Below are 52875 nucleotides of genomic sequence, written 5' to 3'. Positions count from 1 at the left end.
GTCGCGCCGGTGCCGGTCGCGCCGTCACCGAAGTCCCACGCGTGGGACACCACCCGGCCGTCGGTGTCGGCCGAGGCCGACCCGTCCACCGACACCGCCAGGTCGGCCGGCGCCGCGGTGAACGACGCCGTCGGGGCGACGTTGGGGGCCTCGCCCGTCCGGCCGGCGCTGACGTGGGCCGCCACCCGCTCCGCCGAGAGGGCCGTCGGGTACACGGCGACCTCGTCGATCTGGCCGGCGAACCAGTCCAGGCCGGTGGCCCAGCTGCGGTCGCCGCCGACCCGCCAGTAGCCGGTGAAGGGGTCCGCCCGGACGACGTCGGCGCGCGTGCCGACGAGCTGCCCGTCGACGTAGAGCGCCATGCCTGCGTGACTGAGCGCGCCGGCGACGTGGTGCCACCGGCCGTCGTTGTAGGCGCCGCTGGTTGTGATGGTCTGCCGGGCGGTGTTGAAGACCCCGAAGGACACCCGGCCCTGCGCGTCCATGTAGACGTGCCGGTCAGAGGTGCCGCTCAGGCCGGTCCGCGAGCTGCCGAAGCCGACGATGCTCCCACCGCGGGTGGTGGTGGTCTGGAACCAGGCCTCGACGGTGAACACCTGCGGGCCGGCCGTGGCCGACTGGGTGCCGATCGTGCCCGAGGAGGTCCCGTTGAACCGGTAGGCCAGGTCGGCGTCACCGGCGATGGCGCCGACCTGGTTGCGCGAGACGCCGGAGCCGACCGCCATGTCCTCCGCCTGCGTGCCCAGCCGATCGTACGCCAGCGATCCGGAGGTCTCCCCCAGCGGCCAGTGGCTCCGTGGGCCGTCCGAGGCGACCACCTGCGCGTACAGGCGGTCGGCGCTGCGGTTCGACGAGCCCACGGTCGCCGTCGCCCAGGTGGAGGTCAGCGAGTTGCCGGCCGGGTCGCTCGCGACCACCACGTAGCGGTGGGAGCCGGCGGTGGCCCCGGTGTCGGCACAGCCGTAGGTGGGCAGCTGCCACCACTGGGAGGGGCGGGTGACCTGGCAGACCGGCGTGCCGGACACGGCGTCCCGGTACACGCGGTAGGTGAGGTGCTCGTTGTCCCGGTCGTGCACGGCGCGCCAGGTGATGCGGGCGGCACCGGGGATCATCGTGACGGTCGGCGCGAAGGTGCCGGTCGCCCGGGGGCCGACCCGGTTGGGCGCCAGGGACGGGACGGCGAAGCGCACCAGTCCCTGCTGCTCGGACCCGTTGACGCCGGGGAACTCGCCGCCGTAGACCACGTAGTCCCGGTTGCCGGTCACGGACCATCCGGCCTGGTACTGCTGGGTGTAGGTCCCGGAGTAGAAGGTGGGGTACCAGGGCAGCACCGACGGCGCCGGCTTGCCAGCGAAGTTCTGGTTCGCGATGGTGTCGTTGCCCACGGTGCCGGCCGGAGCGAGCGAGAGACTCGTTCCGAACATGTTGACCTTCGGGTTCTGCTCGGGGAAACCGCCGATGTTGCCGCAGGTGTGGGCGTGCGTGGCGTGGTAGACGGCGCCGTTGACCGCGAACGCGCTGTAGCTGTCGCCTCGGCAGTCGTTGATCCAGTGGATCGCGCCGCCGTTCGCCTTCGCGGCGAAGGAGCCCTCGAGGTTGCCCGGGCCCCAGAAGTCGTACCCCGTGCCGTAGACGTTGGTGCCGTCGGTGCTCAGACTCCAGATCGCGGAGTTGACGCCCTGGTTGGTGATCAGCGAGCCGACGGCGAAGGGCCGGGTGGCGCCGGTGGCGCCGTCGAGAGCGCCCACGCCGGTCGCCTTCATCCCGTTGAGCGAGTCGAATCGTCCGGCGACGACGACCTGGCCGTTGCTGCCCGCGAGCACCATCGCCAGCACGTAGTTGCTCGTCTGGGCGTTCTTCTCCGGGTCGTTGGGCAGCGTGTTGCCCGCCGTGGAGCCGACTCCGGGGCGGGGAGCCCAGGGCAGCAGGGCCCCGGTGCTCGCCGACACGGCGGCCAGGCGGTCACGGGCGGTCGACCCGACGGCGCTGAACTCACCGCCGAGGTAGACGGTCGCGTCCGTCGCCGCGAGAGCGCGCACGGTGCTGTTGGCCGCCGGCCGGAACGTGCTGACGAGCTGGCCGGTCGCGGTGTCGTAGGCAGCGATGCGCGCGCGGGCCTGGCCGTTGGCCTGGGTGAAGGAGCCACCCACGTAGACACGGGACCCGTCGGGCGACGCGGCGAGTGCCAGCGCCTGCCCGTTGAGGTCCGGCGCGAAGGAGGTGATGAGCGCTCCTGTGCGGATGTCGTAGGCGAGCATGTTGTTGCGCACCGTCTCCTGCGTGCCGGGCGCGGCACCCGGGGGGCGGGCCCGCGTGAAGCTGCCGGCCACGTACACGGTGTTGCCGACGACGAGCTGCGCCCAGGCGACCCCGTTGATCTGCACCGTCGGCAGCGGGTCGGCCGTGACCGTGGTCGGTGTGACCGGGTTGGCGGGGTCCAGGGGAGCCGAGTCGGCCCGGGCGACCCCCGGGACGAGCACCCCCCCGACGACTCCGGTGACCATGAAGAAGGCGACCAGAGCCGCCAGCAGCGACCTGGGCGCAGACGTGAACCGTTCAGACATCGACGTACTTCCCCCGCTCGTTCCCGTGGTGCCGGCCTGCCGCGCTGACCGGCAGGCGGACACTAAGCGTGACGACAGGGTCGGTGACATCCCCTGATGCGGTGACAGAGCGTCACTCAGATGCCGAGAGGCGGGCATGTGCCTCACTCAGGGTGAGACCACCACGAACGACCGCAGGGCCCCGGCCGGACGGCCGGGACCCTGCGTGACGACGTGCTCGGCGGCGATCAGGCGGCCGAGCCGGTGAAGACGGCGTAGGGAGCCCCGGGCTGGTAGCCCACGGAGACGGTCACCGTGTCGCGCGTCTCCGTGGGGACGCGGAACACGTAGACGCCCTCGGCGGTCTCCCCCGGTTCCAGCATGCCGGCGACCGATGCGGCCGACGGGTCGTCGAGGGGCGACCCCGGCACCTGCTCGGTGCCGTAGCCGAGGTCGACGGCCACACCGGACAGGTCGACCGCGTCAGCCGTCCGGTTGTCGAACCGGACGGTGACCCGCAGTGCGGGCCCCCCCACGTTGCCCGGACCGTGACCGCTGCCCTCGATCGCCTCGATGCCCTCGAGGGTGACCGCGACGTCGTCGTCCACCGTCACGGAGCTGTCCAGCGGCACCGGCGGCAAGCTGGGCGGCAGCTCGTCCGCGTCGCTCGTCGGCCCCGTCGGCTGGGGGGTGGCCGGTGGCGGCCCGGCAGGACCCGGAGTCGTCGGCCCCGTCGGCTGGGGGGTGGCCGGTGGCGGCTCGGCAGGACCCGGAGTCGTCGGATCCGACGCGGTGCTGGGGACGGCGGCCGATGACGTCGCCGCCGCGTCGGTCCCGCCGGGTCCGCCGTCGTCGCCTCGGCCGCCGGTCAGGAACAACGCGGCCACCGCCAGACCGATGGTGAGCGCGGCGGCGGACCAGGCGAGGAGCCGCCTCCGGCGGATCCGCCCCGTCGTCTGGTGCGTGGAGGTGCTCATCGTGGCAACCTGCCCATCTCTCGGAACCACTTGACCGACCCGAGGGCCAGGTGCCCCGCCGTCGCCAGGAAGAGCGTGGCGTAGACGGACAGGAAGACCGCCGGGTTGCCCCACAACAGGAACGACAGGGCGAGGACGCCGTAGTCGGTGGGGAGCGACAGCAACGACCGGCGCAGGGACGGCGTCGCCGTCGACGGCTGCGCGCGCGTCGCGACCCCGTGCTGGGCGCGCAGGGCCTCGTTGAGCAGCATCGCGAAGAACAGCACACCGTCGGCGATGCAGTAACCGATCGGGACCAGCAGCAGCGGTCCCGGCTCGACGGCCACGAACCGGTACAGCGCGACCAGCACGGCCAGGTGGAGGGCCAGCAGCTTGGCCGCGTCGACCATGTGGTCGAGCCACTCCCCCGCCGGCGACCCGCCACCGCGCAGCCGGGCGAGTTGCCCGTCGGCGGCGTCGAGTGCATAGCCGAGCACCAGGCACGCAGCCACGGCCAGGCCCACGGGCACCGACGGCGGCACCAGGACGACCAGCGCGATGCCCGTGGCGGTGAACGCGGCGCTGACCGCGGTGACCGCGTTGGGCGTGAGCCCGGCGTGGAACGCCATCCCGGCGAAGAGCCGGCCCATCGGCCGGTTGACGAACCGCGAGTAGGCCGGCGCGCCGGCGACGCCCTTCTGCGCAGCGGTCAGTCGGCGCAGCGTCGTCCGCAGGTCCGCGGTGGGGTGCTGGACGGTGGCGGTCACTGCTGGGCCGCCGGGAGGTCCTCGTGTCCCCACTGCCCCGGCCGTGCCGGCGGATGCAGCGGCACCACGTCGGCGACCCGTGCCGAGACGTCCGGCCGGCCGGGCGGCGGGTCCGCGTCGGTCGACCTGCGCCGGCCGCTGGGGCGCCGGCGCGGCACGTCCCGCGCGGCCAGGCGCCGGGTGAGCTGCTCGTAGCCGTCGGCGACCTGGTCCCAGTCGTAGCGGGCGGCCAGGGCGCGGGCCCGGCGGCCGGCCTCGCGGGTGCCCTCCGGGTCGGCCTCGACGGCGGCGATCTGCCGGGCGACGTCCTGCGGCGTGCGGAAGAAGCGGCCCGAGTCGCGGACGACCTCGCGGTTGAAGTCGACGTCGTAGGCGGTCACCGCCGCGCCGGCGCCGATGGCCCGCAGCAGCGAGGGGTTGGTGCCGCCGACCGAGTGCCCGTGCAGGTAGGTGGCGCAGTGGGCGTAGAGCTGGTCGAGCAGCTCCTGGTCCCAGACGCCGCCGAGGAAGCGCACCCGCTCGTCGGCCAGCGCGTGCACCCGCCGGGTGTAGGCGTCGGCGTAGGGCGCCGATCCGACGACGACCAGCGGCTTGGCGGCGTCGCTGGCGGCGTAGCCCTCGACGACGACGTCGACGTGGTTCTCCGGCTCGAAGCGGGCCACCACCAGGTGGTAGCCGCCGGGCTCGAGGCCGGCCCCGGCCAGCTTGTCGGCGCCGGGGCTGATGAGCGGGGCGCCGTAGGTCAGCAGCGTCGTGGGGGCGCCGAAGGCGGCCCGGTAGTACTCGGCGATGCCCTCGGCGTCGGCGATGAGCACGTCCGACCAGCGCACCGCCAGCGACTCGGCGACGCGGTAGTACCGCCGGCCCACCGGCCCCCACTTCGCCCGCTTCCACTCCAGCCCGTCGACGTGGGTGGCGACGGGGATGCGGGCGGCACGCAGGGCCGGCAGCAGCGGGGCGTTGGCGGCGTTGAACAGGATGGCGGCGTCGGTGCGGTGGGTGACCAGGTGGCGGACCGACAGCGCGGTGTGGCTCAGCGTCTCCAGCGACCGGCGGCGGGCGGCCGGCAGGTGCACGAGCTCCATGCCCAGGTGCTCGGCGGGCGGCGCCTCGGCGGCACCCGGGGACGTGCGGCAGTAGACGACGACCCGGTGCCCGCGGTCGGCGAGCCTGCGGCCGACCTCCTCGACCGCGGTCTCGAAGCCGCCGTAGCGCGCCGGCACGCCGCGGGTGCCCACCAGGGCGAGGCTCAAGCGGTCCATCGGTCGCGTCCTTCCGTCGGTGCGGAGCAGGAGACGGTCGGCCCGCTCCGCGCACAGCGGCGCGGACCGACGGTAGGGAGCGGAGCGGTCGTCCCTCCTCCCCCGGCCGGGTGGGACCGGGGTGAGAGCAGGGGGACGCCGGCGGCCGCTAGTAGGCGCCGGAGCGGCTGAGCACCGCGCGGAAGGTCTTGACGAGGATCAGCGCGTCCAGCGCCAGCGACCAGTTCTCCACGTAGCGCAGGTCGAGGCGGACCGACTCCTCCCACGACAGGTCGCTGCGCCCGGAGATCTGCCACAGCCCGGTGAGTCCGGGCCGGACCAGCAGCCGCCGGCTGACCGAGGAGTCGTAGCGCGCGACCTCGTGGGGCAGCGGCGGCCGCGGGCCGACCAGCGACATCGAGCCGCCGAGCACGTTGAGCAGCTGCGGGAGCTCGTCGAGGGACAGGCGGCGCAGCCAGCGGCCGACTCGGGTGACCCGGGGGTCGGTGCGCATCTTGAACAGCAGGCCGTCGGAGATGTTCTGCTCCTGCAGCGCGTCGACCTGGCGGTCGGCGTCGACCACCATGCTGCGGAACTTGAGCATGGTGAACCGCCGGCCGTTCACGCCCACCCGCTCCTGCCGGTAGAGGACCGGGCCGGGGCCGTCGAGCCGCACGGCCAGGGCCAGCGCCAGCAGCAGCGGTGCCAGCACCACCAGCGCCAGGGCCGCGGCGGCCCGGTCGACCCCGCCCTTGACCAGCCGGCCCCAGCCGCCGAAGCGCGGCTGCTCGACCGAGAGCAGGGGCAGCCCCTCGAACGGGCGGATGTGCAGCCGCGGGCCGGCGACCTCGATCAGGCCGGGCGCGACGAGCAGCTCGATGCCGGTGCCCTCCAGCTGCCACGACAGCCGGCGGAGGTACTCGGCGGCGGTCTCGCTCGCCGAGGTGACCGCGACGGCGTCGGCCCCCAGCCGCTCGGCGGTCTCGGCGACGTCGTCGAGACCGCTGACCGGGACGCCGAGCCGGTCGGCGACGCGGGCCCGGCTCTCCGGGGTGACACAGGCGCCGACGACCTGCAGCCCGGCGTAGTTCGCCCGGGTCACCGCGGTGGCCAGCTCGACCACGGCGCCGCCGCGCCCGACGACGACGACCCGCTTGGTGCAGGCGCCGCGGGACTGCAGCCGGCGCAGCGCGCACCGGGCGGCGTAGCGGCCGACGAGGGTGAGGAGGGTGAGCACGGGCACGGCCGGCAGCACCAGAGCGCGGCTGAGTTCCAGGTCACCGGCGAAGGAGACGACGCCGGCCAGTGCGAGCAGCAGGAAGCCGGCCCGGCTGACGCGGCGGTACTCGTCGCTGCCGGTGCCGAACACCCGCTCCTCGTGGGCGCCGGTGCCCAGCAGCAGCAGCGGCCAGGCCAGCACCAGCCCGGCGGCGGTCCGCAGCGGCGCGGAGCCGAGGGACGGCTGCGCCGCGAGCACCCCGGCGCAGGCGGTCAGGGCGGCGGCCACGTCGAGGCCGTGCAGGGCCGCGGAGTAGCGGCCGGCCCACCGGCGGGCGGGCGCCCGCCGGACGGCGTGCAGGCCAGCAGCGGAGTCGGGGGCCCGACGCGGAGTCGGAAGCGTCGGCGTCGAGCTCCCCGGTCCGGTCGCGTGGTGGTGGTCCAGTAGCACGTCTCCCCCTCGTCACTCCCCGTGCGCACGGGAAACAGAGGTCACGCTCGGTGCGCAATGTCTTCGCCGCGCCCTGCGTGCTGGTCCCCCGACGCCTGGAGGACACTCACAGAGCGTGACAACGGGGTCAATGCGGAGAGTGACTCTTCACCCGAAGGGGGAGGGCGCGACCGGGGCTCAGCTGCGCGGGTGGACGACGTTCTGGGCCGCCTCGAGCCCTTGCGCCACCAGCTCCTCGGCGGCGTCGGCGGCCTCGGCGACCAGCAGGTCGAGCTCCTTGCGCTCGGTCGCGGAGAAGTCCTTGAGGACGAAGTCGGCGGGGTCCTGGCGCCCGGGTGGGCGGCCGATCCCGACTCGCACGCGCAGGTAGTCGCGGGTGCCCGTGGAGCGGCTGATCGAGCGCAGGCCGTTGTGCCCGCCCTCGCCGCCGCCACGCTTGAGCCGGACCGCGGCGAAGGGGAGGTCGAGCTCGTCGTGGACGACGACGAGGTCGGTGGCCGGCAGCTTGTGGTAGTCGAGCAGCCCGCGCACGGGGCCGCCGGACTCGTTCATGTACGTCGTCGGCCGGGCCAGGACGACGCGGCGGCCGGCCAGCCGGCCCTCGCCGGCCAGCGCGCGGGCCCGGGCGCCCTTCCCGGCGGCCAGCCGCACGCCGGCGCGGGCGGCGAGCTCGTCGAGCACCATGGCGCCGACGTTGTGCCGGTTGCCGGCGTAGCCCGGACCGGGGTTGCCCAGCCCGACGACGAGGAAGGGCCCCTCGGAGGGGAGGGACGCCGCAGGGGCGCCGGCGGGTGCGCCGGCGCCCCTGCGGGACGTGCTCTCGGTCAGCGGGGACCTCAGCTGTTCTCGGTCGACTCGATCGACTCGCCGCCGCCCTGCGCCATGGGCTCGGGGACGACGTCGCCCTCGCCGACGCCCTCCTCGGCCGGCGCGGACTCCTCGCGCTCGATGCCGGCCTCGGCCTCGGCCTCGGCGAGCTCGGCGTCGAGCTGCTCGGCGGTCGGGGCGGCCATGACGTTGACGACCAGGGCCTCGGGGTCGGTGAGCACGGTGGCCCCGCCGGAGAGGGTCAGCTCGCCGGCGGTGACGCCGTGGCCGGCCTCGCGGCCGGTGACGTCGACCTCGACGGTCTCGGGGATGGCGGTGGCGGGGGCCTCGACCGAGACGGTGTTCAGCTCGACGCTGACCAGGGTCTCGGAGGCGGCCTCGCCCACGACGGTCACCGGGACGTCGACGGTGACGCGCTCGCCGCGGCGGACGACGAGCAGGTCGACGTGTTCGTGCACGCGGGTGAGCGGGTCGCGCTGGACGGACTTGGTGAGCGCGAGCTGCTCGGTGCCGTCGAGGACGACGGTGATCAGGGCGTTGGTGCCGCCGTTGCGCAGCGCCGCGGCGAACTCGCGGGCCGGCAGCGACAGGTGGACGACGTCCTGGCCGTGCCCGTACAGGACGGCGGGGATGCGGCCCGCGCGGCGGGTCCGGCGGGCGCTGCCCTTGCCGAACTCGGTGCGGGCCTCGGCGACGAGGCGGAAGTCAGCCACGGTGGTGTGCTCCTCTGGTGGATCGGCCGGTGTGCCGGCGGCCGCGCGCGGCACACCCACTCGGAGCACACGCACGTCGATCACGGAGTCGGACGGACCGCTCCCTCGCCGGGCGCTGCCATGCTACCCGGCCGCCGGCCGGGTGACCGCGGCCAGGTGCCGTCCCCTGCTGCGCTGGCCCTCCCCGTCCGGCCTCGGGAGGCCCCCCGTGCCCCCGCTCGGCACGGACCGTCAGCTGGCGCCGCCGAAGAGGCTGGTGACCGAGCCGTCCTCGAAGACCTCCTTGATCGCCCGCGCGAGCAGCGGGGCGATCGACAGGACGGTGAGCTTGTCGAACTGGCGGGCCGGCTCGATGGGCAGCGTGTTGGTCACGATGACCTCGCTGATCTTGCTGTTCTTCAGCCGGTCGACGGCGGCGCCGGACAGCACCCCGTGGGTGGCGCAGACGATGACGTCGGCGGCGCCGGCCTCGAAGAGCGTCTCGGCGGCCTTCACGATCGTGCCGCCGGTGTCGATCATGTCGTCGAGGAGGATGCAGACGCGGCCCTCGACCTCGCCGACGACGCGGTTGGCGACCACCTCGTTGGGCCGCATGGGGTCGCGGGTCTTGTGGATGAAGGCCAGCGGGACACCGCCCAGCTTGTCGCTCCACCGCTCGGAGACCCGGACCCGCCCGGAGTCCGGGGACACGACCGTGATGTCGCGGTCGCCCCACCGGTCCTGCACGTGGCCGCTGAGCAGCTCCAGGGCGAACAGGTGGTCGACCGGGCCGTCGAAGAAGCCCTGGATCTGGGCGGTGTGCAGGTCGACGGTCATGAGCCGGTCGGCACCGGCGGTCTTGTACATGTCGGCGACCAGGCGGGCCGAGATCGGCTCGCGGCCACGGTGCTTCTTGTCCTGCCGGGCGTAGGGGAAGAACGGGGCCACCACGGTGATCCGCTTGGCCGAGGCGCGCTTGAGCGCGTCGACCATGATCAGCTGCTCCATGAGCCAGGTGTTGATCGGCGCGGTGTGGCTCTGCACGACGAAGGCGTCGCAGCCGCGCACCGACTCCTCGAACCGCACGAACAGCTCGCCGTTGGCGAACTCGTAGGCCGCCGTCGGCGTCGGCGTCACGCCCAGGTGGCCGGCGATCTCCGCCGCCAGCTCCGGGTAGGCCCTGCCGGAGAAGAGCATCAGGCTCTTGCTGGTGGTCTGCCGGATCGCGCTCATCGGCTGTGTGCCCCTACCGCTCGTGGTCCGCTTCGGGCTCCGCCGGTCGGTCCGGGATGTCACCCATGGCCCGGCTCCCGGCCGTGCCTCCGGCCGTTGCTGCTGCTGCAGCTCTCGCGGCGGCCGTCCCCGGACGGCGCCGCCGCACCCAGCCTGCCACATTGCGCTGTGCAGCCCGCGCCACACCCATGGCCCCCGGCGGCACGTCCTCGGTGATCACCGAGCCGGCGGCGGTGTAGGCGCCGTCGCCGACCGTGACCGGAGCCACGAGCATCGTGTCCGACCCGATGCGCACCTCGTCGCCGATCGTCGTGTGGTGCTTGGCCACGCCGTCGTAGTTGACGAAGACCGTGGCCGCGCCGATGTTGGCGCCCCGGCCGATCGTCGCGTCGCCGACGTAGGACAGGTGCGGCACCTTCGAGTCCTCGCCCACCTGCGCGTTCTTCGTCTCGACGAACGCGCCCACCTTGGCGCCCCCGGCCAGCCGGGTCCCCGGCCGCAGGTAGCTGAACGGGCCGACCGAGGCCCGCGGGCCCACGACCGCGCCGAGGACGTGCGAGCGGACGACGGCGGCGCCCTCCTCGACGGTGGTGTCGACCAGCGTGGTGTCGGGCCCGACGACGGCGCCGGTGGCCACCGACGTCGTCCCGCGCAGGTGCACCCCCGGCTCGAGCAGGGCGTCGGGCGCGACGGTGGCGGTGACGTCGACCCAGGTCGTGGCCGGGTCGACGACGGTGACCCCGGAGCGCATCAGCGCGTCGAGCACGCGGTCGTTGAGGGTGCGGCGGCGGGCAGCGAGTTCGACCCGGTCGTTGCAGCCGAGCACGTCGGCCGGGTCCTCGGCGCGGACGGCGGCGACCGGCGCCCCGCCCTCGACCAGCGGGGCCAGCGCGTCGGTGAGGTACTGCTCGCCCTGTGCGTTGTCGGTGGCCAGGCCCGCCAGCACGCGCCGCAGGGTCCCGGCGTTCGCGACGTACACCCCCGCGTTGACCTCGCGGATCGCCCGCTGCTCGGCGGTGGCGTCGCGCTCCTCGACGATCGCCCGGGGCGCACCGCCCCCGTCCCGGACGATCCGGCCCAGCCCGGCCGGGTCCTCGACCTCGGCCGTGAGCACGGTGAAGACGCTGCCGGCCGCGGTGTGCGCCGCCACCAGCGACGCCAGCGTGCCGGCCGTGAGCAGCGGCGCGTCGCCGTTGACCACCAGCACCGGTCCCTCGAGGTCGGGGGCGGCGTCCAACGCGACCCGCGCGGCGTGCCCGGACCCGAGCTGCTCCTCCTGCAGCACCGCCCGGGCGCCGGGCGCGACCGCGGCCAGGTGCTCCTCGACGGCCGCGCGGCCCGACCCGACGACCACCAGGGTGGTGCCGGCGCCCAGCGGCGCGGCGGCAGCCAGCACGTGGCCGAGCATCGAGCGCCCGCCGAGCTCGTGGAGCACCTTCGGCGTGGCCGACCGCATCCGGGTGCCCTGCCCGGCGGCGAGGACGACGACGGCGGCGACTGCCTGCTGGGGGCTCACGGATCTCCTCCGACGGTGGGACCGCCGGCGGTCGCACCGGCGCTGCTGGGACGCTGCTGGGGGACTCGGACTCGAACCGAGACCTCCCGGCTCCAAAGGCCGGCGGGCTGCCGATTACCCCATCCCCCACCGCGGCGCCGCCCCCGCGCGGCACCGCCCGCCCGAGCCTAGGGGCCGCGCCGGGCGGAGGCACGGTCTGCCCGGGCTCCGGGGCCCGGACGGCAGGTGTGCCTACGGTCACGTAGGTTACGGCCAGCCAGCCGCTGGTCGTCGAGAGACGCGCGACCCGCGACGGACCACGACTGGAGGCTCCCGCCCGTGTCCGCTCCCTCCCTGACCCGGCCGACGGCGTTCCGTCCCGCCGACCCCGACGCCGGGCTGCCGGCCGGCGCCTACGGCAAGGAGAAGGGCCACCTCGAGCAGCTGGTCCTCTACGTCTTCGTCGTGGTGCCCTTCGTCGCCCTCGCCGCCGTCGTGCCGGTCGTGTGGGGCTGGGGCCTGTCCTGGCTCGACGTCGCGCTGTTCGCGGCCTTCTACTTCGTCCCGCTGCTCGGGGTGACCGTGGGCTACCACCGCCACTTCACCCACGGGTCGTTCAAGGCGAGCCGGCCGCTGCGGATCGCGCTGGCGATCACCGGGTGCATGGCGATCCAGGGTCCGGTCGTGCAGTGGGTGGCCGACCACCGCCGCCACCACGCCTTCTCCGACCGCGAGGGCGACCCGCACTCGCCGTGGCGCTACGGCACCGACGCCCGGGCGCTGCTCAAGGGGATGTTCCACGCGCACCTGGGCTGGCTGTTCGACCGGCGGCAGACCAACGCCGCCCGCTACGCCCCCGACCTGCTCAAGGACCGCGGCCTGGTGGTGACCAGCCGGCTGTTCAGCCTGTGGGCGTTCCTCAGCCTGGCCCTGCCCGCCGCGATCGGCGGCCTGGTGACCCAGAGCTGGATCGGCGCCTCGAGCGCCTTCTTCTGGGCCGGGCTGGTGCGCACGGGGCTGCTGCACCACGTCACCTGGTCGATCAACTCGGTCTGCCACGTGGTGGGCGCCCGGCCCTTCGCCTCCCGCGACCGCGCCACCAACTTCTGGCCGCTGGCGATCCTCAGCGCCGGGGAGTCCTGGCACAACCTGCACCACGCCGACCCCACCTGCGCCCGCCACGGCGTGCTGCGGGGGCAGGTCGACATCAGCGCCCGGGTCATCTGGCTGTTCGAGAAGCTGGGCTGGGCGCACTCGGTGAAGTGGCCCGACCCGGTGCGCCTGGCCGCGAAGCGGCGGGCGCCCGAGCCCGCCGGGGCCTGAGCGGGCGGGCGGGGCGACCGGTGCCCCCCGGGGACCCCGTGCCCCGGCCACGGGTGCGGATGAGCGGCGCCCAGCGGCGCGAGCAACTGGTCGCGGTGGGCCGTGCGGTGTTCGCCGAGCGCGGCTACGACGCGACCTCGATCGAGGAGCTCGCCGTCCGCGCGGAGGTGAGCAAGCCCGTCGTCTACGAGCACTTCGGCGGCAAGGAGGGCCTCTACACCGCCGTCGTCGACCGGGAGATGCAGCAGCTGCTCGACCGGTTCACCTCGGCCCTGGCCGGGGACGGCGGGACCCGGGCGCTGCTGGAGCGGGCGGCACTGGTGCTGCTGGACTACGTCGAGGACGACACCGACGGCTTCCGGGTGCTCTCCCGCGACTCCCCGGGCTCGGGCGCCTACTCCTCCCTGCTCGGCGAGCTCGCCCGCCGGGTCGAGCACATCCTGGCCGGGCAGTTCGCCGGCCGCGGCCACGACCCGCAGCTCGCCGGCCTCTACAGCTCCGCGCTGGTCGGCATGGTCGCGCTGGTGGGCCAGTGGTGGCTCGAGCACCGCTCCCCCGGCAAGGAGGAGGTCGCCGCCCGGCTGGTGGACCTCGCCTACTCCGGCCTGGCCCACCTCGATCCCCACCCGACGCTGCGCACGACCGGCTCCGGCCGGGCCTGAGCGGGCTCAGCCGACCAGCCGCGCGCCCGGCACCGGGCCGTGCACCACCCGGACGGTGCGGAACACGCCCTCCCCCGCGAGCACGGCGGCCAGCCGCAGCGCGGCCTCCTCGTCGTCGGCGAGGGCGGCCACGGTGGGCCCGGAGCCACTGACCAGCGCGCCCGCCGCTCCCGCGTCGGTGGCCGCCCGCAGGGCCCGTCGCAGCGCCGGGCGCAGCGAGAGGGCCGCGGGCTGCAGGTCGTTGGCGAGCGCGGCGGCCAGCGCCGGCGTCGGGCCGCTGCGCAGGGCGGCGAGCACCGGCTCGGAGGCGGGCACCCCGGAGCCGTCGGGGACCCGGCCCGCGGCGCGCAGCCGGTCGAGCTCGGCGTAGACGGCGGGGGTGGACAGGCCGCCCGCGGCGATGCCGAGCACCCAGTGCCACTGCCGGCGGGCCAGCACCGGCGTGAGCTGCTCGCCGCGGCCGCTGCCCAGCGCCACCCCACCGGCCAGGCTGAAGGGCACGTCGCTGCCGAGCCGGGCGGCCAGCCCGGCGAGGTCGCCGCGGGTGGCGTGGGTGCCCCACAGCGCGTCCAGGGCGACCAGGGCGGCCGCGGCGTCGGCGCTGCCCCCGGCCAGCCCGGCGGCGGCCGGGATCGCCTTGTGCACCTCGATGGCGGCGTCGGCGGCCACGCCGGCGTGCTCGGCGAGCAGCTCGGCGGCCTGCCAGACGAGGTTGCGCCGGTCGGTGGGCACGGGGTCGGGCCCCCTGGTCCCCTCTCCGGTCACCGTCACCGACAGCCCGCCCGCGCGCCGCACGGTGACCGTGTCGAGCAGCGAGACGGCCAGGTAGACCGTCTGCAGGGCGTGGAAGCCGTCCTCGCGCAGCGGGCCGACGGCGAGGGAGACGTTGACCTTGGCCGGTGCGTGCGCGGTGACCGCGCCGTCGCCCCGGCTGTGCCCGGCCCCGCCGGGCGACGACCAGCTCACGACGACCGGCTCACGACGACCGGGTCACGGCGCGGTCGCCGCCAGTCGCGCGAAGTCGGCCACCGACAGCCGCTCCCCGCGGGTGGCCGGGTCGATGCCGGCGGCCCGCAGCCGCGCCTCGGCGGCGGCCGGGCTCCCGGCCCAGCCGGCGAGGGCGGCCCGCAGGCCCTTGCGGCGCATGGCGAACGCGGCGTCGACGACGGCGAAGGTCGCGGCGCGGTCGCCCGGCGGCGGTTCGTGCCGGTCGAGGGCGACCAGCCCCGAGTCGACGTTGGGCTCGGGCCAGAACACCCGGCGGCCGACGTTGCCGGCGCGGCGGGCGGTGCCGTACCAGGCGGCCTTGACCGAGGGCACGCCGTAGGCGGGGCTGCCGGGTGGGGCGGCCAGCCGCTCGGCGACCTCGGCCTGCACGAGCACCAGCGCGCGCCGCAGGGAGGGCAGCAGTTCCAGCAGGTGCAGCAACACGGGCACGGCCACGTTGTACGGCAGGTTCGCCACCAGCGCCGTCGGCGGGGGTCCGGGCAGCTCGCGCACCCGCAGCGCGTCGGCCTCGACGACGGTCAGCCGGCCGGCCAGGTCCGGCTGCCGCTCGGCCACGGTGACCGGCAGCCGGGCGGCCAGCCGGGGGTCGATCTCCACGGCGGTGACGGCCGCGGCGGCCGGCAGCAGGCCCAGGGTCAGCGACCCGAGACCGGGACCGATCTCGAGGACGACGTCGTCGGGGCGCAGCTCCGCCGTGCGCACGATCCGCCGGATGGTGTTGGCGTCGTGCAGGAAGTTCTGCCCGAGGGTCTTCGTCGGGCGCAGGTCGAGCTGCTGGGCCAGGTCGCGGATGACGGCCGGGCCCAGCAGCCCGGGGGCCTGCTCGGGAGAGCTCAGCTGAACAGCCGGGAGCCGCAGTGCGGCCACTGGCCGGCACCGGAGCGCGCGTAGAGCATCTGGGCCCGCAGTGTCTGCTCCTCCGCCGAGGCGGCCGCGGGGTCGCCGGCGCCGCCGACCGACGCCCAGGTGGCCGTCGAGAACTGGTAGAGGCCACGGTACTTGCCCGTGGAGCTGACGGCGTCGACCCGGCCGCCGGACTCGCACTGCGCCAGCGCCGCCCAGTTGAGCCCGTCGGCGGTGGCCGGGACCGATCCCGAGGGCGCCGGCCGCTCCTTGGTCCCGACGGTGACCAGCTCGTCGACCGGCGGGACGGTCACGCTGGTGGCCAGCTGCTCGCGGGAGGTCTCCACGCCGTCGACGACGGTGACGCGGAAGGTGGTCGCCTGCTCGCCGTCCACGCCCTCCTGGGTGACGGTCTCCTCGCCCTCGAGGGCCTCCGGGTCCTCGGTCTCGACCGTGCGGTGCGGCACGGGGCTGGTGACGACCTGCTCGGTGACCTGCACGCGGAAGACCTGCAGCCGCATGGCGCCCAGCAGCGGCTGGGTCGGGTACAGGCTGGTGCGGTCGTGCTCGCCGAGGACGACGCCCTGCTCGGCCAGCAGGTCGCCGGCGGTGGCGGCCGTGGTGGTGACCACGCGCGAGGCGCCGTCGACGACCAGCGTGACGTCCTTCGGCGTGGTGATCGACAGCGCCATGCCGTCGAGCGGGAGCCGCTCGCTGCGGCTGGCCGACAGGACCATCCCCTCGGCCCGGTAGCCGAGCTGCTCGAGCGCCTCGTCGACCGACAGCGCGGTCACGTAGACCTCGCTGCTGACCCCGTCGACGGTGAGCTGCAGCGGGCGGGCGCGGTTGACCACGACGGTGTCGCCGTCGACGACCTCGGCCGCGGCCGCGGGGAGGACGACGTCGTGCGCCTGCGTCTCCAGGCCCTCCTCCGCCAGCACCTCGCCCACGGTGTCGGCGTACGTGCGGACCTCGCGGGCCTGCCCGTCGACGGTGAGGGTCAGCGACTTCTGCGCGGCGAACCAGGCGATCGAGCCGCCCACCAGTCCGGTCAGGACCAGGGCGAAGAGGGCGAGCTTCAGCGTTCGGGGCACGACACTTCCACGGGGTCGGGGGACCGGGCAGGGGGTCGCACACCCGAGCAGCAGCCGACAGCGCAGGGCTCCCGGGACCGTGCGGACGCCGTCCGGCGATCCCACCCCGGCTGTCAGTCACGCCACGATAACGAGTGCGCCACGTCTAGCAACGGTGCGCACGGAGTGAACCAGGGAGACGACACGTCGACACGGAGCCGCGCCGACACACACCGTCACGGACGCGCCGCACGGGACGGCTGTGACGAGTGGTTCCGACGGGGTCAGTCGGTGATCGACGTCACGGGGCGACCGGTGCCGTGACGGGGCACCGGAGTGGGTTCAGCCGGCCAGGGCGCGCTCGTCGACCCGGACGGGCCGCAGCCAGGTGAGCAGGAACCCGGCGACGGCGAGACCGGCGGCGATCCCGGCGAACCCGCCCGCCACCAGGGCCACGGGCACCAGGTCGACGCGCTCGGTCACCCGGTCGCCCAGGTCGATGCCGCCGGCCAGCAGGAGGGTGCCCAGCGGCAGCAGGGCCAGCACGCTGGTCGCCGCGGTCACCAGGTGCGCGGTCCAGGTGCGCAGCGCCTCGTCGACCGGCACGTCGGCGCCGTCGGCCGGCAGCGGCCGGAGGAGGACCCGCAGCAACGCGGTCTCGGCCAGCAGCCAGGCCACGAGCGGGACGGCGACGGCGGTCCAGCCGACCGGGTCGGACAGCTCGCCGCGCTGCCACATGTACGCAGCGACCGCGATCTCGGCGACGACCACGCCGCGCATCGTCCACAGCAGCCACAGCGAGACCTGCTCGCTGCGCCGCGGCCGGCGGGCGGGCTCGGACAGCCGCCAGCGCGGGCGCGGGCGGGTGGCCTCGGCGAGCACCACGCCCGCGAGCAGGCCGACGACCAGGGCGGGCAGCCAGAGGAAGACCGACGCCTCAGCGAACACCACGATGCTGGCGACGACGGCGACCAGCCCCAGCAGCAGGCCGACCCGCCGGACCCGGCGCCCGTGCTGCGCCTGCCGCTGCAGGGTGGCCAGGCCCTCGGGCGTGGGCGTGGAGAAGCCGATCGCGGCCGCGGCGACCGCGCGGCGGCCGGCGGCCAGTGCCCACGCCCGCGCCAGCAGCACGCCGGGCACGAGGACGGCGATGAAGAGGACGACGGCGATGAGGCGGCCCACGCAGACAGTGTGCCTCGCCTCGGGGCCCAGCCGGTCCCGCCGGTGCTACCAGCTCCCGAAGACCCGCTCGGCGGTGCGGGTGAGGCTGTCGCACAGCTGCGCGAGCTCGACCCCGGTGACCTCGGCCAGCGCCCGCACGGTGTGCGGCACCAGCCGCGAGCCGTTGGGCCGGCCGCGGTGCGGCACCGGGGTGAGGAACGGCGAGTCGGTCTCCACGAGCAGCTGGTCGAGCGGGGTGAGCGCCGCGGCCTCGCGCAGGTAGCCGGCGTTGCCGAAGGTCAGCGTGCCGGCGAAGGACAGCACGTGGCCGCGCTCGACGCAGGCCCGCGCGAAGGCGGCGTCGCCGGAGAAGCAGTGGAACACCGTGTGCTCGGGAGCGCCCTCGTCGTCCAGGACGCGCAGGATCTCCTCGTGGGCGTCGCGGTCGTGGACGACCAGGGCGACGCCGCGCGCCTTCGCGATCCGGATGTGCGCGCGGAACGACGCCTCCTGCGCCGCCCAGCCCTCGGGCCCGGTGCGGTACCGGTCGAGGCCGGTCTCCCCCACCGCGCGCACCCGCGGCAGCGCGGCGAGCCGGTCGATCTCGGCCAGGGCGTCGTCGTCGGCGGCGCCGGCACCGGCCTCGTTGGGGTGGACGGCGACGGCGGCGAGCACGTTGCCGTGCCGGGCGGCCAGCTCCGCCGACCACCGCGAGGAGGGCACGTCGACGCCGACCTGCACCAGCCGCGGGACCCCGACCGCGGCCGCGGCGTCGATCTCGGCGTCGACGGCGGCGTCGTCGGCGGGCTCGTCGGTGCGGAAGCCGCCCAGGACGATGTCGAGGTGGGTGTGGGTGTCGACCGCCGGCGCGGGCAGCGGCTCCGGGGACGGCGGTGGCTCGCCCCGCCGGTTCGCCCGGGACGCGGCCGACCGGCTCACGCGTGCACGTCCGCGGACGTGCCCGGCGCGCTTCTGCGGGAGTGCACCGGGACCGCGCTCACTCGCCGTCCTCGAGCCGGCGCAGCTCCTCCTCGACGATCGACTCGTCGAGCTTGCGGAACACCGGCGTGGGCGGCGCCAGCGGCGTCCCCGCGGCCAACGGGCGCGAGGCCCACACCGCCTGCGCGTCGGCGTAGTCGCCGGTGATGACGGGGTAGGGCGAGCCGTCGTCGAGGTCGGTGACCTCCTCGATGCGCGGCGCCGGCGACCACACGCCGGTGCCGCCGAGCAGCTCGTGCACCTTCTGCGCCGAGTGCGGGAGGAACGGGGTGAGCAGCGCGTTGCAGTCGCTGACCGCCTGCAGCGCGGTGTGCAGCACGGTGTCGCGGCGGGCCGGGTCCTCCTTGAGCTTCCACGGCGCCTGGTCGGACAGGTACTTGTTGGCCTCGCCGACCACCCGCATGGCCTCGGTGGCCGCCGCCTTCTGCCGGTTGCGGGCGAGCAGCTCCCCGATCGGGCCGAACGCGTCGCGGGTGGTGCCCAGCAGCGCGCGGTCGGCGTCGGTCAGGTCGCCCGGCGTGGGGACGGCGCCGACGTTCTTCGCCGCCAGCGACACCGTGCGGTTGACCAGGTTGCCCCAGCCGGCGACCAGCTCGTCGTTGTTGCGGCGCTTGAACTCCGCCCAGGTGAAGTCGGTGTCCTGCGTCTCGGGCCCGGCGACGGCGATGAAGTACCGCAGCGCGTCGGCGTCGTAGCGGGCCAGGAAGTCGCGGACGTAGATGACCACCTGCCGCGAGGAGGAGAACTTGCGGCCCTCCATGGTGAGGAACTCGCTGGAGACCACCTCGGTGGGCAGGTTGAGCCGGCCCAGCGAGCCCGGCGTGCCGCCGCGGTCGCCCTCGCCGTCGTACCCGAGCAGCTGCGCGGGCCAGATCTCGGCGTGGAAGACGATGTTGTCCTTGCCCATGAAGTAGTAGGCGTCGGAGTCCGGCGACTGCCACCACTGCCGCCACGCCTCGGGGTCGCCGGAGCGGCGGGCCCACTCGATGGAGGCCGACAGGTAGCCGACGACGGCGTCGAACCACACGTAGATCCGCTTGTCGGGCCGGTCGCGCCAGCCGTCGAGCGGGATCGGCACCCCCCAGTCGATGTCGCGGGTGTAGCTGCGCGGCTTGAGGTCCTCCAGCAGGTTGCGGCTGAAGTTGAGGACGTTGGGCCGCCAGCTCGTCCGGGTGCCCAGCCAGTCGCCCAGGGCCCGGGTGAAGGCCGGCAGGTCGAGGAAGTAGTGCTCGCTCTCGACGAACCGCGGCGTCTCGCCGTTGATCCGGCTCACCGGGTTGATGAGGTCGGTGGGGTCGAGCTGGTTGCCGCAGTTGTCGCACTGGTCGCCGCGGGCACCGTCGTAGCCGCAGATGGGGCAGGTGCCCTCGATGTACCGGTCGGGCAGCGTGCGGCCGGTGCTCGGGCTGATGGCGCCCAGCGTCGTCTGCGGGAAGACGTACCCGTTCTTCAGCAGGCCGAGGAAGATCTCCTGGCTGACCTGCGCGTGGTTGACCGTGGTGGTGCGGGTGAACAGGTCGTAGGACAGGCCCAGCGCCTGCAGGTCGCCGACGATGATGCGGTTGTTGCGGTCGGCGATCTCCCGCGGCGACACCCCCTCGGCGTCGGCGGCGACGGTGATCGGTGTGCCGTGCTCGTCGGTGCCGCTGACCATGAGCACCCGGTCACCGGCCATCCGGTGGTAGCGGCTGAAGACGTCGGAGGGGACGCCGAAGCCGGAGACGTGGCCGATGTGCCGGGGGCCGTTGGCGTAGGGCCACGCCACCGCGGTCAGGATGTGCCGATCACTCACACCGCCGAGCGTAGTGAGCGCCGCCGGGCGGTCCGGTCAGCGACCGGAGACGGCGGCCGTCGACGGCGGCTCGGCGCCCGCCGGGGTGCCCAGCGCGAGGGCGCCCAGGGCGACGCCGATGAGCGCGACGGTGACCAGCCGCACCCGCGGGTGGGCCACCGGAGCCGGCCGGCCGCGCGGCGGGGCCGCCGCCGCCCAGGCCCGCGTCGTGGGCGCGGTCAGCAGCAGCAGCTTGCCCACGGGGACGGCGAGCGCGAGCAGCGCCAGCGCGGGCAGCGGCAGCGTCGTCGGCAGGTCGCCGGCCGGCAGCGTCCGCGGGCCGGCCACGGCGAGCACGAGGACGAGCACCACCTCGGCGCAGGCGACGCCGGTCGCCAGGCGGCGCCCGGAGCCGTCGACGACGGCCAGCCCGCCGCCGGCGCACAGCACGACCCAGCCGGCCAGCCCGCCCAGGACGGCGGCGACGAGCGCCCCCGAGGGCCGCGGGGCCGTCATCAGGCCGTCGAGACCGGTGAGGCCCCCGGCGAGCAGCGCGACGGCCTCCAGGCCGGACACCGCCGCCAGCAGCAGGACGGCCGCCGGCCACCGCGCGGCGCGCGGCACCGCACGGGTCGGGAGGGGGGCGTCGAGGATGCTGGTCGCCACGGGTTGCGCTCCTGGCCGGGGACGTCGGTCACCGGTCAGGTCGTCCCGCGGGGGCGGGTGCTGCAGGACGGGCGGAGGGGCCCTCACCCCTCCGGGGGGTCAGCGGACGCTGCGGTGGGCCCCCGCCCGTTCCGGGTCGGTGGCGAAGCGGCTGCGCCGCCGTCCGTAGAGGAAGTACATGACGACCCCGATGACCATCCAGACGAGGAACCGCAGCCAGGTCTCGGTGGGCAGGTTGGCCATGAGCCACAGGCAGGCGAGCGCCGACGCGATCGGCAGGAGCGGCACCAGCGGCACCCGGAAGGACCGGGGCAGGTCGGGGCGGGTCCGGCGCAGGATCCACACGCCGATGGAGACCAGGAAGAACGCGAACAGCGTGCCGATGTTGACCAGCTCGGCGAGCTCGGAGAGCGGCACGAGCCCGGCGAGGACGGCGACGAGGAGCCCGGTCGCGATGGTGATCTTGTAGGGGGTGCCGTACCGCGGGTGGACCGTCCCGATCGTCCGCGGCAGCAGCGCGTCCCGGCTCATCGCGAACAGCACCCGCGACTGGCCGAGCATCAGGATCATGACCACCGAGGTCAGGCCGGCCAGCGCGCCCAGCGAGATGATGCTCGAGAAGAAGGTCAGCCCGTTGGCGGCGAACGCCCCGGCCAGCGGTGCGCTCTCGCTGAGCTCGGTGTAGTTCTGCATGCCGACGACGACCAGCGAGACGGCGACGTAGAGCAGCGTGCAGATGGCCAGCGAGCCGAGGATGCCGCGGGGCAGGTCGCGGGCCGGGTTGCGGGTCTCCTCCGCCGCGGTCGCCACGATGTCGAAGCCGATGAAGGCGAAGAACACGATCGCGGCGCCGGCCAGGACCCCGCCCCACCCGAAGGTGCCCTGGCTGAAGCCGGTGAGGACCGAGATCAGCGGGGTGTCCAGCCAGTTGGTGCCGGCCTCGGCGGTCTCCTCGGCGGGCGGCACGAACGGCGAGTAGTTGTCGGCGGTCAGGTAGAACGCGCCGACGACGATGACCAGCAGGACGACGGCCAGCTTGATGGCCACGATCACCGCGGTGACCCGCGAGGACAGCTTGATGCCGAACACCAGCACGGCGGTCATCGCCAGCACGATGACGATCGCCGGGATGTTGAAGGTCGCCGTCTCCCCCGCGATCGAGGTGGGCAGCGCCAGGCCGATGTCGTCGAGCAGCTGGTTGAGGTAGCCCGACCAGCCGACGGCGACCGTGGCCGCGCCGAGGGCCAGCTCGAGGACGAGGTCCCAGCCGATGATCCAGGCGACGAACTCGCCGAAGGTGGCGTAGGAGAACGTGTACGCCGAGCCCGCGACCGGGACGGTGGAGGCGAACTCGGCGTAGCAGAGCGCGGCCAGCCCGCAGACGACGCCGGCGATGACGAAGGAGACCGCCACCGCGGGCCCGGCCTGGTTGCGCGCGACCACGCCGGTGAGCACGAAGATGCCGGTGCCGATGATGACCCCGACCCCGAAGACGGCGAGGTCGAGCCCCGAGAGGTTCTTCCGGAGCCGGTGCTCGGGCTCGTCGGTGTCGCGGATGGACTCCTCGACGGACTTGATCCGTCGCGAGGTGTCGGCCACGGCGTCCCCCTGCGGTTCGGTGCGTCACCGGTCCTCGGGCGAGCGTGGCACGGGGGGCGCGAGCCCGCACGCCTACGCTTCTCCTGCCCGTCGTGGCGGGTGGATGCGAGGAGGTGTGCCCGTGGCCGACCCACGTCCGGCGACGCCGCCGGCGCCGCCCCTGCCCACCACGCGGCCGCGGCCCGCCGGGACGCCGCGTGCCGCCGCCGCCCGTCCCGAGGGGGTCCCGGCCGTCGTCGACTGCGCCGTCTACGTCGACGGGCACCGGCAGCCGCCGGTCGACCCGGACGAGGCGCTGGCCGCCGCCACGGAGCGGGGCGGCTTCGTGTGGCTGGGCCTGTTCGAGCCGACCGCGGCCGAGCTCGGGCGGATCGCCGAGCGCTACGGGCTGCACCCGCTGGCGGTCGAGGACGCCGTCGAGGCCCACCAGCGGCCCAAGCTGGAGCGCTACGACGACGACCTGTTCATGGTGCTCAAGACGGCGACCTACGTGGAGCACGAGCAGCTGACCGCGAGCAGCGAGGTGGTCGACACCGGTGAGGTGATGGTCTTCCTCGGCCGCCACTACGTGATCACCGTGCGGCACGGCAAGCACGGCGGCCTGGGCGACCTGCGGCACCGGCTGGAGGAGCAGCGCGAGCTCCTCTGCCTGGGCTCGTCCGCGGTCCTGTACGCCGTCGCCGACCTCGTCGTCGACGCCTTCGTCGACGTCGTGGGGGCGGTGCAGGACGACGTCGACGAGCTCGAGGCGTCGGTGTTCAGCCCGGAGCGCACCGACGACATCGGCCGGCTCTACCAGCTCAAGCGGGAGCTGATGTCGCTGCGGCGGGCGGTGTCGCCGCTGGAGGTGCCGCTGGCGAAGCTCGCCGAGCGCCCGGTCGACGTCGTCCCGGACTCGATGCGCTCCTACTTCCGCGACGTGCAGGACCACGCCATCCGGGTGCGCGACCAGCTCGGCGGCCTGGACGAGCTGCTGTCGTCGATCCTGCAGGCCTCGCTCGCCCGGACCTCGATGGCCGACAACGAGGACATGCGCAAGATCAGCGCGTGGGCCGGGATCGTCGCGGTGCCGACCGCGATCGCCGGCATCTACGGGATGAACTTCGAGTTCATGCCCGAGCTGCAGTGGCGGTGGGGCTACCCGGTGGTGCTGCTGGTGATCGTGACGACGTGCGTCCTGCTCTACCGCGGCTTCAAGCGCAACGGCTGGCTGTAGGGGCGGCGTCGAGGCATTGGAAGCTCTCCGCACGTTTTCGACGCCCCGACGTGCGCATAGCCTCCAATGCCTCGCGGCAGGGACCGCGTGTGGACGAGCGCCTCCTGTCCACAGATGCAACGAGACAGCCTCGTGGCCTGCGCGGCCCCTGCACCGTTCCCACATGCAGTGGCGGGAGCGCATCGACGAGGTCCTCACCGAGCACGGCGGCGTGGCCAGCCGTCAGGAACTGCTCGCGCACGTGCCGGCAACGGTGCTGGACGGCTTCGTCGGACGACGGACGCTGAGCCGGGTCTTCCCGCACGTCTATGCCGCCCGCGGTCGCCAGGTGGACGACCACCTGCTCCTCCGTGCCGCGGTACGGCACGCGGGTCCCGGTGCCGCCGTGAGCCACACGTCTGCGCTGGCGGTGTGGGGCCTTTCGGAGCTCCGCCGTCCCGTGCACCTGACCGTGGACCAGACCGTCCGCCGAGCCGGGAGTCAGGACCTCGTCGTCCACCGGCGCCTCCGCTTCCGGGCCGAGCCCCCGCAGTGCGTCGTCCGGCGCGGGATCCCCGTCACCGAACTGACGCGCTCACTGGTCGACTCGTGGCCGCTGTTGCCTGCCGACGAACGTCGCCCACTCGTGCTGGACGCGGCTCGGCGGCGGCTCGTGACCGCGGCGGGGTTGATCGAGGCGCTGGCGGAACGCCCGAACGTCGGTGGCCACAGGACGCTGGCGCAGGCCATCGACCTCGTGCACGACGGATGCGAGAGCGAGCTGGAGGCGCTGGGCGTCCTCGGCGTCTTCCGGCACCGGTCCCTGCCGCGGAGCACCGGGCAGTACCGCCTGGCACTGCCGGATGGCAGCATCCGGCTCGACCGCGCGTGGCCGGAGGTCAAGCTGGCCGTGGAACTCGACGGAGCTCGCCACCACACCTCGCCCGAGGACCGACGCAGGGACCTGGCGCGTGACACGGCACTGGCCGCGCACGGGTGGGTCGTCCTCCGGTTCACCTACGCCGACGTCCGTCGTGACCCCGACCGGGTCCGCCGGGTGGTCCTCGAGGTCTACCGGATGCGGCTCGCTCAGCTTCGCGTGAGCTGACGGCCCCCGTCTCGATCGGTGAGGCATAGGAAGCAATCCGCACGTCCACGGCGATGAAACGTGCGGATAGCTTCCTATGCCGCCGTCCACCGCGGGTCAGGAGGGCTTGGCCGCGACGACGGCGTCGTAGACGGTGCGGCGGGGCAGGCCGGTGCGGGCGACGACGGCACGGATCGCGTCCTTGCGGCCGGCACCCGCGGCCTCCTCCTCGGCCACCAGGGCGGCGATCTCGGCGGGCGTCAGCGACACCGGCCGCGGCGTCGCCCCGGCCACCACGAGGGTGATCTCCCCGCGCACGCCGTCGGCGGCCCACGCGGCGAGCTCGGCGAGGGTCCCCCGGCGGACCTCCTCGTGCGTCTTGGTCAGCTCCCGGCACACCGCGGCCGACCGGTCCCCGCCGAGGGCGCCCGCCGCGTCGGCCAGGGCGTCGGCCAGCCGGTGCGGCGACTCGAAGAAGACCATCGTGCGGCGCTCGTCGGCCAGCCCGGCCAGCCGCGCCCGCCGCTCCCCCGCCTTCCGCGGCAGGAACCCCTCGAAGCAGAACCGGTCCACCGGCAGCCCCGACACCGCGAGCGCCGTCGTCACCGCCGTGGGCCCGGGCACCGAGGTGACCTCGACGCCGGCGTCGATCGCCGCCCGCACCAGCGTGTAGCCCGGGTCGGACACCGAGGGCATCCCGGCGTCGGTGAGCAGCAGCACGGTGGCGCCGTCTGCCAGCGCCGCGAGCAACCCGGGCAGCCGGGCCCGCTCCACCGACTCGTGGAACGTGACCACGCGGCCGGTCACCGTGACCTCGAGGTCGGCCGCCAGCCGGTGCAGCCGCCGGGTGTCCTCCACCGCCAGGACGTCGGCCGAGGCCATCACCTGCCGCAGCCGCGGGCCGACGTCGCCGGGCTGGCCGAGGGGTGCGCCACCGAGCACGAGCCGTCCGGTCACGGCGACGAGCCTGTCACGCCGGGCGGGCCCGGCCCGCCACATACCCTGAGGCCATGGCGGTCCTGGCACCCGAGCGCGCCGAGGCCGGGCTCCCGCAGGACCCGCCGCGCGCCGCCCGGCGCTGGCCGGCCCCGCGCCCGCGGGTCGACCGCATCCCGCCCCTGCCCGGCGACCGGGTGCTGTCGTGGGTGCTCGCGCTCGGGCTGGGCCTGCTCACCCTGGTCGGCCGGCTGGTGGGCATCAGCTATCCCCGCACGCTGCTGTTCGACGAGGCCTACTACCCGCCGCAGGCCTGGGACCTGCTGACCTGGGGCCACGAGTACAACCGCGGCTACACGTTCATCGTCCACCCGCCCCTGGGCAAGTGGATGATCGCCGCCGGCCAGGAGGTGTTCGGCAACACCAGCCTGGGCTGGCGGTTCCCCTCCGCGGTGGCCGGCGCGGTCGCCGTCGTCGTCCTGGTCCGGCTGGCCCGGCGGCTCACGGGCTCCACGCTGCTCGGCCTGGTCGCGGGGCTGCTGCTCGCGCTGGACGGCCTGGCCTTCACCCTGTCGCGGATCGGCCTGCTCGACGTCTTCCTGCAGGTCTTCGTGCTCGCCGCCGTCGCGTGCCTGGTCGTCGACCGCGACCGGGTGCGGGCGCGGATCCGGCAGCACCGGCCGGTCCCGGCCACCGGCTTCCGGCTCGGCCCCCGCGGCTGGCGGATCGCCGCCGGGCTGCTGTTCGGCTGCGCCTGCGCGGTCAAGTGGAGCGGCGTGTACTTCCTCGCCTTCGCCGCCGTCCTGTCGCTGTTCTGGGACCGCGCGGCCTGGCGGGAGGCCGGCGTCCCCCGCCCGACGGCGACGGCGCTGCGCCGCGGCCTGCCCGGCGCCACCTGGGCGCTGGCCGCGGTGCCGGTGCTCACCTACGTCGCCGGCTTCGCCGGGTGGTTCCTCGGCGAGACGGCGCAGGGGCGCTGGTGGGCGCAGCGCAACCCGGAGACGGCGTTCCCGTGGATCCCCGACGCGCTGCGCTCCTGGTGGCACATGCACGCCGAGTGGTGGACGTTCCACAACGGGCTGTCGACGCCGCACCCGTGGGAGTCCGGGCCCTGGACCTGGCTGGTCAACGGCCGGCCGATCCTGCTGTGGAACCCGCAGGGCCTCACCGACGCCTCCGGCGAGCAGGTGGTGCGCTACGTCCTCATGCTCGGGACGCCGACGCTGTGGCTGGCCTTCGCGCCGGCGCTGGCGTGGGTCGCCTGGCGCATCGTCGCCCGCCGCGACCCCGCCGCCGTCCTGGTCGCGGTCATGGTCGCCGCCGGCTGGGGCACGTGGTTCCTCAACCCCGAGCGCACGATGTTCGTCTTCTACAGCGCGCCGGTGCTGCCGTTCTTCGTACTGGCCGTCGTCCTCGTGCTCCAGGACGTCCTGGGCCGGCCCGGGGCGCCGCCGTGGCGCCGCACCGCGGGGCTCGCGGCGGTCAGCGGCTACGTGGCGGTCGTCGCGGGCACCTTCGCGTTCTTCTACCCGGTCCTCGCCGGCCGTCCGCTCTCGCACGCCGAGTGGCTCAGCCGCATGTGGTTCCCGTCCTGGTTCTGAGGACGTCGTCGGCCGGCCGGCGGACCAGCAGCGGGTCGGGCCGGCCGACCACGTCGTCCCGGCGGCCGGCGTGGCCGAGGCCCGCCAGCACGAGCCGCATGGCCTCGAGCCGGGCGCGCCGCTCGTCGTTCGCCCCGACCACCGTCCACGGCGCGCGCGGCGTCGACGTCGCGGCGAGCACCGCCTGCTCGGCCCGGGTGTGGTCGTCCCAGCGGTCGAGGACGGCGAGGTCTGCCACCGTGAGCGCCGGCGGGTCGCGACGGAGCGCGAACCGGGTGCGCTGCTCCCCGCGGGACACCGAGAACCACAGCTTGACCAGGTGCAGGCCGCCGTCGACCAGCAGCTGCTCGGACGCGGCCAGGCTGCGCAGACGCCCGTCGTCCCCGGTCGCGGCCTCGACCGCGGGCCGGCCGTACCAGGACCGGTCGAAGAGCACGACCTCCCCGGCGGCCGGGAGGTGGGCCAGGGCGAGCCGCAGCGGGCCCGACGGCCGGCCGGCAGCCGGCACCACCCGGACGGTGCGGGGGTCGAGGTGCTCGGTGACGCGCCGGACGAACGCCCCGGTGCCCGCGGCCACGCGGCCCTCGACGACGACCGCCACGCGCCGCCGGCGCTCCTCCACCCAGCGCTGCAGCTTCAGCAGCTCGATCTGCAGCCGGCGCTTCTCCGGCTCGTAGTCGCGCCAGGACAGCAGCGCCGGGTGGGGGTGGTCCTCGCGCCAGGTCTCCGGACGGCGCCCCGGGCGGGTCTCCCCCGGCGCCCCCTGGCCGAGGGTCCACCGGCCGGGGTCGGCACCCACTCCGCGGCGCGGTCGCGGCACGGTCGCGGCGGCCCGGTGGAGCGGCGGCAGCGCGTCCCGCGGAACGGCCTGCGGGGCGGGGTCGGGCAGCCGCAGCAGCTCCAGCGGCGCCCACACCACGCGGGGTGTGCCGGCCCAGTCGAACCGCACCCGCGCCCGGCACCCGCCCTCGGCGTCGAAGCGCCAGCCGAGCAGCTGGGCGGCCCGCCAGCGGCCCTCGAGGTGCAGCTCGGCCGGCTGCGCCTCCGCCAGGGAGGCGACCCGGGTGCCGTGCGCCGCCATGCCGGCCACGCTAGGGCGGGCGGCGTCCTGCTCCGCTGCGCACGTGTGACGAAGTCGTGGCCCCGACGATGTCGATCACGGCCGGGAACGAGCGACGCCGCCGGGGCGGGTGCCCCGACGGCGTCGGTCTCAGGGTGGAGCTGAGGGGATTCGAACCCCTGACCCCCTCGATGCGAACGAGGTGCGCTACCGGACTGCGCTACAGCCCCTGACGGGAGACGAGAGTACCGCGCACCTCACCAGGGGCCGCTACCGGGGTGGCACCTGGTGAGGTGCTGGAACGGCCACCCTCCAGGGCCCTCCGCCTGAGCGTGTGAGGCGTGGGGAGGAGGGTGGCCGTTCGTCAGCCGTTGACGACCCGCGGCTGGTAGTAGTCGATGTCGGCGAAGCCGATGTCGTCGTCGTCCAGGCCCACGACGGCGCTGTCCTGCCAGCCGGCCGGCGCCGGGGTGCGCGCTGCGACCACGCGGGCGGGGCGCAGCGGGTGCACCGGGGCGAGCGGCAGGCTGGGGTGCGGCAGGCCGACGGTGTGGTGCACCGGCTCCTCGGCGACCGGCGCGGGCCGCGGGGCCGGCGCCGGACGCGCGGCGGGCGCCGGGCGGGCGGCCGGGCGCGCCGACGACCGGGCGGCGGCACGGGCCGCGCGGCGGGCGGCGGCCTGCTCGCGGCGCACCGCGGCGCGCAGCACCACGAGGTAGCCGACCAGCGCGACGTCGAGCAGCCCCTGCGCCACCCACAGCCACGGGGTGAGGGTCAGCGCGCCGATGAGCGCGAGCAGCGTCAGCGCGACCAGGCCGGCCAGCGTGCGCCGCCGGACGGCGTGCACGTCGACCCGCAGCTCGCCGGTGCTGCGCAGCAGGTCGCGGTCCACCGACACCCGCTCCGTCTCCGCCGAGCGCACCGGGTCGCTCCCCCGTCGCCGCTGCAGCGTCCGCCCGGGCGTCACCCCGGCGCGCGCCGTCGAGGAGTCACCGCGGGTCACCACCATCGGCACCAGCACGACGAACCACAGCACGACCAGCGCGGCGAGAAGCACGCCTGACCCCATCGAGAACACCACCCGTCACACGAGTCACTTGCCGCGGCAGGTTATTCACGCGAATCCCCAGCTAGAGGGATGTCCGTGGGCGTGTCGCGCGAGTGGTCGTGAGACGGAGGGGATCTGCCAAGCGGCGTGTCGACACGTAGTGGACTGCTCACGAAGTGTGAACGTGATAGCGACCCGTCACCGGGGTGCGCGGGCGGCCCAGAGCCCGAGCACGCCCTGCGGCACGTCCTCGGCCAGCAGCGCGTAGGACAGGTGGTCGCGCCAGTCGCCGTCGATGTCGAGGTAGCGGCGCAGCAGGCCCTCCCGGGTGAACCCGAGCCGCTCGACCAGCCGGCGGCTGGGGTGGTTCTCCGGCCGGATGTCGGCCTGGAGGCGGTGCAGGCCGCCAGGGCCGAACGCGTGGTCGCACACCAGCGCCACGGCGAGCGAGGCCATCCCCCGTCCGGCGACGGCGCGGTCGATCCAGTAGCCCAGCGAGCCCGACCGCAGCGCGCCGCGCACGATGTTGTCCACCGTCACCTGCCCGGCCAGCCGGCCCTCGACGCGGACGGCGAAGGGCATCGACGTCCCCGCCCGGGCGCGGCGGGTGAGCGACCTTCGCATCGCCCGGTAGGCCGCCGGCGTGTGCCGGACCGACCAGGCCACCGGCGCGGTGGGCTCCCAGGGCCGCAGCCAGGCCTCGTTGACCAGCCGGAGCCGGCTCCACTCCGCGGCGTCGGTGCGCCGCAGCGGGTCCAGCTCGACCGGGCCGTACGCCAGCCGGGCCGGCCAGCCGGGGTGCTGCGTCGGGTCCAGCTCAGCCGCCCAGGAGCAGCGGCATGACCGTCACCAGCCCGCCCTCCGCGACCTCGGTGACGTCCTCGTCGACGACGATGAGGCAGTTCGCCCGCGCCATCCGGGCCAGCATCGCCTCGTCGCCGTCGCCGAGCGGCTCGACCACGTAGCCGCCGTCGGGGTGGCGCATGACCTGGCCGTGCAGGTACTGCCGGTAGCCCAGCGGGGAGACCAGCCGCTCGGCGGAGATCGCCTGGACGGTGCGCCGGAACAGCTGCCGCTTGCCGAGCATCGAGCGGATCGCCGGGCGGACGAAGACCTCGAAGGACACCAGAGCCGCCACCGGCTCGCCGGGCACGCAGATCACCGGGACGCCGTCGCGGCCGAGCCGGCCGAAGCCCTGCACCGGTCCGGGGTGCATCGTCACCTGACGGAAGCGCATCGGGCCGAGCTCGGCGAGCACCTCCTGCACCAGGTCGCCGTCGGTGGCGAAGGTGCCCGCGATGAGCACCAGGTCGCTGCGCAGCAGCTGGCTCTCCAGCACCTCGGTCAGCCGGCGCCGCTCCGTGGGCAGGATCCCCCAGCGGTAGGCGGCCGCCCCGGCGTCGCGGGCCGCCGCGGCCAGCGCGTAGGTGTTGACGTCGACGACCTGGCCGGGCGCGGGCTGCGCGGTGATGTCGACCAGCTCGGTGCCGGCGGACAGGACGGCGACCCGCGGCCGGGGCCGCACCTGCACCCGGTCGCGGCCGACGGCGGCCAGCAGGCTGATCTGCGCCGGCCCGATGGGGGTGCCGACGTGGACGGCGGCGGTGCCGGGCGAGACGTCGTCCCCGGCACGGCGGACGTAGCTGCCCGCCTCCGGGCCGGCGTGCACCTGCACCCGCACGACGCCGCCGTCGGTCCACACACCGGGCACGACGACGTCGGCGCCGGCGGGCAGCATCGCGCCCGCGGTGACCTTCTGCGCCAGCCCGGGGGCCAGCGCGTCGGGCGCCGCGGCCCCGGTGACGGTCTCCCCGACGACGGCGAGCTCGACCGGCGCGTCCGGAGTGGCGGCGGCGACGTCCTCGGCGCGCACCGCGTAGCCGTCGAGGGCGGCCTGGTCGAAGGCGGGCAGTGCGCGGGCGCTCACCACCTCCTCGGCGCACAGCAGGCCCTGCGCGTCGAGGACGGCGAGCTCGATCGGCTCGGGCTGCGGCACCGCGGCGAGGATCTCGTCGAGGTGGGTCTCCACCGTCCGCAGCACCGGCGTCTCGGGCTCGGCGGCCGGTGGCGGCGGCACGGCGCCGCGGTCGATCTGCGCGGTGGCGTGCACCGCCGGGCCCGGGGACGCCGGTGGGTCGACGGTGGCCCCGCTGCGGAGGTCCAGCGCCGTGGTGTCCCGCGCCCCGGGCGCGCCGTTCTCGGTCATCACCTGCGATGGTCCCCCCTCCGGGGACCGGCTCAGGCCTGCGACGCGCCCTCGGCCGGCAGGTCGGCCACGAACTCGGTGAGCCAGGAACGCAGCGCCGGGCCGAGGTCCTCCCGCTCGGAGGCCAGCCGGATGACCGCCTTGAGGTAGTCGAGCTTGTCGCCGGTGTCGTAGCGCCTGCCGCCGAAGACGACGCCGTGCAGCGGGTGCCCGCGCTCGACCAGCGTGGCCAGCGCGTCGGTCAGCTGGATCTCCCCGCCGCGGCCGGGCGCGGTCTCGCGGAGCACGCCGAAGACCTCCGGTGAGAGCACGTAGCGGCCGATGACGGCCAGGCTCGAGGGCGCCTCGTCGACCGGCGGCTTCTCCACCAGGCCGGTGATCGCGACGACGCCGTCGGCGGAGCCGGGCTCGACGGCGACCGCGCCGTACTTGTCGATGTTCTCCCGGCCGACGTCGAGCAGCGCGACCACCGAGCCGCCGTGCTCGGCCTGCACGGCGAGCATCTGCTCGAGCAGGTGGTCACGGGCGTCGATGAGGTCGTCGCCGAGCAGGACGGCGAAGGGCTCCTCGCCGACGAAGGCGGCCGCCTGCAGCACCGCGTGGCCCAGCCCGCGCGCCTCACCCTGCCGGACGAAGTGCACCTGGGCGACGTCGGTGGACTCCTGGACGGCGGCCAGCCGGCCGGCGTCGCCCTTCTTCTCCAGGGCCGTCTCCAGCTCGGGGGTGCGGTCGAAGAAGTCCTCGATCGCGGCCTTGTTGCGGCCGGTGACCATGAGCACCTCGGCGAGGCCGGCGCGGGCGGCCTCCTCGACGATGTACTGCAGCGCCGGCCGGTCGACGACCGGCAGCAGCTCCTTCGGCACCGCCTTGGTGGCGGGGAGGAACCGGGTGCCCATCCCGGCGACGGGGATGACGGCCTTGCGCGCCGGGCGCTGCGGGGTCGACATGCGCGGCAGCCTAGCCAGGGGCCGCGCGCCGGACTATCTCGTCCTGACCCCGTGGGGGCAGCCACCGCCGCGGCCTCACGGGCACCCCCGCGGCCCTAGCCTCGTCCCGTGAGCGCACCGTCCGACGCGGAGGCGGCCAAGTCCGCCCTGCGGGAGCGGGTCCTGGCCGGCCGCCGGCACCGCACCCCCGCCGCGCGCGCCGCCGCCGCGGCCGCGGTGACCACCGCCCTGCTCGCCCGCCTGGCGCGGGTCCGCGTCCTGGCCGCGTTCGTGCCGGAGGACACCGAGCCCGGGTCGGGCCGGCTGCCGGCCGCGTTCACCCAGCTCGGCGCCCGGGTGTTGCTGCCCGTGGTGCCCGACGCCGGCACCGAGCTGCGCTGGGCGGTCGACACCGGCCGGCTGGCACCGGGCCGGTTCGGGATCCTCGAGCCGGTCGGCCCGCGGCTGGGGCCGACGGCGGTGGGGACCGCGGAGGTCGTCGTGGTGCCGGCACTGGCGGTCGACCGCGGTGGCATGCGGCTGGGCCGCGGCGGCGGCTGGTACGACCGCGCTCTGGCACACGTCCGCCCGGGCGCCGTCGTCGTGGGGCTGGTGTTCGACGACGAGCTGGTCGACCGGCTGCCGGCCCTCGGCCACGACCGCCCGGTGACCGCCGTGGTCACCCCCTCCGGCGGCTGGCAGGACCTGGGGAGCCGTACCGACCGGTAGGTGACACGGTGGGCCGGTCGGCGCCGACGAGGGGAGCCCGCCGTGTCTCCGGAGATCGTCTCGATCCTGGCGCTGGTCGCCATCTTCGCGATCGCCACGTTCCTGCCGATCAACATGGGGGCGCTGGCCTTCGTGGCGGCCTTCCTGGTGGGGACGCTCTCGGTCGGGCTCAGCACCGACGACATCCTCGCCGGCTTCCCCGCCGAGCTGGTCGTCACCCTGATCGGCGTCACCTACCTGTTCGCGATCGCGCAGAACAACGGCACCGTCGACCTGCTGGTGCGCGGGGCGGTGCGGCTGGTCGGCGGCTACGTGGCCGCCATCCCCTGGATCATGTTCGCCGTCACCGCGCTGCTCACCGCGATCGGCGCGCTCTCCCCCGCCGCGGTGGCGATCATCGCGCCGATCGCGCTCGGCTTCGCCGCGCGCTACGACATCAACCCCCTGCTCATGGGCATGATGGTCGTCCACGGCGCGCAGGGCGGCGGGTTCCGCCGATCAGCGTCTACGGCGTCACCGTGAACGAGATCGTCGAGGACGAGGGCCTGACCTCCAGCCCGCTGGCGGTCTTCCTGGGCAGCCTGTTCTTCAACATCGCCATCGGCGTCGTCCTCTTCCTCGTGCTCGGCGGGCGCCGGCTGCTGGGCCGCCGGGTGCCGCTCACGGTCCCCGCGCACGCCGAGCGCGCCGAGGAGCCCGTGGTGAGCGGGCACGGCGCTCCCCCCGGCCCCGCCGTCGGTCCCGACGACACCGGCGGGAGCGACGGCACCGGCGCGGGTGACGACACGACACCGCAGCCGGTGACCCTCGACCAGATCGCCACCCTGATCGGCCTGGCGGCCGTCGCCGTGCTCGCGCTGGTGTTCGACCTCGACATCGGCTTCGTCTCCATCACCGTCGCCACGGTGCTGGCGCTGTTCGCCGCGGCGCGGCAGAAGGGCGCGGTCAGCCAGATCAGCTGGTCGACGGTGCTGCTGATCGCCGGCGTGCTGAGCTTCGTGTTCGTGCTGCAGGAGGCGGGCACGATCGACTACGTCGGCGAGGCGGTGATCGGCCTCGGGGTGCCGCTGCTCATCGCGCTGCTGCTCTGCTACATCGGCGGGGTGGTGTCGGCGTTCGCGTCGTCGACGGCGATCATCGGCGTCGCCATCGCGCTGGCGGTGCCGTTCCTGCAGGAGAGCGACATCGGCACCGTCGGGGTGGTGGTGGCGCTGTCGGTGTCGTCGACGATCGTCGACGTCAGCCCGTTCTCGACCAACGGCGCCCTGGTGCTGGCCAACGCGCAGGGCGTGGACCGGGACCGGTTCTACAAGCAGATGCTCGCCTACGCGGGGATCGTCGTCGTCGTCGGGCCGTTCCTGGCCTGGCTGGTCTTCGTCGTCCCCGGCTGGCTGTGAGACAGGGAGAGGGACGCATGACCGGACCACTCGACGGGATCCTCGTCGTCGACCTGACCCGCGCACTGGCCGGGCCGCACGCGGGGATGATGCTCGGCGACCTCGGCGCCCGGGTGATCAAGGTGGAGAGCCCCGGCAGCGGCGACGACACCCGCGGCTGGGGCCCCCCGTTCGTGCAGCCCGACTCCGGCGACCGGGAGTCCACCTACTTCCTGTCGGCCAACCGCAACAAGGAGTCGGTCACCCTCGACCTCAAGGACGACGCCGACAAGGAGCTGCTCCGCGAGCTGGTCCGCCGCGCCGACGTGCTGCTGGAGAACTTCCGCCCCGGCACGCTGGCCCGCCTCGGCTTCGGCACCGAGGTCCTCGCCGGGCTCAACCCGCGGCTGGTGACCCTCTCGATCAGCGGGTTCGGCCACGACGGCCCCGAGGGCAGCCGGGCCGGCTACGACCAGATCGCCCAGGGCGAGGGCGGGCTGATGTCGCTGACCGGCTCCGGGCCCGACGACCCGCAGCGGGTCGGCGTCCCGATCGGCGACCTGCTCGCCGGCATGTACGGCGCCTACGGCGTGCTGGCGGCGCTGCTGGAGCGGGAGCGGACCGGCCGCGGCCAGGTGGTGCGCACCTCGCTGCTGGCCGCGATCGTCGGCGTACACGCCTTCCAGGGGACCGCGTGGACCGTCGGCGGCCAGGTGGGCCGAGCGCAGGGCAACCACCACCCCTCGATCGCGCCCTACGGCCTGTTCCACTGCAAGGGCGGCAGCGTGCAGCTCTCCTGCGGGTCCGAGGGGCTGTGGCGGCGGCTGTGCGCCGAGTTCGGCCTCGACCCGGAGGCGCCGGGGATGGCGACCAACCACGAGCGGGTGGGCAACCGGCAGCAGGTGATCGCGCTGCTCGAGGAGACCTTCGCCGACACCGGCCCGGAGGAGCTGCTCGCCCGGCTGGCCGCGGCCGGCGTGCCGGCGGGCAAGGTCCGCACCCTCGACGAGGTCTACGGCTGGGAGCAGACCCTGTCGCAGGGGCTGCTCGTCGACGTCGAGCACGCCACCCTGGGCCGGCTGCGGCTGCCCGGTCCGCCGCTGCGCTTCTTCGCCGCCACCCCTGACGGCGAGACCGAGACCACGCGCCGGGAGCACGCCGCTCCCCCGGTGCTCGGCGGATCGGACGAGGCGGTCCGCGCCTGGCTGTCCGAGTGACCCGGCTGGACGCCCGCGCGCTGCGCGACCTCGTCCTCGATCCCGGGTCCTGGAAGAGCTGGGACACGCCGGTCGGCCCGCGCGACGTCGACCCGGCCTACGCCGCCGAGCTGCGCGCCGCGGCCGAGCGCTCCCGGCAGGACGAGGCCGTCGTCACCGGCGAGGGCACGTTGCGCGGTCGGCGGGTGGCCGTCGTCGCCGGCGAGTTCGGCTTCCTCGCCGGCTCGATCGGCGTGGCCACGGCCGAGCGGCTGGTCGCCGCCGTCGAGCGGGCCACCGACGAGGGCCTGCCGCTGCTGGCCGCGCCGGTGTCCGGCGGCACCCGGATGCAGGAGGGCACGGTCGCCTTCCTGCAGATGATCGGCATCACCGCGGCGATCGCGCGGCACAAGGCCGCGGGCCTGCCCTACCTGGTCTACCTGCGCGACCCCACCTTTGGCGGGGTGCTCGCCTCGTGGGGGTCGCTCGGTCACGTGACCATCGCCGAGCCCGGCGCCGCGGTCGGCTTCCTCGGGCCGCGGGTCTACCAGGCCCTGCACGGCGAGCCGTTCCCGGCGGGGGTGCAGGCCGCCGAGCACCTGGCCGAGCGGGGGCTCATCGACGCCGTCGTCGCGCACGAGGACGTCGCCGACCTCGCCGACCGGGCGCTGTCGGTGCTCTCGGCGCGGCGGACCTGGCACCTCGACGTCCGCGACGCCGAGCGGCCCACCGCCGAGGACGGCACCGACGCCGACGACCCCGAGGACGGCCGCAGCGCGTGGGACGTCGTCACCGCGTCCCGACGGCCCGACCGGCCGGGCGTGCGGCGACTGCTGCGGACGGCGGCCACCGACGTCGTCGGGCTCTCGGGCACCGGGGCCGGCGAGAAGGACCCCGGCCTGCTGCTGGCGCTGGCCCGCTTCGGCGGCGCGCCGTGCGTCGTGCTCGGCCAGGACCGGCGCGGGCAGTCGCTGTCGGCGCCGCTGGGCCCGGCCGCGCTGCGGGAGGCCCGGCGCGGGATGCGGCTGGCCGCCGAGCTGCACCTGCCGCTGGTCACGCTCATCGACACCCCCGGCGCGGCGCTGTCGGTCGAGGCCGAGGAGGGCGGGCTGGCCGCCGAGATCGCCCGCTGCCTGGAGGACCTGGTGACCCTGCGGGCGCCGACGCTGGCGGTGCTGCTGGGCCAGGGCACCGGCGGCGGGGCGCTGGCGCTGGTGCCGGCCGACCGGGTGCTCGCCGCGGCCAATGGCTGGCTGGGCCCGCTGCCGCCGGAGGGCGCCTCGGCGATCGTGCACCGCTCCGTCGACCGCGCGCCGGAGATGGCCGCCGCGCAGGGCGTGCGGGCGACCGACCTGTGGCGGGCCGGGATCGTCGACCGCGTGGTGTCCGAGCGGCCCGACGCCGCCGACGAGCCGGTGGAGTTCTGCCGCCGGCTGGGCCGGGTGCTCGGCGACGAGCTGGCCGGGCTGCTCGGCCGCGAGGACGCCGAGCGCACCCGCAGCCGGCTGCACCGCTACCGCCACCTCGGCCGCTGAGCAGCTCAGCGGCCGAGGTCACCGCCGTGGGGCACGCGGCGGCTGGCATCGGGGTCGAGGCCCTGCACCACCGTCTCGAGGACCTCGCACAACGCGGCGGTCTGCTCGGGGGTCAGCGGGTCGAACAGCGCGGTGCGGACGGCGTCGACGTGGCCGGGGGCGACCGTGCGGACGACGTCCCAGCCGGCGTCGGTGAGGACGGCGAGGTTGCCCCGGCCGTCGTCGGCGGAGCGCTCGCGGCGCACCCAGCCGCGCTCCTCCAGCCGCGCCACGGTGTGCGACAGGCGGCTCTGCGACTGGTTGGCCCGGCGGGCGAGGTCGCTCATCCGGCGGCTGCGGCCGGGCGCCTCGGACAGCATCGCGAGGACGACGTAGGCGGCGTGGGTGAGGCCGGCGTCGCGCTGCAGCTGCGCGTCGAGCTCGCGCGGGAGCAGCTCGGAGACGGTCAGCCACGCCCGCCAGGCCCGCTGCTGCGTGTCGTCGAGCCAGCGTGCGGTCACCCGGGGGACGGTACCGGCGGGTCCGCCCCGTCCGGGTGGCCGACCACCCGGGCCGGTGGTACGCAGGGTCGCGAGGCGATGACCAGCTGTCACCCGACCGGGGCACGAGGGACACCCGCAGGAACTGTGAGCTGACCCACCGTTGACCCAGCGTGACCGTGGCGGTGAGGGTGGCTCGCCGCCGGACCTCCCGGCGCTCGAACCGAACGGAGCCCCCGTGCACGACGCCCCGACCTCCGGCCCGCTCGCCGGCCGGACTCCCGGGAGCGGCCGGCGCGACGCCTTCGCCCCGCTGCTGCACGACCCGCTCGCCGCGATGTTCCGCGAGCACGACCGCGCCGGTACCGGCACCCACGGCGTCCCGACCGCGGGCGCGCCCGAGCCGGTCACCGTCTACGACGACGGCGTCCCGCGGGTGAACCTGGGCAGCAACAACTACCTCGGCCTGGCCGGCGACCCGCGGGTCGTCGAGGCCGCCGTCGCCGCGGTGCGCCGGTACGGCACCAGCACGTCGGGCAGCCGGGTGCTCAACGGCACCACCCGGCTGCACCTGCAGCTGGAGGAGGAGCTCGCCGACCACTACGGCGTCGAGGCCGCGGTGCTGACCTCCTCGGGCGTCAACGCCAACACCGCGCTGCTGTCGACCGCGGGCGGTCCCGGCGACGTCCTGCTGGTCGACGCCCACGCGCACGCCAGCGTGCACGCCGGCGCGGCCGCCAGCCGCGGCACCGTCGTCCGGTTCCGGCACAACAGCGTCGACTCCCTCGCCCGGCGCCTGCAGCGGCTCGACCCACACGCGGGCGCCGTGGTGGTCGTCGACGGCGTCTACTCGATGACCGGCGAGACCGCGCCGCTGGCCGCGATCGCCGACCTGTGCGCCGCGTACGGCGCCCGGCTGGTCGTCGACGAGGCGCACGGCCTCGGGGTGCTCGGCGAGCACGGGCGGGGCGCGGCCGAGTTCACCGGCGCGCTGGACCGGGTGGACGCGGTCACCGTCGCGTTCAGCAAGTCGCTGGCCAGCGTCGGCGGCGCGGTGCTGACCAGCCGGGCGGTGGCCGACGGCATCCGCGCCAGCGCCGTCCCCTACGTGTTCAGCGCGGCCAACGAGCCGGCCGGCGTCGGCGCGGCCCTCGCCGCGCTGCGGATCCTGCGCGCCGAGCCCGACCTGCGGACGCGGCTGCAGGAGAACGGCCGGCGGCTGCGGGTCGAGCTCAGCGCCGCCGGGACGCCGCCGCTGCCGGGCAGCGGCGCGGTGATCGCCGTGCCGACCGGCAGCCCGGAGGCGACCGTCGCCGCGTGGCGGGCGGCCTACGAGGCCGGCGTCTACTGCAACGCCGTCGGCTACCCCGCCGTCCCGCGCGGCAAGGGGGTGCTGCGGCTGTCGGTCATGGCCACGCACACGGCCGAGCAGCTGCAGGCCGCCGCCGGCTCGGTGGCCGCCGCGGTGCTCGCCGCACGGGCGGCCGAGGACGCCGGTCAGGATCCTGACCAGGAGCTCGCGGTCGCCTGACCCCGGGCGGCCGGGAGGGAGGCGCCGTGCCGGGGTGGGCGTGGACGCTGGTGGGCGTCGCGGGCGGCCTCCTGCTGTGCTGGCTGGCGCTGTTGGCGACGCTGTGGGTCGCCCGGCCCGACGCGCTGCGGGCGGCCGAGCTGCTCCGGCTGCTGCCCGACGTGGTGCGGCTGGTCCGCCGCCTGGCCGGTGACCGGAGCCTGCCGCGCGGCGTGCGCGTGCGGCTCTGGCTGCTGCTGGCCTACCTGGCGCTGCCGGTGGACCTCGTGCCCGACGTCGTCCCCGTCATCGGGTTCGCCGACGACGCCCTGGCCGTCGCCCTGGTGCTGCGCTCGGTGGTCCGCCGGGCCGGTGCCGACGCGGTCACCCGCCACTGGCCGGGCACCGAGGCGGGCCTGGCCGCGCTGCGCCGGGCCATCCGCCTGCCGGGCTGACCTCAGCGCGGCGTCGTCGCGTCCGGCCGGAACGGGGCGCCGTGCGCGCAGACGACGAGCGTGGCCAGGGACAGCACCCGCTCGCGCTGCTCGCGCAGCTGGTCGCGGTCGAGGGCGTAGGGGTCGTCGGCCGGGCCCTCCCCGGTCCACCACAGGTGGGTCAGCGCGACGACGTCGTCGGGGGTGCCGACCAGCGTGGTGACGTCCTGCGGCGTGTGCCCGGGGGTGGCCAGCAGCCGGACGGCGGGCGTGAGCTGCACCCCGTCGGCCGGGCGGCGGGTGAACACGTCGCCCTCGATCACCGACTGGAAGTCGTGCACCGGGACCACCGGGAACAGCGCCACGTTGAGGGTGTGGTCGAGGTGGTGGTGGCTGAGGACGACGTCGGTGACGTCCTCGGGCCGGACGCCGAGCCCGCGCAGGGGCCGCAGGATGTCGTCGCGGTCGGCCACCATCCCCGGGTCGACGACGATCGTCCGGCCGGCGTCGCGCACCAGCGTGACCGTGCCGGCCACGTGCGGCGAGCGGGCGTAGCCCTCGACCAGGACGTCGACGCGGGCGGTGCGGGCGAGGTCGGCCATGGGCGCACGGTAGGGCGGGGCACCGCTCCCCGCAGCGGGCCGGCCGTCAGGCGGGCTGCAGGTCGCCGCCGGTCACCGCGGTGGCGGCCTCGTCGACCGACCAGTCGCGCACGGTGAGCCCCTCGATGTGCGGGTGCTGTGCGAGCCCCGCGCCCAGGTCGCTGGCGAGGAAGGCCCGGTAGGCCGCCTCGTCCTCCCACAGGTAGACCCCGCCGGCCCCGCCGTCGGCCGAGCGCAGCCAGATCTTGCTGCGCAGGCCGGGGACCTCGGCGAACACCGGGGCCAGCTCCTCGGCGCAGACCCGCGCCCACTGGGACGGGTCCATCCCGCGGACCCGGTACTCGAAGACCGACACGTGCACGGGACCTCCCCGGGTCAGCGGCCGCGGTCGCCCGGACCGGTGCGGCGATGGTCCTCGTGCCGCTCCCGGGCCGGGGGGGCCGGACGGACGCCCGGTCGGCCGGGCCGCGCGCCGTGACCGAGGGGCGTTCGCCGGGTGCGGGGCGACACCGCGCACACTCGTGGCCGCCGGACCCCGTGCCGGGTGCCGCGGGTGCCGTCAGGCCGCGGTGAGCACCCGCGGTCCCCCGGCGGTCACCGCGACCGTGTGCTCGGCGTGCGCGGCCCGGCTGCCGTCGGCGGAGCGCAGCGTCCAGCCGTCCTCGTCGACCCGGTAGCCGGAGCCGCCGCCGGCGAGGAACCACGGCTCGATCGCGATCACCAGCCCGGTCCGCAGCCGGGGTCCGCGGCCCGGCCGCCCGTCGTTGGGCACCGGCGGGTCCTCGTGCATGGCCCGGCCGATGCCGTGGCCGCCGTAGTCGGTGTTCACCCCGTACCCGGCCCGCCGGGCCACGGCGCCGACCGCCGCCGACACGTCGCCGATGCGGTTGCCCGGCACCGCGGCGGCGATGCCGGCGACCAGCGCCGCCGCGGTGGTCTCGACCAGCCGGGCGTCCTCGGGCCGGGCGGCGCCGACCACCACGGTCCTCGCGGCGTCGGCGGCCCAGCCGTCGAGCGACGCGCCGCAGTCGACGCTGAGCACGTCGCCGTCCCGCAGCCGGTAGCCGGTCGGGATCCCGTGCAGCGCGGCGTCGTTGACGCTGGTGCAGAGCACCGCCGGGAACGGTGTCGGGGCGAACGACGGGCGGTAGCCGAGGAAGGTCGACCGGGCGCCGGCCGACGCCAGCTCCTCCCGCGCCAGGTCGTCCAGCTCGCGCAGCGACACCCCCACCGCCGCCTGCCGGCGCACCGCCTCGAGCACCGAGGCGACCACCCGCCCGGCGGCGCGCATCGCGTCGATCTCGCCGGCCGACTTCAGCTCCACCACGGACGCCTCCCGGGATGGTTGTCCCGGTATTATTATCACGGCATGGTGCGACCGCCGCTCAGTGCCCAGGACCGTGAGCGCGGCCGGGCGCTCGGCGCCCTGCTCCGGTCGGCCCGCGCCGGCCGCAGCATGGGAGAGGTCGCCGCCGCGGCCGGCGTCCCGGTTGAGACGCTGCGCAAGATCGAGTCGGGCCGGGTGCCCACGCCGGCCTTCTTCACCGTCGCCGCCCTCGCCGGCGCGGTCGGGCTCTCCCTCGACGACGTCGTCCGCGCCTGCGCCACCGAGCCGGCCGAGCCACTCGCCGGCTGAGCCCGCCCGGGCGCTCGTCCACCGCGTCCCGGCCCGGTCGCCCGTGCCGGTCTGGCGGGATGGCGGACCCGGCGACCTCGTTGGCGGCCCTGCACGAGCGGCTGCGCGAGGAGTACCAGGCGCTCGTCCGGGTCGTCTCCGGGTTCGACGGGCGACTGGTCACGGTCAAGGGCTGGTCGGTGACCCTGAGCCTGGCCGCCCTGGGGCTGGGCTTCCAGCAGGAGCACTACCCGCTGTTCGGGCTGGCCGCCCCGAGCGCGCTGGGCTTCTGGTCCATCGACGCCACGATGAAGCGGCACCAGGTGCAGTACCACTCCCGCATGCGCGACATCGAGGTGCTCGCGCACCGGCTCGCCGAGGACGAGGCGGCCGATCCCTCGTCGCCGCTCGGCCCCGGCGCCGCGTCGTTCTCGTCCCCGCGCATCGACTGGTACTGGGGCCTCACCGGCGACGGGGACGACGAGCGCCTGGAACCGCCCCGCCGGCGGAGCGCCGGGGACGTGGCGCGGCTGCTCCACCGGGTGCCGTGGACGGGACCCGTCCTGCTGCCGCACGCCGTCGCGGTGGTGCTCGGGCCCGTGCTCTTCGTGCCGGCCGTCGTCGGCGTGCCGGGCCTGGCACACCTCGAGCCCTGAGAGCTCAGCCGGGAGCGCCTGCCGAGACCCCGACGGCTCCCGTCACCGCTCCGCCGCGGCGGCGATGTCGGCCAGGTCCTTCTCCAGCGCCCGGGTCACCGCCCGCCGGCCCAGCGGGCCGGTGACCGCCGCGAGGAGCCGTGTCAGCGTGGACGTCGGCCGGGCGCCGAACGTCATCGCCAGGTCGCTCCCGCCGTCGCCGGCCGGCGTCACCGCGACCGTCGACAGGTACCGGACGCCCGGCCGCACCGCCTCGGTCGTGTAGGACCGCTGCGGCTCCACGGCGGTGACGGTCATCTCCTCGGTGGCCGCGCGACCCATCATCGTGCGGGTCTCCCTCCACCGGGTCCCCACGCCGAACTCCCCCGGCGTGAGGACCTCCACCGCGTCGATGCCGCGGACCACCTGCGGCGCTCCCGCGAGGTCGGTGGCCACCGCCCACACCCGTTCCGCCGGCGCCGCCACGTGCCGGCGCACCTCCACGTCCTGCATGGCGCCTCCTCCCCTCGGCGTGCTGCCGCCGCCCGGCGGCACCGACACCGTGCCACCGGGGGACGACGGATCCGTCCCGGCGTGCGGCCGGCCAGTCCCTCCCCGACCCGCTCGTACCACCGCACCCCCGGCCGGGTCGGACACGCGCGGACCCCGTGGTGGCACCCCAGGGCGTCAGCGCGGGTCCCGCCACATGGGAGTCATCGGTGGGGCGCCGGCGGGCACGTCGAGGACCCCCTGCTCGACGAAGCCGTGGCGCCGGTACAGCGGGACGTTCCGCTCGCACGTGGCCTCTAGGTAGGCGGGGACCCGTTCGGTGTCGCAGCGGTCGAGGACCGCCCGGAGCAGCGCCGCCCCGAGCCCCTGCCCCTGCCGCTCGGGGCGCGTACCGATGTAGAGCAGGTACCAGTGCGGGGGCAGCTCACCGTGGTGGGCGTACAAGGCCGACCGCACCCGCTGGAAGTGCCTCATCCGCCGCCCCCCGATCCGCAGCCAGGCCGGCAGTTCGCGCAGGTCCTCCCGGGATGTCCCCCGCCAGTGACCCGGCGGGAACCACACCGCGGCGGCGTCCCCGTCGGCGGTGGTCCACAGGCCGCCGTACGCCAGGCTGCGAGCACCGTCCACGACGAAGACGCGGCGCACGCGCTGGTCCCGTGCCCGAACCCCTGGTGGCAGGAGGTGGCAGAACAACGGGTCGTCGGCGAAGGCCGCGGCGAGCGTCCGGCTCACGCGGTCGGCGTCCCCGGCGGTGGCCGGACGGACGGAGTGCTGCACGTCCTCGGTCATGCCGAGGACCGTCCTCCCCGACGGGCCGGCGGCCCAGGGACCTGCGTCCCTGGGCCGCCGCACGTCCGGCCCGACGGCGTGAGTGGCAGGTCACGGCTGGACGACCTCCAGTGGTCGCGCGGGAGTCCCGGCGACGCATGGGTCCGCCGGTCCTGGTCCTCGCGGGGGCGCAGGTGCCGGCTGAACAGCTGCGGCCCGGCCACGCTGGTGACGACCACGAGGGCGCCGCCGGGCGCGAGCAGGCGGGCGACCGCGCGCAGCAACTCCACCCGCTCGCCGACCGGCACGCAGTCGACGACGTCGGCGAGCAGGCCCAGGTCGATCGCGGCGGCGACCAACTGCAGCCGGATCCCGGTCAGACCATCCCCTGCGGCGCGCAGCCGCGCGCGTGGGTTGCCGCTGCGCAGCACCTCAGCGAGCGCCGGGCCGGGTGGCCGACAGACGGGATCAGCCGAGCCGGCGCCCGCTGCCCATGTGACCTCCCAGGAAGCCCCCGGCGATCGCCGGCACGCTCCCCAGGCGAGCCAGCGCGATGCCGAGCCGGTGGTGCCCCTGCCGGCGGGCAGCCCAGGAGGCCACGAACACCAGCGTGGCGAACCCCTGCAGCGAGGCATGGGTCATGCCGACCCGCCGGACGGCGCGGTCGGCCCGGGCCCAGTCCGCCCAGCCGGCGACCGCCGTCGGCACCGTGCTGGCGACGCCGAGGGCTAGCAGCCGGGTCGCCGCGAGCCGGGACGCCTCGTCGTGGAACAGATCGAGGAACTGGGCCGTGAACCAGGCGCCGAACGGCAGGTCGGTGAGGACCGGGTGCAGCGGCAGGCCGGTCGCGTCGCCGTGGGAGAGGCGACGCACCGGAGCCCGGGCGACCAGGTGGCCCGCCACCGGTGCCACCGCCTCGATGGCGCCGTCCCAGGCCGGGCTGCGCTCCAGTCGCCGGAGCAACCTGGTGTACGCGTTGTCAGCGGCGGTGGGGATGCGCTCCGCGGAGCGCACGGTGTCGCTCATGCCGGCACACACTACTACTGACATAGTGACGTGTCACTATGTCTATAGTGACACGGTGGCGACCACGAGGGACCGCGCGCTCGACGCGGCGGTCGAGTTGTTGGGCACGGAGGGACTGCGCGCGCTGACGCACACCCGCGTCGACGCGCGGGCGGGTCTGCCGAAGGGGTCGACCTCCAACCACTTCCGGACCAGGCGGGCGCTGCTCTCGGGGGTCATGGACCACCTCGTGGCCCTCCAGTTGCAGGAGGTGCGCGGAGCGTTCGAGGCGGTGACCGCGGACGACCTCGTCGACCGACTCTGCGACCTGCTGGAACACGCGACGGGGCCGGGTCGGGCAGTGACCGCAGCCCGGTACGCGTTGTTCGTCGAGGCCGGGCACGACCCCGACCTGCGGGAACCGCTCGCGCGCGGACGCGCCAGCGTGGAGGCACCTCTCGTCCTCGCCCTGGCCGGCCTCGGCGTCCGAGACCCGCGAGCGGCGACCGCGGTCCTGGTGCCCTGTCTGCAGGGGTTGCTGCTGCGCCGCATCTCCCGGCTCGACGACGCCGATCCTCGTCCGGTCGTGAGCCGGGTGGTGCAGGCAGTCCTCGACTGAGCGCTCGCCCGCGGTTCGACGCTCGCCAGATCGCGGTCGCGCTCATCGCGCCTGCGGACGTGACACTCGCCGGCACACGTGGACGCCGGCCCCGCGCGTGGCGCATCATTGGCAGTCGAGGGTCCCGAGTGCCAACCGGCGCCGGGCCCACCCGACCGCTCGACCAGGAGTGCCGCGCCGTGCCCACGTACCAGTACGCCTGCACCAACCCCGAGGGCAAGCACGAGTTCGAGGTCGTGCAGACCTTCTCCGACGCCCCCGTGGCCGAGTGCCCGACCTGCGGCGTGCCCGTGCGCAAGGTCTACGGCTCGGTCGGCGTGGTCTTCAAGGGCTCGGGCTTCTACCGCACCGACAGCCGCTCGGGCTCCGCCACCAAGGAGACCGCGACGGCGTCCGCCTCCTCCGACTCGTCGGGCTCCTCGTCGAAGTCCGCGTCGAAGGAGTCGTCCTCGACCTCCTCGTCGACCTCGTCGTCGTCCTCGACCGGCGGCAGCGGCAGCGGCAGCAAGGCCGCCGCCGGCTGACGCCGGCCGTCCACACCCACCCGCCCGCTCCACAGATCCGCCACCCGGCACCCGCGGCCGGTGCCGGGCGGCCAGCCTGGGCCGGTGCCGCGCCTGCGCCGTCCCCGCTCCCCCGTCGTCCTGCTGCGCCGCTGCCTGGCCGCGCTCCTCGCCGCCGGCGCCCTGGTGCTCGCACTGCGTCCACCGGAGGTCCCGCCGGCCGCGCCGCCGCCGGGCACCCCGGTGGTCACCGCCGCCGCCGACCTGCCCGCAGGGACGGTGCTGACCGCCGACGCGCTCACGGTGACCGAGCTCCCCGCGGTCCCCGCCGGCTCGGCCGCCGACCCTGCCGCGCTCACCGGGCAGGTGCTGGCCGCGCCGCTGCGGGCCGGTGAGCCGGTCACCGACGTCCGCCTCGTCGGCCCGGGCCTGACCGCGCTGCTGCCGGCCGGCCAGGTGGCCGTCCCGGTCCGCCCCGCCGACCTGGCCGTCGCCGCGCTGGCCGCACCCGGCGACCGGGTCGACGTGCTGGCCACCGCCTCCGGTGCCATGCGGGCCGAGGTGGTGGCCCGGGCCGCGCTGGTGCTCGCCGCGCCGGACGACGGCGGCCTGCTCGTGCTCGCCGTCGACGAGCCGACGGCGGCCGCACTGGCCGCGGCCGCCACCACGGCCACCCTGACGCTCGGTCTCACCTCGCCTGCCGACCGTGACTGAGTCCTGAACCGGCGGGGCGTCGCCGTGAGGAGATGGAGGCCGTGCTCAAGGGCTTCAAGGACTTCCTGCTGCGCGGCAACGTCGTCGAGCTCGCGGTCGCGGTCGTCATCGGCGCCGCGTTCACCGCCGTCGTGACGGCCTTCACCGACTCGTTCCTGACCCCGCTGATCAACCTGGTTGCCGGCGGCGGCGAGGTCGGCGGCTCGTTCACCGTCGACGGCCAGGTCTTCGACTACGGGGCGTTCATCAGCCAGGTCATCACCTTCCTGCTGACCGCCGCGGTCGTCTACGTCGTGGTGGTGCTGCCCCTGAAGAAGGTCGCCGAGCGGCGCAAGCGCGGGGAGGAGGCCGGCCCGGTGGTGCCCACGCAGGTGGAGCTGCTCGCCGAGATCCGCGACCTGCTGCGGAACGGCCCCGTCCAGGGCACCGCCCCGAACGAGCGAGGGGTGGGGAGGACGGGGCCCGTCGACTAGTCGGTGCCCCAGTGCGGCGGGCGGTCCTCGAGCCAGCGCCGGTCGGGGTCCCGCTCGTCGGGCCGCTCGCCCCAGCCGAGGTCGCGGTCGTCGGGCGCCCGCTCGACCGGCGCGTTCGGGGCCGACCGCGGCGGCTCCTCGACCGGCAGGCCGAGGCCCTCGAGGACCTCGGCGGCCGGCAGCGCGGCGAGCACCGCACCGGGCAGCGCCAGCTTCGCCCCGCGCGTGCCCGAGCCGACGACGACGAGGTCCGCGGCGGCCACGGCCGCGTCGACCAGCACCGGCCACGACGGCGGCAGCCCGAGCGGGGTGATGCCGCCGTAGGCCATGCCGGACTCGGCGACGGCGACGTCCTGCGGCGCGAAGGACGCCTTCCGGGCACCGAGGTGCCGGCGCACCAGGCCGTTGACGTCGGCGCGGGTGGTTGCCAGCACCACGCAGGCGGCGAGTGCGGTCTGCCCGGCCCGGCGGGTGGCCACGACGACGCAGTTGGCCGATGCCTCGAGCGGGACGCCGTAGGCCTCGGTGAAGGCGGCGGTGTCGGCGAGGTCGTCGTCGACCGGGGCCACCCAGGCCGGCCCGGACAGCGACGGCAGGGCGGCCGCGACCGGGTCGCCGAGCAGGTCGGGCCGCTCGGCGGCGGGCACCCAGGTCAGCGAGCCCAGCACGGGCGGGGGCGGGGTGGTCACGCCCCGATCCTGCCCGGCGGCCGGCTCGCGGCGGCGGACGGCCGGGATCCCGGCGGGTGCGTGGGCCCGGCGGCGGCCAGGATGGGCCGCATGATCGGCCAGCTGCACTCCGTCGTCATCGACGCGCCCGACGCGCACGCCCTCGCCACCTTCTACGCCGACCTGCTCGGGATGGAGGTGAGCAAGGGCGGCCCGGGCGACGACTGGGTCGTGGTGACCGGTCAGGGATACCGGCTGGCCTTCCAGCAGGCCCCCGACCTGGTCCCGCCCGACTGGCCCGACCCGGCGCGGCCGCAGCAGTTCCACCTCGACGTGCGGGTCGCCGACATCGACGAGGCCGAGCCGCGGGTGCTCGCCCTCGGGGCGCGGCGGCTGCCGGGCGAGGGCGGGGACTTCCGCGTCTACGCCGACCCGGTCGGCCACCCCTTCTGCCTGGTGTGGGACGCGTGAGCGCCGACCTGCCCGCCGTCGACCGGGCCGCCGCCAGCGCCTTCGTCGCCGCCACCGGCTTCGACGTCGCCGAGGCGAGCGGCACCCGGGTCACCGGCACCGTCGACCTCGGCCCCGACCACCACACGCCGTGGGGCGTGGTGCACGGCGGGGTCTACTGCGCGGTGATCGAGTCGGCGGCGTCGATCGGGGCCAGCGTCGCGGTCGCCGAGCGCGGCCAGTTCGCCGTCGGGGTGTACAACAGCACCGACTTCCTGCGGCCGGTGACCGCCGGCCGGGTCGACGTCGTCGCCGAGCCGGTCCAGCAGGGCCGCACCCTGCAGCTGTGGCAGGTGCTGCTCACCCGCGCCGAGGACGGCAAGCTCGTCGCGCGGGGCCAGGTCCGCCTGCAGAACGTCCCGCTGCCGGGGGCGTGAGCGGGCGCTCCCGGCGCGCGGTGGCGGCGGCCACCGCGGTGGCCGCCGCGCACGGGCTCCGGGTGCGCGAGCCGCGGGTGCTGCACGACGGCGTCAACGCCGTCGTGCACCTGGCACCGGCGCCGGTGGTCGCGCGCGTCGCCACGCTGACCCCGCGGCTGCGCCCCGACCCGCGGCGCCCGTTCGGCCGCGAGGTCGCCGTCGCGACGGCGCTGGCGGCGGCCGGCGCCGCCGTCGTCCCGCCCAGCGACCTGCTGCCGCCGGGCCCGCACGAGCACGGCGGCCTGACGCTGTCGTTCTGGACGCTCGTCGAGGTCCTCCCCGCGACGCCCTCGCCGGCCGAGGTGGCGGTGGCGCTCACCGACCTGCACGAGGTGCTGGCCGGCCTGCCGGTGACCGGGACGCCGCTCGACACCCCGCTCGACGACCTGGCCGTCTCCACCGCGCGCGCCGGCGACTGGGGCGTCCCGGCCGCCGTGCGCGCACAGCTGGCCGAGGAGGTCGAGCGGGTGCTGCCGCACCTGGGCGGGCCGGTGCGGGTCCTGCACGGTGACGCGCACCCGGGCAACCTGCTCGCCACGCCGGCCGGGTGGCGGTGGACCGACCTGGAGGACACCTGCGCCGGCCCCGTCGCCTGGGATCTCGCCTGCCTGCGGCTCACCTCCCGGCTCGACGGCCGCGCGGCGCTCGACGCGATGGGCGGGCCGTCCGACGCCGAGCTCGCGCCGTGGCTGGAGCTGCGCCGGCTGCACGCGCAGGCGTGGACCAGCGTCGTCCGCGCGGTTCACACGAGCGGCAGCGCGGGCTCGCGGTAGGTGACGCCGGCCGTCGAGGGCGGCAGCACGTCGGGGTCGACGACGACGGAGAACAGGGCGCGCGGGTCCTGCAGCGTCGCGGGCGGGCGGGCCGCGGCCCGGGGGACGACGCGGTCCCACCGGGCCGGGCGGCGGTGCGGCAGCAGCTCGCGGCCGTCGAACAGGTAGTCGCCGAGCACCTCGCCGACCAGCAGCCCGGCGCCCTGCTCGACCGGCAGCGCCACGGGGTCGCCCGGGCGGATCTCGTCGAGGAAGGCCGACAGCTGCCGCAGGTCCTTCGACGGCCGGCGCCCGGAGAGCTCCTTGGCCAGCGCGCGCAGCTCGGCCGGGGAGAGCCCGGTGGCGTCGACGTCGACCCCGGACTGGGTGCCCAGCCCCACGACGCCGGCCGCCAGGCACGCGCCGAGCTCGTTGTGCGCCCGCGGCCGCACGACCCACACCCGGGTGCCCTCGGGCCCGGGCGCGGGCGGGAGGTCGTCGGGGCCGGGCCACACGTAGGGCAGGTCGTCGGGCTCGGCGCCGAAGAGCGGCTGGAACAGCGGCCGGTAGAAGTCCGGGTCCTTGGCCAGCAGGTTCGACCGGTGGGACAGGTGCAGCGCCTCGTCGCCCACCCAGGAGGGCAGCAGGCCGGCGCGGGCCAGCTCCTCCTGCGGGGCGTCGGCGACCTCGGGGGCGAACTCGGCGATCAGCGTCTGCGTGCTGTCGGCGAACCCGCGCTCCCGCCACACCCGGACCATCGCCAGGCCGTAGACCACCAGCGCCGCCGTGCGCCCGCGCCACATGTGCACGACCGGGTGCGAGGCCCAGCCGTAGTCGGGCAGCTCGAGGGCGCGCAGGACCTGCAGCGTCTCCACGCGCTGCTTGCCCAGCCGTGGTGAGTCCAGCAGCCGCGCGCTCTCCGCGAAGTCGGCCACCGGCAGGAAGGTCTGCATCGGCGCTGCTCCTTCCCGGGCGGGCGCGGGGTCAACCGCCGAGGGCCTCCAGGGCGGCCTCCCAGCGGGCGCGGCGGGCGTCGTCGGCCTGGTCCCACCAGGCCGGGCCGCGCTCCCCCAGGCCCGTCTTGGCCAGCTGCACGCGGTCGCGGGCGGCGCGCCGCGCCGCCTCGTCGGGCGCCGTCCGGACCGCCGCACGGGCCGCGCCCAGGTGCGAGAGCAGCCGGGCGCGGACGTCGTCGGGGAGCGCCGGGTCCGCCGTCCGCCACCGGCGCCCGTCGACGACGACCCACCGGCCGTCGGCGGTGCGGGAGAGATCCCGGCTCATGCCCCGCAGCGGCGGGCCAGCTCGGGCAGCACCGCGCCGAGCGGGGCGTCGACCTTGACGTCGACCTTGGCGTCGCCGCGGGTGGGCCCGAGGTTGACCACGCCCACCGGGATGCCGAGCTCGGCGGCGCGCAGCACGAACCGGTAGCCGCTCATGACCGTCAGCGAGGAGCCGAGGACGAGCAGGCCGGCGGACTCCTCGAGCATCCGGAAGCAGGTGTCCACCCGGTCGCGGGGCACGGTCTCGCCGAAGAAGACGACGTCGGGCTTGAGCTGGCCGGTCCCGCAGGCGCGGCAGTCGACCATCACGAAGCCGTCGAGCACCTCGTCGGGCAGCTCGGCGTCGCCGTCGGGGTTCACCTCGCCGGGGCGCGGGCCGAAGGCCGGGTTGGCCGCCCGCAGCCGCCGGTGCAGCTCCGCCCGCGGGGCGACGTCGCCACAGGCCAGGCAGACGGTGCGGTCGAGGCCGCCGTGCAGCTCGACGACGTCGCGGGCGCCGGCGGCCTGGTGCAGCCCGTCGACGTTCTGGGTGACCACGCCGCCGACGAGGCCCGCGCGCTGCAGCCGGGCGACGGCGGAGTGCCCGGCGTTGGGCCGGGCGCCGGCGATCTGCGGCCAGCCGACGAAGCTGCGCGCCCAGTAGCGGTGCCGGCCGCGCGGGTCCCGGCGGAAGGTCTGCCAGGTCATCGGCGTGTGCCGGCGCAGCGAGCCGGTGGCGCCGCGGTAGTCGGGGATGCCGGAGTCGGTGGAGAGGCCCGCACCGGAGAGGACGAGGACGTCGCCGTCGGCGACCAGGCCGGTCAGCTCGTCGAGGGCCGCCGGGTTCTCGACGGCAGGGAGGGCGGCGGTCACCGGACCATCGTCCACCGCGACGGCACGCCGCGCCGCCGTCGTCAGACCGTGGTGCCGCCCAGCTCGCGCTCGAGCCGTCCCAGCAGGTCGGTGTAGACGCGGCGCAGGCCCCGGGGCGCGAAGGTCCGCTCGAAGAACCCGCCGACGCCGCTCGCGCCGTCCCAGGTGGTGCGCACCCGCACGGTGCTGCGTCCCGGGTCGGCCGGGGTGACGGTCCAGGTGGTCACCATCGACGAGCGGGTGTCGCGCTCGACGAGGGTGCCGTCGGGCTCGCTGACCTCGACGTCCTGCTCGCGCACCCGCTTCGACGTCGCGGCGAACCGCCAGTGCACGCGGGTGCCCGAGCCCTGCCCGCCGGCCTCGACGCGGTAGTCGCTGAACTGGTCGGGCAGCACCCGCGGCCGGGTGCCGGCGTAGTCGGCCAGGGCCACGCGGACCCGGTCGGCGGGGGCGGCGACGACGCGTTCGGCAGTGGCCACGACCTGTCCCATGCGCCCATCCTGCCTGCGCCCCCGGCGCCCCGCCGCCGGGCCGCGGACGTGACCAGCGTCATCGACCGGTGCGCGGCCCGCCGGGTACCCAGGAGGGGATGGACGCACCGCTCTCGTACACTCGGACCGGCTCGGGAGAGCCCCTGCTGCTCCTGCACGGCATGGGCAGCTCGCGGCGGGAGTTCGCCGCCGTCCTCCCGCTGCTGACCGACCGCTTCGAGGTGGTCGACGTCGACCTGCCCGGGGTGGGCCGGTCACCGGCCCTGGAGGAGCGCCCGACCGTCGCCGCGATCACCGACGCCGTCGAGCGCACCCTGGACGTCGAGGGCATCGCCGGCGTGCACGTCCTGGGCAACTCGCTGGGTGCCCGGGTCGCGCTGGAACTGGCCCGCCGGGGCCGCGCGCGGTCGGTGGTCGCGATCGCGCCGTCGGGCCTGGACCTGCCGCCGGAGCGGGTCTACCAGGGCAGCGGGATGGCGCTGGCGCGGGTCGTCATGCGCGCCGGCGCGCCGCTGGTGGGCCCCCTGTCCCGCTCGGCCCCGGGCCGGGCCGCGCTGCTCGCGCCGCTCAAGGCGCGCCCGTGGTCGACCTCTCCCGACGAGGCCGTCGGCG

The 52875-nt window shown here is 75.7% G+C and carries 58 protein-coding genes and 2 tRNA genes (1 of these 60 only partly in view); 22 read left to right on the top strand and 38 right to left on the bottom strand.

Annotated features, from left to right (window positions below; genetic code table 11):
* The 10 genes from ACI78U_RS09250 to ACI78U_RS09205 form a co-directional block, all read right to left on the bottom strand.
* Positions 1–2564: LamG-like jellyroll fold domain-containing protein (locus ACI78U_RS09250; protein ID WP_456875005.1), on the bottom strand; the 2564-nt coding region annotated here is incomplete at its 3' end.
* Between the two features lie 227 nt (positions 2565–2791).
* Positions 2792–3157, bottom strand: a complete 366-nt coding sequence (locus ACI78U_RS09245) for a hypothetical protein (protein ID WP_456875004.1) — start codon at positions 3155–3157, stop codon at positions 2792–2794.
* A gap of 359 nt (positions 3158–3516) precedes the next feature.
* A complete protein-coding gene (locus ACI78U_RS09240; protein WP_456875003.1) occupies positions 3517–4266 on the bottom strand; it encodes a CDP-alcohol phosphatidyltransferase family protein in 750 nt (249 codons plus the stop codon).
* Positions 4263–5528 carry a DUF1972 domain-containing protein gene (locus ACI78U_RS09235; RefSeq protein ID WP_456875002.1) on the bottom strand — a complete coding sequence of 422 codons (1266 nt, stop codon included), beginning with the start codon at positions 5526–5528 and terminating at the stop codon, positions 4263–4265. The genes ACI78U_RS09240 and ACI78U_RS09235 overlap by 4 nt, the downstream gene beginning before the upstream one ends.
* Before the next feature lie 148 nt (positions 5529–5676).
* Entirely contained in the window at positions 5677–7014 is a 1338-nt protein-coding gene (locus tag ACI78U_RS09230; protein WP_456875001.1) for a sugar transferase, read from the bottom strand.
* A gap of 339 nt (positions 7015–7353) precedes the next feature.
* A complete protein-coding gene (gene pth / locus ACI78U_RS09225) occupies positions 7354–7911 on the bottom strand; it encodes an aminoacyl-tRNA hydrolase (protein ID WP_456875008.1) in 558 nt (185 codons plus the stop codon).
* A gap of 101 nt (positions 7912–8012) precedes the next feature.
* Complete coding sequence (locus ACI78U_RS09220; RefSeq protein ID WP_456875000.1) at positions 8013–8717, bottom strand: 50S ribosomal protein L25/general stress protein Ctc; 705 nt, start codon at positions 8715–8717, stop codon at positions 8013–8015.
* A gap of 231 nt (positions 8718–8948) precedes the next feature.
* Positions 8949–9929 carry a ribose-phosphate diphosphokinase gene (locus ACI78U_RS09215; protein ID WP_456874999.1) on the bottom strand — a complete coding sequence of 327 codons (981 nt, stop codon included), beginning with the start codon at positions 9927–9929 and terminating at the stop codon, positions 8949–8951.
* Positions 9930–9942: 13 nt separating this feature from the next.
* A complete protein-coding gene (glmU, locus tag ACI78U_RS09210) occupies positions 9943–11445 on the bottom strand; it encodes a bifunctional UDP-N-acetylglucosamine diphosphorylase/glucosamine-1-phosphate N-acetyltransferase GlmU (protein WP_456874998.1) in 1503 nt (500 codons plus the stop codon).
* 56 nt (positions 11446–11501) lie between these two features.
* Positions 11502–11574: transfer RNA gene (locus ACI78U_RS09205), tRNA-Gln, on the bottom strand.
* A 189-nt stretch (positions 11575–11763) separates the two neighbouring features.
* Here ACI78U_RS09205 and ACI78U_RS09200 point away from each other — a divergent pair.
* The gene (locus ACI78U_RS09200) at positions 11764–12747 is read left to right on the top strand and encodes an acyl-CoA desaturase (protein ID WP_456874997.1); all 984 of its coding nucleotides are present in this window, start codon (positions 11764–11766) and stop codon (positions 12745–12747) included.
* A 59-nt stretch (positions 12748–12806) separates the two neighbouring features.
* A complete protein-coding gene (locus tag ACI78U_RS09195; RefSeq protein ID WP_456874996.1) occupies positions 12807–13409 on the top strand; it encodes a TetR/AcrR family transcriptional regulator in 603 nt (200 codons plus the stop codon).
* Positions 13410–13415: 6 nt separating this feature from the next.
* On the opposite strand, the gene ACI78U_RS09190 is transcribed toward ACI78U_RS09195, so the two are convergent.
* From ACI78U_RS09190 to ACI78U_RS09155, 8 genes are all read right to left on the bottom strand, one after another.
* Entirely contained in the window at positions 13416–14375 is a 960-nt protein-coding gene (locus ACI78U_RS09190) for a 4-(cytidine 5'-diphospho)-2-C-methyl-D-erythritol kinase (protein ID WP_456874995.1), read from the bottom strand.
* Positions 14376–14399: 24 nt separating this feature from the next.
* Positions 14400–15284, bottom strand: a complete 885-nt coding sequence (gene rsmA / locus ACI78U_RS09185) for a 16S rRNA (adenine(1518)-N(6)/adenine(1519)-N(6))-dimethyltransferase RsmA (RefSeq protein ID WP_456874994.1) — start codon at positions 15282–15284, stop codon at positions 14400–14402.
* Entirely contained in the window at positions 15251–16354 is a 1104-nt protein-coding gene (locus tag ACI78U_RS09180; RefSeq protein ID WP_456874993.1) for a ubiquitin-like domain-containing protein, read from the bottom strand. Before ACI78U_RS09180 ends, rsmA begins: the two co-directional genes overlap by 34 nt.
* A gap of 321 nt (positions 16355–16675) precedes the next feature.
* Positions 16676–17515 carry a hypothetical protein gene (locus tag ACI78U_RS09175; RefSeq protein ID WP_456874992.1) on the bottom strand — a complete coding sequence of 280 codons (840 nt, stop codon included), beginning with the start codon at positions 17513–17515 and terminating at the stop codon, positions 16676–16678.
* Between the two features lie 45 nt (positions 17516–17560).
* Entirely contained in the window at positions 17561–18433 is an 873-nt protein-coding gene (locus tag ACI78U_RS09170; RefSeq protein ID WP_456874991.1) for a TatD family hydrolase, read from the bottom strand.
* Positions 18434–18491: 58 nt separating this feature from the next.
* Positions 18492–20285, bottom strand: a complete 1794-nt coding sequence (metG, locus tag ACI78U_RS09165; RefSeq protein ID WP_456874990.1) for a methionine--tRNA ligase — start codon at positions 20283–20285, stop codon at positions 18492–18494.
* A gap of 36 nt (positions 20286–20321) precedes the next feature.
* Positions 20322–20930 (bottom strand): hypothetical protein, encoded by a 609-nt coding sequence (locus tag ACI78U_RS09160; protein ID WP_456874989.1) that lies wholly within the window; start codon positions 20928–20930, stop codon positions 20322–20324.
* A gap of 99 nt (positions 20931–21029) precedes the next feature.
* Positions 21030–22529: an amino acid permease gene (locus ACI78U_RS09155; RefSeq protein ID WP_456874988.1), complete on the bottom strand. Its 1500-nt coding sequence runs from the start codon at positions 22527–22529 to the stop codon at positions 21030–21032.
* A gap of 121 nt (positions 22530–22650) precedes the next feature.
* Between ACI78U_RS09155 and corA the strand changes: the two genes are divergently transcribed.
* Positions 22651–23745: a magnesium/cobalt transporter CorA gene (gene corA, locus ACI78U_RS09150; protein ID WP_456874987.1), complete on the top strand. Its 1095-nt coding sequence runs from the start codon at positions 22651–22653 to the stop codon at positions 23743–23745.
* Positions 23746–23908: 163 nt separating this feature from the next.
* Complete coding sequence (locus ACI78U_RS09145; protein ID WP_456874986.1) at positions 23909–24832, top strand: DUF559 domain-containing protein; 924 nt, start codon at positions 23909–23911, stop codon at positions 24830–24832.
* Between the two features lie 96 nt (positions 24833–24928).
* On the opposite strand, the gene rsmI is transcribed toward ACI78U_RS09145, so the two are convergent.
* Positions 24929–25768, bottom strand: coding sequence for a 16S rRNA (cytidine(1402)-2'-O)-methyltransferase (rsmI, locus tag ACI78U_RS09140; RefSeq protein ID WP_456874985.1), 840 nt, complete (start codon positions 25766–25768; stop codon positions 24929–24931).
* A gap of 53 nt (positions 25769–25821) precedes the next feature.
* Here rsmI and ACI78U_RS09135 point away from each other — a divergent pair, with 53 nt between their 5' ends.
* Positions 25822–27348 (top strand): dolichyl-phosphate-mannose--protein mannosyltransferase, encoded by a 1527-nt coding sequence (locus tag ACI78U_RS09135; RefSeq protein ID WP_456874984.1) that lies wholly within the window; start codon positions 25822–25824, stop codon positions 27346–27348.
* Here ACI78U_RS09135 and ACI78U_RS09130 read toward each other — a convergent pair.
* The 6 genes from ACI78U_RS09130 to ACI78U_RS09105 all read right to left on the bottom strand — a co-directional run bounded on the left by ACI78U_RS09130 (position 27317) and on the right by ACI78U_RS09105 (position 32609).
* A complete protein-coding gene (locus tag ACI78U_RS09130) occupies positions 27317–28429 on the bottom strand; it encodes a polyphosphate kinase 2 family protein (RefSeq protein ID WP_456874983.1) in 1113 nt (370 codons plus the stop codon). The two genes, ACI78U_RS09135 and ACI78U_RS09130, sit on opposite strands and share 32 nt — an antisense overlap.
* A 135-nt stretch (positions 28430–28564) precedes the next feature.
* Positions 28565–28638: transfer RNA gene (locus tag ACI78U_RS09125), tRNA-Ala, on the bottom strand.
* Between the two features lie 134 nt (positions 28639–28772).
* Positions 28773–29477: a divisome protein SepX/GlpR gene (sepX, locus tag ACI78U_RS09120; RefSeq protein ID WP_456874982.1), complete on the bottom strand. Its 705-nt coding sequence runs from the start codon at positions 29475–29477 to the stop codon at positions 28773–28775.
* Between the two features lie 177 nt (positions 29478–29654).
* Positions 29655–30206 carry a GNAT family N-acetyltransferase gene (locus ACI78U_RS09115; protein WP_456875007.1) on the bottom strand — a complete coding sequence of 184 codons (552 nt, stop codon included), beginning with the start codon at positions 30204–30206 and terminating at the stop codon, positions 29655–29657.
* Between the two features lie 67 nt (positions 30207–30273).
* Positions 30274–31662: a molybdotransferase-like divisome protein Glp gene (gene glp, locus ACI78U_RS09110; protein ID WP_456874981.1), complete on the bottom strand. Its 1389-nt coding sequence runs from the start codon at positions 31660–31662 to the stop codon at positions 30274–30276.
* 32 nt (positions 31663–31694) lie between these two features.
* Positions 31695–32609, bottom strand: a complete 915-nt coding sequence (locus ACI78U_RS09105) for a UTP--glucose-1-phosphate uridylyltransferase (protein WP_456874980.1) — start codon at positions 32607–32609, stop codon at positions 31695–31697.
* A 108-nt stretch (positions 32610–32717) separates the two neighbouring features.
* Between ACI78U_RS09105 and ACI78U_RS09100 the strand changes: the two genes are divergently transcribed.
* The 5 genes from ACI78U_RS09100 to ACI78U_RS09080 are packed head-to-tail and all read left to right on the top strand — an operon-like array spanning position 32718 to position 37424.
* Positions 32718–33317: a 5-formyltetrahydrofolate cyclo-ligase gene (locus ACI78U_RS09100; protein WP_456874979.1), complete on the top strand. Its 600-nt coding sequence runs from the start codon at positions 32718–32720 to the stop codon at positions 33315–33317.
* Positions 33318–33359: 42 nt separating this feature from the next.
* Positions 33360–33839, top strand: coding sequence for an SLC13 family permease (locus ACI78U_RS09095; RefSeq protein ID WP_456874978.1), 480 nt, complete (start codon positions 33360–33362; stop codon positions 33837–33839).
* The gene (locus ACI78U_RS09090; protein WP_456874977.1) at positions 33836–34714 is read left to right on the top strand and encodes an SLC13 family permease; all 879 of its coding nucleotides are present in this window, start codon (positions 33836–33838) and stop codon (positions 34712–34714) included. Before ACI78U_RS09095 ends, ACI78U_RS09090 begins: the two co-directional genes overlap by 4 nt.
* A 17-nt stretch (positions 34715–34731) precedes the next feature.
* Positions 34732–35910, top strand: a complete 1179-nt coding sequence (locus tag ACI78U_RS09085) for a CaiB/BaiF CoA transferase family protein (RefSeq protein ID WP_456874976.1) — start codon at positions 34732–34734, stop codon at positions 35908–35910.
* Positions 35907–37424, top strand: a complete 1518-nt coding sequence (locus tag ACI78U_RS09080; RefSeq protein ID WP_456874975.1) for a carboxyl transferase domain-containing protein — start codon at positions 35907–35909, stop codon at positions 37422–37424. Before ACI78U_RS09085 ends, ACI78U_RS09080 begins: the two co-directional genes overlap by 4 nt.
* A gap of 5 nt (positions 37425–37429) precedes the next feature.
* On the opposite strand, the gene ACI78U_RS09075 is transcribed toward ACI78U_RS09080, so the two are convergent.
* Positions 37430–37924, bottom strand: coding sequence for a MarR family winged helix-turn-helix transcriptional regulator (locus ACI78U_RS09075; RefSeq protein WP_456874974.1), 495 nt, complete (start codon positions 37922–37924; stop codon positions 37430–37432).
* Between the two features lie 217 nt (positions 37925–38141).
* Here ACI78U_RS09075 and ACI78U_RS09070 point away from each other — a divergent pair, with 217 nt between their 5' ends.
* Both ACI78U_RS09070 and ACI78U_RS09065 read left to right on the top strand, forming a co-directional pair.
* Positions 38142–39434 (top strand): aminotransferase class I/II-fold pyridoxal phosphate-dependent enzyme, encoded by a 1293-nt coding sequence (locus ACI78U_RS09070; protein ID WP_456874973.1) that lies wholly within the window; start codon positions 38142–38144, stop codon positions 39432–39434.
* A 26-nt stretch (positions 39435–39460) separates the two neighbouring features.
* Positions 39461–39868 carry a DUF1232 domain-containing protein gene (locus ACI78U_RS09065; protein ID WP_456874972.1) on the top strand — a complete coding sequence of 136 codons (408 nt, stop codon included), beginning with the start codon at positions 39461–39463 and terminating at the stop codon, positions 39866–39868.
* Positions 39869–39870: 2 nt separating this feature from the next.
* Here ACI78U_RS09065 and ACI78U_RS09060 read toward each other — a convergent pair whose 3' ends face one another.
* The 3 genes from ACI78U_RS09060 to map form a co-directional block, all read right to left on the bottom strand.
* Positions 39871–40449 (bottom strand): MBL fold metallo-hydrolase, encoded by a 579-nt coding sequence (locus ACI78U_RS09060; RefSeq protein WP_456874971.1) that lies wholly within the window; start codon positions 40447–40449, stop codon positions 39871–39873.
* A 46-nt stretch (positions 40450–40495) separates the two neighbouring features.
* The gene (locus ACI78U_RS09055) at positions 40496–40810 is read right to left on the bottom strand and encodes a YdhR family protein (protein WP_456874970.1); all 315 of its coding nucleotides are present in this window, start codon (positions 40808–40810) and stop codon (positions 40496–40498) included.
* Between the two features lie 198 nt (positions 40811–41008).
* Positions 41009–41776, bottom strand: a complete 768-nt coding sequence (gene map / locus ACI78U_RS09050) for a type I methionyl aminopeptidase (RefSeq protein ID WP_456874969.1) — start codon at positions 41774–41776, stop codon at positions 41009–41011.
* Between the two features lie 42 nt (positions 41777–41818).
* On the opposite strand from map, the gene ACI78U_RS09045 reads away from it, so the two are divergent.
* Both ACI78U_RS09045 and ACI78U_RS09040 read left to right on the top strand, forming a co-directional pair.
* The gene (locus ACI78U_RS09045; protein WP_456874968.1) at positions 41819–42085 is read left to right on the top strand and encodes a helix-turn-helix domain-containing protein; all 267 of its coding nucleotides are present in this window, start codon (positions 41819–41821) and stop codon (positions 42083–42085) included.
* A gap of 59 nt (positions 42086–42144) precedes the next feature.
* A complete protein-coding gene (locus tag ACI78U_RS09040; protein ID WP_456874967.1) occupies positions 42145–42720 on the top strand; it encodes a hypothetical protein in 576 nt (191 codons plus the stop codon).
* A gap of 42 nt (positions 42721–42762) precedes the next feature.
* Here the strand turns inward: ACI78U_RS09040 and ACI78U_RS09035 are convergent, their stop codons facing one another.
* The 4 genes from ACI78U_RS09035 to ACI78U_RS09020 all read right to left on the bottom strand — a co-directional run bounded on the left by ACI78U_RS09035 (position 42763) and on the right by ACI78U_RS09020 (position 45003).
* Positions 42763–43212, bottom strand: coding sequence for an SRPBCC family protein (locus tag ACI78U_RS09035; RefSeq protein WP_456874966.1), 450 nt, complete (start codon positions 43210–43212; stop codon positions 42763–42765).
* A gap of 174 nt (positions 43213–43386) precedes the next feature.
* Positions 43387–43998, bottom strand: a complete 612-nt coding sequence (locus ACI78U_RS09030; protein ID WP_456874965.1) for a GNAT family N-acetyltransferase — start codon at positions 43996–43998, stop codon at positions 43387–43389.
* The gene (locus tag ACI78U_RS09025; RefSeq protein WP_456874964.1) at positions 43995–44408 is read right to left on the bottom strand and encodes a hypothetical protein; all 414 of its coding nucleotides are present in this window, start codon (positions 44406–44408) and stop codon (positions 43995–43997) included. Before ACI78U_RS09025 ends, ACI78U_RS09030 begins: the two co-directional genes overlap by 4 nt.
* A gap of 37 nt (positions 44409–44445) precedes the next feature.
* Entirely contained in the window at positions 44446–45003 is a 558-nt protein-coding gene (locus ACI78U_RS09020; protein ID WP_456874963.1) for a DUF2231 domain-containing protein, read from the bottom strand.
* Positions 45004–45058: 55 nt separating this feature from the next.
* Between ACI78U_RS09020 and ACI78U_RS09015 the strand changes: the two genes are divergently transcribed.
* The 4 genes from ACI78U_RS09015 to mscL all read left to right on the top strand — a co-directional run bounded on the left by ACI78U_RS09015 (position 45059) and on the right by mscL (position 47291).
* Positions 45059–45601: a TetR/AcrR family transcriptional regulator gene (locus ACI78U_RS09015; protein WP_456874962.1), complete on the top strand. Its 543-nt coding sequence runs from the start codon at positions 45059–45061 to the stop codon at positions 45599–45601.
* Between the two features lie 179 nt (positions 45602–45780).
* A complete protein-coding gene (locus ACI78U_RS09010) occupies positions 45781–46125 on the top strand; it encodes an FmdB family zinc ribbon protein (protein WP_456874961.1) in 345 nt (114 codons plus the stop codon).
* An 84-nt stretch (positions 46126–46209) separates the two neighbouring features.
* Complete coding sequence (gene cpaB / locus ACI78U_RS09005; protein WP_456874960.1) at positions 46210–46818, top strand: Flp pilus assembly protein CpaB; 609 nt, start codon at positions 46210–46212, stop codon at positions 46816–46818.
* Positions 46819–46850: 32 nt separating this feature from the next.
* A complete protein-coding gene (mscL, locus tag ACI78U_RS09000) occupies positions 46851–47291 on the top strand; it encodes a large conductance mechanosensitive channel protein MscL (RefSeq protein ID WP_456874959.1) in 441 nt (146 codons plus the stop codon).
* Here the strand turns inward: mscL and ACI78U_RS08995 are convergent.
* A complete protein-coding gene (locus tag ACI78U_RS08995; protein WP_456874958.1) occupies positions 47288–47980 on the bottom strand; it encodes a YbaK/EbsC family protein in 693 nt (230 codons plus the stop codon). The genes mscL and ACI78U_RS08995 overlap by 4 nt on opposite strands.
* 90 nt (positions 47981–48070) lie before the next feature.
* On the opposite strand from ACI78U_RS08995, the gene ACI78U_RS08990 reads away from it, so the two are divergent.
* From ACI78U_RS08990 to ACI78U_RS08980, 3 genes are read left to right on the top strand one after another with little or no spacing between them, the layout of a single operon-like run.
* Entirely contained in the window at positions 48071–48430 is a 360-nt protein-coding gene (locus ACI78U_RS08990) for a VOC family protein (protein ID WP_456874957.1), read from the top strand.
* The gene (locus ACI78U_RS08985) at positions 48427–48846 is read left to right on the top strand and encodes a PaaI family thioesterase (RefSeq protein ID WP_456874956.1); all 420 of its coding nucleotides are present in this window, start codon (positions 48427–48429) and stop codon (positions 48844–48846) included. The genes ACI78U_RS08990 and ACI78U_RS08985 overlap by 4 nt, the downstream gene beginning before the upstream one ends.
* Positions 48843–49661 carry a phosphotransferase family protein gene (locus ACI78U_RS08980; RefSeq protein ID WP_456874955.1) on the top strand — a complete coding sequence of 273 codons (819 nt, stop codon included), beginning with the start codon at positions 48843–48845 and terminating at the stop codon, positions 49659–49661. The genes ACI78U_RS08985 and ACI78U_RS08980 overlap by 4 nt, the downstream gene beginning before the upstream one ends.
* On the opposite strand, the gene ACI78U_RS08975 is transcribed toward ACI78U_RS08980, so the two are convergent.
* From ACI78U_RS08975 to ACI78U_RS08960, 4 genes are read right to left on the bottom strand one after another with little or no spacing between them, the layout of a single operon-like run.
* Positions 49631–50593, bottom strand: coding sequence for an MSMEG_6728 family protein (locus tag ACI78U_RS08975; protein WP_456874954.1), 963 nt, complete (start codon positions 50591–50593; stop codon positions 49631–49633). The genes ACI78U_RS08980 and ACI78U_RS08975 overlap by 31 nt on opposite strands.
* A 31-nt stretch (positions 50594–50624) precedes the next feature.
* Positions 50625–50921, bottom strand: a complete 297-nt coding sequence (locus ACI78U_RS08970; RefSeq protein ID WP_456874953.1) for a biopolymer transporter Tol — start codon at positions 50919–50921, stop codon at positions 50625–50627.
* Positions 50918–51772 carry an NAD-dependent protein deacetylase gene (locus ACI78U_RS08965; protein WP_456874952.1) on the bottom strand — a complete coding sequence of 285 codons (855 nt, stop codon included), beginning with the start codon at positions 51770–51772 and terminating at the stop codon, positions 50918–50920. Before ACI78U_RS08965 ends, ACI78U_RS08970 begins: the two co-directional genes overlap by 4 nt.
* A 41-nt stretch (positions 51773–51813) precedes the next feature.
* Positions 51814–52263, bottom strand: a complete 450-nt coding sequence (locus tag ACI78U_RS08960; protein WP_456874951.1) for an SRPBCC family protein — start codon at positions 52261–52263, stop codon at positions 51814–51816.
* 98 nt (positions 52264–52361) lie between these two features.
* Here ACI78U_RS08960 and ACI78U_RS08955 point away from each other — a divergent pair, with 98 nt between their 5' ends.
* A protein-coding gene (locus ACI78U_RS08955) for an alpha/beta fold hydrolase (protein WP_456874950.1) crosses the window boundary here: on the top strand, positions 52362–52875 show its 5' portion. 356 nt of this gene lie beyond the right edge of the window; the window shows 514 of its 870 coding nt (coding positions 1–514); its start codon is at positions 52362–52364; its stop codon lies beyond the right edge, outside the window.

The organism is Geodermatophilus sp. SYSU D00710, assembly GCF_054050195.1.
Note: the sequence above shows the minus strand (reverse complement) of the source record. Positions and strands in the feature narration are given on the sequence as shown.

Coding starts and splice junctions, on each gene's coding strand:
- ACI78U_RS09235 (WP_456875002.1), bottom strand. CDS start 5,528: ATGGACCGCTTGAGCCTCGCCCTGGTGGGCACCCGCGGCGTGCCGGCG.
- ACI78U_RS09215 (WP_456874999.1), bottom strand. CDS start 9,929: ATGAGCGCGATCCGGCAGACCACCAGCAAGAGCCTGATGCTCTTCTCC.
- ACI78U_RS09195 (WP_456874996.1), top strand. CDS start 12,807: ATGAGCGGCGCCCAGCGGCGCGAGCAACTGGTCGCGGTGGGCCGTGCG.
- ACI78U_RS09145 (WP_456874986.1), top strand. CDS start 23,909: ATGCAGTGGCGGGAGCGCATCGACGAGGTCCTCACCGAGCACGGCGGC.
- ACI78U_RS09135 (WP_456874984.1), top strand. CDS start 25,822: ATGGCGGTCCTGGCACCCGAGCGCGCCGAGGCCGGGCTCCCGCAGGAC.
- ACI78U_RS09130 (WP_456874983.1), bottom strand. CDS start 28,429: ATGGCGGCGCACGGCACCCGGGTCGCCTCCCTGGCGGAGGCGCAGCCG.
- sepX (WP_456874982.1), bottom strand. CDS start 29,477: ATGGGGTCAGGCGTGCTTCTCGCCGCGCTGGTCGTGCTGTGGTTCGTC.
- glp (WP_456874981.1), bottom strand. CDS start 31,662: ATGACCGAGAACGGCGCGCCCGGGGCGCGGGACACCACGGCGCTGGAC.
- ACI78U_RS09105 (WP_456874980.1), bottom strand. CDS start 32,609: ATGTCGACCCCGCAGCGCCCGGCGCGCAAGGCCGTCATCCCCGTCGCC.
- ACI78U_RS09085 (WP_456874976.1), top strand. CDS start 34,732: ATGACCGGACCACTCGACGGGATCCTCGTCGTCGACCTGACCCGCGCA.
- ACI78U_RS09060 (WP_456874971.1), bottom strand. CDS start 40,449: ATGGCCGACCTCGCCCGCACCGCCCGCGTCGACGTCCTGGTCGAGGGC.
- ACI78U_RS09045 (WP_456874968.1), top strand. CDS start 41,819: ATGGTGCGACCGCCGCTCAGTGCCCAGGACCGTGAGCGCGGCCGGGCG.
- ACI78U_RS09040 (WP_456874967.1), top strand. CDS start 42,145: ATGGCGGACCCGGCGACCTCGTTGGCGGCCCTGCACGAGCGGCTGCGC.
- ACI78U_RS09035 (WP_456874966.1), bottom strand. CDS start 43,212: ATGCAGGACGTGGAGGTGCGCCGGCACGTGGCGGCGCCGGCGGAACGG.
- ACI78U_RS09030 (WP_456874965.1), bottom strand. CDS start 43,998: ATGACCGAGGACGTGCAGCACTCCGTCCGTCCGGCCACCGCCGGGGAC.
- ACI78U_RS09020 (WP_456874963.1), bottom strand. CDS start 45,003: ATGAGCGACACCGTGCGCTCCGCGGAGCGCATCCCCACCGCCGCTGAC.
- mscL (WP_456874959.1), top strand. CDS start 46,851: ATGGAGGCCGTGCTCAAGGGCTTCAAGGACTTCCTGCTGCGCGGCAAC.
- ACI78U_RS08990 (WP_456874957.1), top strand. CDS start 48,071: ATGATCGGCCAGCTGCACTCCGTCGTCATCGACGCGCCCGACGCGCAC.
- ACI78U_RS08975 (WP_456874954.1), bottom strand. CDS start 50,593: ATGCAGACCTTCCTGCCGGTGGCCGACTTCGCGGAGAGCGCGCGGCTG.
- ACI78U_RS08970 (WP_456874953.1), bottom strand. CDS start 50,921: ATGAGCCGGGATCTCTCCCGCACCGCCGACGGCCGGTGGGTCGTCGTC.
- ACI78U_RS08960 (WP_456874951.1), bottom strand. CDS start 52,263: ATGGGACAGGTCGTGGCCACTGCCGAACGCGTCGTCGCCGCCCCCGCC.